At 62.5% G+C, this 55,180-nt stretch carries 55 protein-coding genes and 4 pseudogenes (1 of these 59 cut by a window edge); 18 read left to right on the forward strand and 41 right to left on the reverse strand.

The window, feature by feature from the left end:
- Positions 1-220: 220 nt before the first annotated feature.
- Positions 221-469, reverse strand: coding sequence for a YfhL family 4Fe-4S dicluster ferredoxin (locus LG30_RS0111935; RefSeq protein ID WP_033130936.1), 249 nt, complete (start codon positions 467-469; stop codon positions 221-223).
- A 1-nt stretch (position 470) separates the two neighbouring features.
- A complete protein-coding gene (gene trhP, locus LG30_RS0111940; protein WP_033130937.1) occupies positions 471-1,832 on the reverse strand; it encodes a prephenate-dependent tRNA uridine(34) hydroxylase TrhP in 1,362 nt (453 codons plus the stop codon).
- 455 nt (positions 1,833-2,287) lie between these two features.
- Here trhP and LG30_RS0111945 point away from each other — a divergent pair, with 455 nt between their 5' ends.
- Complete coding sequence (locus LG30_RS0111945) at positions 2,288-3,214, forward strand: L,D-transpeptidase family protein (RefSeq protein WP_033130938.1); 927 nt, start codon at positions 2,288-2,290, stop codon at positions 3,212-3,214.
- Between the two features lie 99 nt (positions 3,215-3,313).
- Here LG30_RS0111945 and LG30_RS0111950 read toward each other — a convergent pair whose 3' ends face one another.
- The 8 genes and pseudogenes from LG30_RS0111950 to fldB form a co-directional block, all read right to left on the reverse strand.
- The gene (locus LG30_RS0111950) at positions 3,314-3,688 is read right to left on the reverse strand and encodes a VOC family protein (protein WP_033130939.1); all 375 of its coding nucleotides are present in this window, start codon (positions 3,686-3,688) and stop codon (positions 3,314-3,316) included.
- Positions 3,689-3,913: 225 nt separating this feature from the next.
- Positions 3,914-5,254 carry a TldD/PmbA family protein gene (locus tag LG30_RS0111955; protein WP_033130940.1) on the reverse strand — a complete coding sequence of 447 codons (1,341 nt, stop codon included), beginning with the start codon at positions 5,252-5,254 and terminating at the stop codon, positions 3,914-3,916.
- Positions 5,254-5,334 (reverse strand): annotated as a pseudogene (locus LG30_RS22075) (TldD protein); the annotation flags it as partial. The gene LG30_RS0111955 and the pseudogene LG30_RS22075, both read right to left, overlap by 1 nt.
- 7 nt (positions 5,335-5,341) lie before the next feature.
- On the reverse strand, positions 5,342-5,455 hold the full coding sequence (locus LG30_RS22080) for a TldD protein (protein WP_152599241.1): 114 nt from the start codon (positions 5,453-5,455) through the stop codon (positions 5,342-5,344).
- The gene (locus LG30_RS0111960) at positions 5,455-6,855 is read right to left on the reverse strand and encodes a TldD/PmbA family protein (RefSeq protein WP_033130941.1); all 1,401 of its coding nucleotides are present in this window, start codon (positions 6,853-6,855) and stop codon (positions 5,455-5,457) included. The genes LG30_RS22080 and LG30_RS0111960 overlap by 1 nt, the downstream gene beginning before the upstream one ends.
- A 184-nt stretch (positions 6,856-7,039) precedes the next feature.
- A pseudogene (locus tag LG30_RS22745) lies at positions 7,040-7,132 on the reverse strand (flavodoxin FldB); the annotation flags it as partial.
- A gap of 9 nt (positions 7,133-7,141) precedes the next feature.
- A pseudogene (locus LG30_RS23010) lies at positions 7,142-7,234 on the reverse strand (flavodoxin FldB); the annotation flags it as partial.
- A 9-nt stretch (positions 7,235-7,243) separates the two neighbouring features.
- Positions 7,244-7,762, reverse strand: coding sequence for a flavodoxin FldB (gene fldB, locus LG30_RS0111965; protein ID WP_033130942.1), 519 nt, complete (start codon positions 7,760-7,762; stop codon positions 7,244-7,246).
- A gap of 234 nt (positions 7,763-7,996) precedes the next feature.
- On the opposite strand from fldB, the gene xerD reads away from it, so the two are divergent.
- Positions 7,997-8,908 (forward strand): site-specific tyrosine recombinase XerD, encoded by a 912-nt coding sequence (gene xerD / locus LG30_RS0111970; RefSeq protein WP_033130943.1) that lies wholly within the window; start codon positions 7,997-7,999, stop codon positions 8,906-8,908.
- Positions 8,909-9,011: 103 nt separating this feature from the next.
- Here the strand turns inward: xerD and mscL are convergent, their stop codons facing one another.
- A complete protein-coding gene (gene mscL, locus LG30_RS0111975; RefSeq protein WP_033131098.1) occupies positions 9,012-9,422 on the reverse strand; it encodes a large-conductance mechanosensitive channel protein MscL in 411 nt (136 codons plus the stop codon).
- Between the two features lie 260 nt (positions 9,423-9,682).
- Between mscL and LG30_RS0111980 the strand changes: the two genes are divergently transcribed.
- The 6 genes and pseudogenes from LG30_RS0111980 to nqrE all read left to right on the forward strand — a co-directional run bounded on the left by LG30_RS0111980 (position 9,683) and on the right by nqrE (position 15,369).
- Positions 9,683-10,399: a disulfide isomerase DsbC N-terminal domain-containing protein gene (locus tag LG30_RS0111980; RefSeq protein ID WP_033130944.1), complete on the forward strand. Its 717-nt coding sequence runs from the start codon at positions 9,683-9,685 to the stop codon at positions 10,397-10,399.
- Complete coding sequence (gene recJ, locus LG30_RS0111985) at positions 10,365-12,095, forward strand: single-stranded-DNA-specific exonuclease RecJ (RefSeq protein ID WP_033130945.1); 1,731 nt, start codon at positions 10,365-10,367, stop codon at positions 12,093-12,095. The genes LG30_RS0111980 and recJ overlap by 35 nt, the downstream gene beginning before the upstream one ends.
- A 157-nt stretch (positions 12,096-12,252) precedes the next feature.
- Positions 12,253-13,434, forward strand: a pseudogene (locus LG30_RS20980) (MerR family transcriptional regulator).
- 42 nt (positions 13,435-13,476) lie between these two features.
- Complete coding sequence (locus LG30_RS0111995) at positions 13,477-13,980, forward strand: GNAT family N-acetyltransferase (protein ID WP_033130946.1); 504 nt, start codon at positions 13,477-13,479, stop codon at positions 13,978-13,980.
- Positions 13,981-14,208: 228 nt separating this feature from the next.
- Entirely contained in the window at positions 14,209-14,598 is a 390-nt protein-coding gene (locus tag LG30_RS0112000) for a hypothetical protein (protein WP_033130947.1), read from the forward strand.
- A gap of 171 nt (positions 14,599-14,769) precedes the next feature.
- On the forward strand, positions 14,770-15,369 hold the full coding sequence (nqrE, locus tag LG30_RS0112005; protein WP_033130948.1) for an NADH:ubiquinone reductase (Na(+)-transporting) subunit E: 600 nt from the start codon (positions 14,770-14,772) through the stop codon (positions 15,367-15,369).
- A gap of 48 nt (positions 15,370-15,417) precedes the next feature.
- Here the strand turns inward: nqrE and LG30_RS0112010 are convergent, their stop codons facing one another.
- The 16 genes from LG30_RS0112010 to leuS form a co-directional block, all read right to left on the reverse strand.
- Positions 15,418-15,924, reverse strand: a complete 507-nt coding sequence (locus tag LG30_RS0112010) for a GNAT family N-acetyltransferase (protein WP_052101011.1) — start codon at positions 15,922-15,924, stop codon at positions 15,418-15,420.
- Between the two features lie 164 nt (positions 15,925-16,088).
- Complete coding sequence (lipA, locus tag LG30_RS0112015) at positions 16,089-17,054, reverse strand: lipoyl synthase (RefSeq protein WP_033130949.1); 966 nt, start codon at positions 17,052-17,054, stop codon at positions 16,089-16,091.
- Between the two features lie 85 nt (positions 17,055-17,139).
- On the reverse strand, positions 17,140-17,817 hold the full coding sequence (gene lipB / locus LG30_RS0112020) for a lipoyl(octanoyl) transferase LipB (RefSeq protein WP_033130950.1): 678 nt from the start codon (positions 17,815-17,817) through the stop codon (positions 17,140-17,142).
- An 85-nt stretch (positions 17,818-17,902) separates the two neighbouring features.
- Positions 17,903-18,166: a DUF493 family protein YbeD gene (gene ybeD / locus LG30_RS0112025; RefSeq protein WP_033130951.1), complete on the reverse strand. Its 264-nt coding sequence runs from the start codon at positions 18,164-18,166 to the stop codon at positions 17,903-17,905.
- A 270-nt stretch (positions 18,167-18,436) separates the two neighbouring features.
- On the reverse strand, positions 18,437-19,666 hold the full coding sequence (locus tag LG30_RS0112030) for a D-alanyl-D-alanine carboxypeptidase family protein (protein WP_033130952.1): 1,230 nt from the start codon (positions 19,664-19,666) through the stop codon (positions 18,437-18,439).
- 202 nt (positions 19,667-19,868) lie between these two features.
- Positions 19,869-20,813, reverse strand: a complete 945-nt coding sequence (locus LG30_RS0112035) for a septal ring lytic transglycosylase RlpA family protein (RefSeq protein WP_033130953.1) — start codon at positions 20,811-20,813, stop codon at positions 19,869-19,871.
- Complete coding sequence (mltB, locus tag LG30_RS0112040) at positions 20,755-21,765, reverse strand: lytic murein transglycosylase B (protein WP_052101014.1); 1,011 nt, start codon at positions 21,763-21,765, stop codon at positions 20,755-20,757. The genes LG30_RS0112035 and mltB overlap by 59 nt, the downstream gene beginning before the upstream one ends.
- Positions 21,765-22,868, reverse strand: a complete 1,104-nt coding sequence (rodA, locus tag LG30_RS0112045) for a rod shape-determining protein RodA (RefSeq protein ID WP_033130954.1) — start codon at positions 22,866-22,868, stop codon at positions 21,765-21,767. Before rodA ends, mltB begins: the two co-directional genes overlap by 1 nt.
- Positions 22,861-24,822, reverse strand: a complete 1,962-nt coding sequence (gene mrdA, locus LG30_RS0112050; protein ID WP_052101017.1) for a penicillin-binding protein 2 — start codon at positions 24,820-24,822, stop codon at positions 22,861-22,863. The genes rodA and mrdA overlap by 8 nt, the downstream gene beginning before the upstream one ends.
- A gap of 91 nt (positions 24,823-24,913) precedes the next feature.
- Positions 24,914-25,381, reverse strand: coding sequence for a 23S rRNA (pseudouridine(1915)-N(3))-methyltransferase RlmH (gene rlmH / locus LG30_RS0112055; RefSeq protein WP_033130955.1), 468 nt, complete (start codon positions 25,379-25,381; stop codon positions 24,914-24,916).
- A gap of 41 nt (positions 25,382-25,422) precedes the next feature.
- On the reverse strand, positions 25,423-25,761 hold the full coding sequence (gene rsfS / locus LG30_RS0112060; RefSeq protein ID WP_033130956.1) for a ribosome silencing factor: 339 nt from the start codon (positions 25,759-25,761) through the stop codon (positions 25,423-25,425).
- A gap of 186 nt (positions 25,762-25,947) precedes the next feature.
- A complete protein-coding gene (nadD, locus tag LG30_RS0112065; RefSeq protein WP_033130957.1) occupies positions 25,948-26,595 on the reverse strand; it encodes a nicotinate-nucleotide adenylyltransferase in 648 nt (215 codons plus the stop codon).
- 70 nt (positions 26,596-26,665) lie between these two features.
- Complete coding sequence (gene holA / locus LG30_RS0112070) at positions 26,666-27,700, reverse strand: DNA polymerase III subunit delta (RefSeq protein ID WP_033130958.1); 1,035 nt, start codon at positions 27,698-27,700, stop codon at positions 26,666-26,668.
- A 13-nt stretch (positions 27,701-27,713) separates the two neighbouring features.
- Positions 27,714-27,860, reverse strand: a complete 147-nt coding sequence (locus tag LG30_RS23015; protein ID WP_033130959.1) for a hypothetical protein — start codon at positions 27,858-27,860, stop codon at positions 27,714-27,716.
- Between the two features lie 13 nt (positions 27,861-27,873).
- Entirely contained in the window at positions 27,874-28,356 is a 483-nt protein-coding gene (locus tag LG30_RS0112080) for an LPS-assembly lipoprotein LptE (RefSeq protein WP_033130960.1), read from the reverse strand.
- A gap of 79 nt (positions 28,357-28,435) precedes the next feature.
- A complete protein-coding gene (leuS, locus tag LG30_RS0112085; RefSeq protein WP_033130961.1) occupies positions 28,436-31,015 on the reverse strand; it encodes a leucine--tRNA ligase in 2,580 nt (859 codons plus the stop codon).
- 145 nt (positions 31,016-31,160) lie between these two features.
- On the opposite strand from leuS, the gene LG30_RS0112090 reads away from it, so the two are divergent.
- Positions 31,161-31,643 carry a zinc ribbon-containing protein gene (locus LG30_RS0112090; protein WP_033130962.1) on the forward strand — a complete coding sequence of 161 codons (483 nt, stop codon included), beginning with the start codon at positions 31,161-31,163 and terminating at the stop codon, positions 31,641-31,643.
- An 82-nt stretch (positions 31,644-31,725) separates the two neighbouring features.
- On the opposite strand, the gene lnt is transcribed toward LG30_RS0112090, so the two are convergent.
- The 5 genes from lnt to miaB form a co-directional block, all read right to left on the reverse strand.
- Entirely contained in the window at positions 31,726-33,303 is a 1,578-nt protein-coding gene (gene lnt, locus LG30_RS0112095) for an apolipoprotein N-acyltransferase (RefSeq protein ID WP_052101019.1), read from the reverse strand.
- Positions 33,304-33,442: 139 nt separating this feature from the next.
- Positions 33,443-34,324, reverse strand: a complete 882-nt coding sequence (corC, locus tag LG30_RS0112100; RefSeq protein ID WP_033130964.1) for a CNNM family magnesium/cobalt transport protein CorC — start codon at positions 34,322-34,324, stop codon at positions 33,443-33,445.
- Positions 34,325-34,527: 203 nt separating this feature from the next.
- Positions 34,528-34,995, reverse strand: a complete 468-nt coding sequence (gene ybeY, locus LG30_RS0112105; protein ID WP_033130965.1) for an rRNA maturation RNase YbeY — start codon at positions 34,993-34,995, stop codon at positions 34,528-34,530.
- The gene (locus LG30_RS0112110) at positions 34,992-36,047 is read right to left on the reverse strand and encodes a PhoH family protein (RefSeq protein ID WP_033130966.1); all 1,056 of its coding nucleotides are present in this window, start codon (positions 36,045-36,047) and stop codon (positions 34,992-34,994) included. Before LG30_RS0112110 ends, ybeY begins: the two co-directional genes overlap by 4 nt.
- Before the next feature lie 55 nt (positions 36,048-36,102).
- Positions 36,103-37,536, reverse strand: coding sequence for a tRNA (N6-isopentenyl adenosine(37)-C2)-methylthiotransferase MiaB (gene miaB / locus LG30_RS0112115; RefSeq protein WP_033130967.1), 1,434 nt, complete (start codon positions 37,534-37,536; stop codon positions 36,103-36,105).
- A gap of 257 nt (positions 37,537-37,793) precedes the next feature.
- Here miaB and LG30_RS0112120 point away from each other — a divergent pair, with 257 nt between their 5' ends.
- From LG30_RS0112120 to LG30_RS0112130, 3 genes are all read left to right on the forward strand, one after another.
- On the forward strand, positions 37,794-38,957 hold the full coding sequence (locus LG30_RS0112120; protein WP_033130968.1) for an FAD-dependent monooxygenase: 1,164 nt from the start codon (positions 37,794-37,796) through the stop codon (positions 38,955-38,957).
- Between the two features lie 154 nt (positions 38,958-39,111).
- On the forward strand, positions 39,112-39,678 hold the full coding sequence (locus LG30_RS0112125) for a cysteine hydrolase family protein (protein WP_033130969.1): 567 nt from the start codon (positions 39,112-39,114) through the stop codon (positions 39,676-39,678).
- Between the two features lie 108 nt (positions 39,679-39,786).
- Positions 39,787-40,476: an excalibur calcium-binding domain-containing protein gene (locus LG30_RS0112130; RefSeq protein ID WP_033130970.1), complete on the forward strand. Its 690-nt coding sequence runs from the start codon at positions 39,787-39,789 to the stop codon at positions 40,474-40,476.
- A 95-nt stretch (positions 40,477-40,571) separates the two neighbouring features.
- Here the strand turns inward: LG30_RS0112130 and LG30_RS0112135 are convergent, their stop codons facing one another.
- Positions 40,572-41,483 carry a LysR family transcriptional regulator gene (locus LG30_RS0112135; RefSeq protein WP_033130971.1) on the reverse strand — a complete coding sequence of 304 codons (912 nt, stop codon included), beginning with the start codon at positions 41,481-41,483 and terminating at the stop codon, positions 40,572-40,574.
- A 115-nt stretch (positions 41,484-41,598) separates the two neighbouring features.
- Here LG30_RS0112135 and LG30_RS0112140 point away from each other — a divergent pair, with 115 nt between their 5' ends.
- Both LG30_RS0112140 and LG30_RS0112145 read left to right on the forward strand, forming a co-directional pair.
- Positions 41,599-41,844, forward strand: a complete 246-nt coding sequence (locus LG30_RS0112140; RefSeq protein WP_033130972.1) for a hypothetical protein — start codon at positions 41,599-41,601, stop codon at positions 41,842-41,844.
- Positions 41,841-42,503: an HAD-IA family hydrolase gene (locus tag LG30_RS0112145; protein ID WP_033130973.1), complete on the forward strand. Its 663-nt coding sequence runs from the start codon at positions 41,841-41,843 to the stop codon at positions 42,501-42,503. The genes LG30_RS0112140 and LG30_RS0112145 overlap by 4 nt, the downstream gene beginning before the upstream one ends.
- A 52-nt stretch (positions 42,504-42,555) precedes the next feature.
- Here the strand turns inward: LG30_RS0112145 and LG30_RS0112150 are convergent, their stop codons facing one another.
- Positions 42,556-43,158 (reverse strand): nitroreductase family protein, encoded by a 603-nt coding sequence (locus LG30_RS0112150; RefSeq protein ID WP_033130974.1) that lies wholly within the window; start codon positions 43,156-43,158, stop codon positions 42,556-42,558.
- A 291-nt stretch (positions 43,159-43,449) separates the two neighbouring features.
- On the opposite strand from LG30_RS0112150, the gene LG30_RS0112155 reads away from it, so the two are divergent.
- From LG30_RS0112155 to LG30_RS0112165, 3 genes are all read left to right on the forward strand, one after another.
- Entirely contained in the window at positions 43,450-44,994 is a 1,545-nt protein-coding gene (locus LG30_RS0112155) for a sensor domain-containing diguanylate cyclase (protein WP_033130975.1), read from the forward strand.
- Between the two features lie 249 nt (positions 44,995-45,243).
- Entirely contained in the window at positions 45,244-45,729 is a 486-nt protein-coding gene (locus LG30_RS0112160) for a YMGG-like glycine zipper-containing protein (protein ID WP_033130976.1), read from the forward strand.
- A 252-nt stretch (positions 45,730-45,981) separates the two neighbouring features.
- The gene (locus tag LG30_RS0112165) at positions 45,982-47,064 is read left to right on the forward strand and encodes a glycerophosphodiester phosphodiesterase (protein ID WP_033130977.1); all 1,083 of its coding nucleotides are present in this window, start codon (positions 45,982-45,984) and stop codon (positions 47,062-47,064) included.
- 176 nt (positions 47,065-47,240) lie between these two features.
- Here the strand turns inward: LG30_RS0112165 and LG30_RS0112170 are convergent, their stop codons facing one another.
- The 6 genes from LG30_RS0112170 to LG30_RS0112195 form a co-directional block, all read right to left on the reverse strand.
- On the reverse strand, positions 47,241-48,197 hold the full coding sequence (locus LG30_RS0112170) for a D-2-hydroxyacid dehydrogenase (protein ID WP_033130978.1): 957 nt from the start codon (positions 48,195-48,197) through the stop codon (positions 47,241-47,243).
- A gap of 118 nt (positions 48,198-48,315) precedes the next feature.
- Positions 48,316-49,068, reverse strand: a complete 753-nt coding sequence (locus tag LG30_RS0112175) for a DUF3530 family protein (protein WP_033130979.1) — start codon at positions 49,066-49,068, stop codon at positions 48,316-48,318.
- Positions 49,069-49,178: 110 nt separating this feature from the next.
- The gene (locus LG30_RS0112180) at positions 49,179-49,790 is read right to left on the reverse strand and encodes a DUF2238 domain-containing protein (RefSeq protein ID WP_033130980.1); all 612 of its coding nucleotides are present in this window, start codon (positions 49,788-49,790) and stop codon (positions 49,179-49,181) included.
- Positions 49,791-49,986: 196 nt separating this feature from the next.
- Positions 49,987-50,553, reverse strand: a complete 567-nt coding sequence (efp, locus tag LG30_RS0112185) for an elongation factor P (protein WP_011707002.1) — start codon at positions 50,551-50,553, stop codon at positions 49,987-49,989.
- Positions 50,554-50,596: 43 nt separating this feature from the next.
- Entirely contained in the window at positions 50,597-51,784 is a 1,188-nt protein-coding gene (earP, locus tag LG30_RS0112190; RefSeq protein ID WP_033130981.1) for an elongation factor P maturation arginine rhamnosyltransferase EarP, read from the reverse strand.
- A gap of 99 nt (positions 51,785-51,883) precedes the next feature.
- Positions 51,884-52,927, reverse strand: a complete 1,044-nt coding sequence (locus LG30_RS0112195) for a GMP reductase (RefSeq protein WP_033130982.1) — start codon at positions 52,925-52,927, stop codon at positions 51,884-51,886.
- Positions 52,928-53,332: 405 nt separating this feature from the next.
- Between LG30_RS0112195 and rloA3 the strand changes: the two genes are divergently transcribed.
- Positions 53,333-53,848, forward strand: a complete 516-nt coding sequence (rloA3, locus tag LG30_RS0112200; protein ID WP_374941507.1) for a retropepsin-like aspartic peptidase RloA3 — start codon at positions 53,333-53,335, stop codon at positions 53,846-53,848.
- Between the two features lie 71 nt (positions 53,849-53,919).
- On the opposite strand, the gene LG30_RS0112205 is transcribed toward rloA3, so the two are convergent.
- Positions 53,920-55,180 carry the 3' portion of an ATP-binding protein gene (locus LG30_RS0112205; protein ID WP_033130984.1) on the reverse strand. 200 nt of this gene lie beyond the right edge of the window, so 1,261 of the gene's 1,461 nt are visible here — the last part of the coding sequence; the start codon falls outside the window, past its right edge; it ends in the stop codon at positions 53,920-53,922.

Genomic DNA, 55,180 nt, shown 5'->3' on the forward strand with positions numbered 1-55,180 from the left:
CTCGCCTTTTTCAATCTGCTCGACCAGCGCCAGTTTAAAAGTCAGCGAGTAATCGCGCTGTGTCCGTTTCACACCTTGTCCCATCGGGGTCTCCATTTATTGAGGGGAAAGGTGTAAACCATATTCAGGACGGGACAGCGAAATAAAAAAAGCCGGGATCTCCCGGCTTTTTTTATTTCTTGAGGATGCTCTCTATGAGCATCCAACGCTTATCACGACGTTACTGCCGATGCATCAGCACAAACTTGTCCATCAGCTGCTCTTCGGTCTCCACGTGGGCGGGATCCCAGATGATGCAGTCGATGGGACAGACGCTGATGCAGGTCGGCTTCTCATAGTGACCGACGCATTCGGTGCAGCGATCCGGGTCTATCTCGTAGATCTTGGCCCCCAGGCTGATGGCCTGGTTCGGACACTCGGGATCGCACATGTCACAGTTGATGCATTTGCTGGTGATGAGCAGCGCCATCTCAGGCCGCCGAGTGCGGCTGACGGGTGTCCTGACGATCGCCGAGGTTGCGCAGCAGTATGCCGTAGTTGATGTCGATCTCTTTGGGGACCGGCACATAGACCACGTGACCGTTGCCCGGCGCGGTGTCGATAAGCTCCCCTTTGCGGTTCTGCATCTGCTCCAGGTTGAAGCTGACGTTGCCCTGGGGCGTCATCAGCTCCAGGCTGTTACCCACCAGGAACTTGTTCTTCACTTCCACTTCCACCATGTCGCCCTGACGGCCGGTGATCTCGCCGACGAACTGCTGGGTGTCGGAGACGGAGTAGCCGTAGTCGTAGTTCTGGTACTCGCTGTGGTTGTGGCGACGCAGGAAGCCCTCGGTGTAGCCGCGGTGAGCCAGGTTCTCGAGGGTGCCCATCAGGGTCGGATCGAACGGCCGGCCGGCGACCGCATCGTCGATGGCCTTGCGATAGACCTGGGCGGTGCGGGCGCAGTAGTAGAAGGACTTGGTACGGCCTTCGATCTTGAGGGAATGCACACCCATCTTGGTCAGACGCTCCACGTGCTCGACGGCGCGCAAGTCCTTGGAGTTCATGATGTAGGTGCCGTGCTCATCCTCGAACGCCGTCATGTACTCGCCGGGACGGTTGGACTCTTCCAGCAGCACCAGGGCATCGCTCGGTTTGCCGAGCCCCAGGGTGTTGTCCGGACGCACGGCAATCGGCTCCTGACGGTGGACTATCTGGCCCACGTCATCTTCCTTGCCCTCGTGCACCTTGTACTCCCAGCGGCAGGAGTTGGTGCAGGTGCCCTGGTTGGGGTCGCGCTTGTTGATGTAACCGGACAGCAGGCAGCGGCCGGAGTAGGCCATGCACAGGGCGCCGTGGACGAAGACTTCCAGCTCCATCTCCGGCACCTGCATGCGGATCTCCTCGATTTCGTCGAGGGAGAGCTCGCGGGACAGGATGGCGCGGGTCAGGCCCATCTGATGCCAGAACTTCACCGTGGCCCAGTTGACCGCGTTGGCCTGCACCGACAGGTGGATCGGCATGTCCGGGAAGGCTTCGCGCATCATCATGATGAGACCGGGGTCGGACATGATCAACGCGTCCGGCTTCATGTCCACCACGGGGCGCATGTCGCGGATGAAGGTCTTGAGCTTGGAGTTGTGGGGCTGGATGTTGGCCACCACGTAGAACTGCTTGCCTAGCGCGTGGGCTTCGTTGATGCCGAGCTGCAGGTTCTCGTGATCGAATTCGTTGTTGCGCACCCGCAGGCTGTAGCGCGGCTGGCCCGCATAGACGGCGTCGGCGCCATAGGCATAGGCGTAACGCATATTCTTGAGGGTCCCGGCAGGGGAGAGCAATTCTGGTCTGAACATGTTGGACTCTTTCTATCTGATTGCAAATCAGGACGACGCCACCTGATGGCGTCGTATTGGTTCATCTGTGATGCACGACGGTACTCGACGCACTGGCACCCGATGGGGTACACCCTGAGTATGAAATGGCTCGATACTCCTGATATACGGGGTGCGAGATTGTACTCGTCACTGGCCCATCATGCAATTTGAGCGGGTGACACAGGAGGTTCACGGTTGTTCATTTTACGCTCAGCTTGTCGATGCTAGGGTGTCGGGGCGCCGATGGAGGGAATTGTTGAGGGCAGAATGGATCTTTTCCGCTAAAAAGCCCCCTCTTCAAGTTGAAATTTTGTCCGACTCGGGAAAGAATGCGCGCTCGGTGATTGGTCCAGGGCGCGAGTGAATCGCAGCAGGACAAACCGGGAAAAAAACAGGTCTCAGGCCCACAGGAACAGGAACAATACAGGAACTTTATGAATCCCCTTCGCATTGCCGCTTCGGCCCTTTTTTGTACTCTGACTCTGGTCAGCCAGCAGGCTTCCGCCGTTGAATACGTGCTGCCCGCCGCCAACAGCCGCCTGATCGGCGAGAATCAGGAGTACGTGGTGCCTGCGGATAATCGTCCGCTGGAGCAGATCGCCTCCGACTTCCAACTGGGCCTGACCAACATCATGGAAGCGAACCCGGGCGTTGACCCCTATCTGCCGACCCCGGGCAGCAAGCTGGTCATCCCCCATCAGCTGATCCTGCCGAATGCGCCGCGCGAGGGGATCGTCATCAACGTGGCAGAGATGCGTCTGTACTACTACCCGAAAGGCCAGAACGTGGTGCAGGTGCTGCCCATCGGCATCGGCCAGCTGGGGGTCAACACCCCGGAAAACTGGATCACCAAGGTGGAGCGCAAGCGCGCCAACCCGACCTGGACCCCGACCGAGAACATCCGTCGCCGCTATGCCGCCCAGGGCAAGACCCTGCCTGCGGTCTGGCCGGCCGGCCCGGATAACCCCATGGGCCTGCATGCGCTCTACATCGGCAACCTCTACGCCATCCACGGTACCAACGCCACCTTCGGCATCGGTCTGCGGGTGAGCAGTGGCTGCGTGCGCCTGCGTGCCGACGACATCAAGTACCTGTTTGACAAGGTGCCGGTCGGTACCCGCGTCCAGTTCGTGAACCAGCCGGTCAAGTCCACCGTCGAGCCGGATGGCGGTCGCTACATGGAAGTTCATGAGCCGCTGTCGCGTACTGAGGCGGAGTTCAATTCCAGCGAATCCGTGCCCTTGCCCATGACCCCGGCCATCACCCGCTTCATCGCCCACATGGACAGCGATTCCAATGTGGTCAAGCAGGTGCTGGAGCAGCGTAACGGCTTGCCGACCCGTCTTAACCCGCAGGCCTGATGGCCGCTGACGAGACAATGAACAACGGCGACCTCAGGTCGCCGTTGTTGTTTCTGCCGTGGCCGAGCCTTGTCTGAGTGGTTGTCAGGGTGAATGCACTCAGACGGCGGGCGGGGCATAGAGGGCGAGACGGTTGCCCTCGGTGTCTTCGATGATGACCCGGGAGCCGTGGCCGCTGCCGATGCTGTGCAGGGGTTCGAGCACCCGTCCGCCGAGTTTGGGCACCATCTGCTCGGCCTCTCTCAGGCGATCATTCAAGGCAAGGTAGATGAGGGGGCCAGTGCCGCCCGGTTGGTGGTATTCGTCCATGGGGCCGAGGCAGGCCGCCGCGTTGTTGCCATCGTGGCGCAGCATGGCGAAGCGTATCTCCTCCTGTATTGGTGTGACCGGCACGTCGAGCAGGGCCGAATAGAAGGCCATGGCACGATCCAGATCCCGGGTCGGAATGTCGGCCCAGACCAGAGTGTTGTCCATCTTCGTATTCTCCAGACGTTCCCGGCCGATGCGGCCGGTGGCTCTTAGAGGGTAGGAGTGGCCGCAGGGGGGCGCCAGCAGTGAAAAAACGGCGCCTGATGGCACCGTTTTTGAGTGGGGAAGAGAAGTGGTTTCCGCTCTGTATACAGTCACTTGCCTGCGATGTTCAGGCCACCGAAGCGGCTCTGCGCCGACGCGTCGCGACCCTCCTCATCCTGGGCGTAGTCATTTGCCGGCGATGCTCAAACCACCGAAACGGATGAGGGGGGCATAGAAGCCCTTGCCATCGTCGTGGTGCAGTTGGTCGCCGACCGCTTCCAGCTCCCCCAGCAGGCGGTAGAAGTTGCCCGCCACCGTGATGCCGCGCACCGGTTGAACGCGCACGCCATCACGGCACAGGAAGCCGGATGCCCCGAACGAGAAGTCACCGCTCACCGCATCGGCGCCCGAGTGCAGACCATCGAGCTTGACCAGCTCCAGATACTCGCCGCTCTTGACCTCGGCTTCCGAGTGAGGGCCTGTGCCAAACACCAGGTGGCGGGCCGTCACATCCAGCGCGCCGCGGGCACTGCGGGCCGCCGAGCCATTGCTGGCGATGCCGAAGTGGTGGGCGGTGGCGCTGTTGTGCAGCAGGCTCTTCAGCTCCCCCTCGCCGATCAGCAGCAGATCCCGGGTGGGGGCGCCTTCACCGTCGAACCCCTTGATGTTCATGCCACCCGGCATATAGGTCCGGCTCTCCAGGCTGAGCCAGCGGGAGGCAACCTGCTGCCCCAGCTTGTCCCGCCAGGGGTTGATCCCCTGCTGGGCCCATTTGCCGGAGAGCGCCGCCTGGAAGCAGCCGAACAGGCTGGCCAGCGCGTTGGGGGTGAAGATCGCGCCGTAGCGACCACTTGGCACCGCCTCACCGGCCAGCAGGGCATGGGCCACTGCGTGGATCTGCGTGATGAGACTCTGGCTGTCCAGCTCGTCGAAGCGGCGGACATATTGTCCCTGGGAGTGCATGGACTGGCGGCCATCGCGGGAGATCAGGGCCGAGCTGTAGCAGCCGACGCTGAACTCCTGATGCTGGCAGAGGGTGCCCCGGCTGTTGGCGAGCCAGAGCCGGCTCTCTCCCTCGAAGAAGCTGTTGTAGGGGGCGCCGGTCACATCGGGCTGCGCCAGCATGTCCGCCTCGAGGCGCAGGGCGAGGGCGATCTTCTCCTCCACCGGGGTGCCGTCAGGCTGATTGATCTCGGCGCAGTCGGTGCTGATCTGGCTGTCCTCGACCCGAATGGCCTGATCCGCATCCAGCTTGGCGAAGCGGCTGGCGTCACAGGCATCCTGCAGCATGGCGGCCAGGGCCGCCTCGTCCAGCGACTCCGAGTAGGCGATGCCGACTCGGCCCTCCTTGATCAGGCGAATGCCGATCTGCTGGCTGCTGGTGACCTTGTATTCGGCGAGTTCGCCCTTGTCGGCCTTGAGGGAGAAGGCCTTGTCCCGATTGGCGATAAGATCCGCCTCGGCACCGAGATCGGCGACCTGGTTGAGCAGACGGCTCAGCAATGCATTCATATCGAGTTGGCTCATCAGGCATTCCCCCCCACGAGGATGTTGTCTACCTTGAGTGGCGGCTGGCCGACCGAGGCCGGGATGGAAACTGAGCCCGGCAGGTTGTCAATTATGCTCATCAGACGTTCCCCCCACGAGGATGTTGTCTACCTTGAGCGGCGGCTGGCCGACCGAGGCCGGGATGGAAACTGAGCCCGGCAGGTTGTCAATTATGCTCATCAGACGTTCCCCCCCACGAGGATGTTGTCTACCTTGAGCGGCGGCTGGCCGACCGAGGTGGGCACTGAGCCCGAGACAGAGCCGCACATGCCGGCGGCCAGCGCGAGATCGCGGCCCACCATGGAGATCTCCTTGAGCACCTGTGGTCCGGTGCCGATCAGGGTTGCCGATTTGAGCGGTTTGGTGATCTTGCCGCCCTCGATGAGGTAGGCCTCCTGCACGTTGAAGTTGAACTCGCCGGTACCCGGCTGCACCGAGCCGCCCCCCATCTTCCTGGCGTAGATGCCGTGCTCCACCGTGGCCAGCATCTCATCGAGCGAATGGTTGCCCGGCTCGATAAAGGTGTTGCGCATGCGCGAGGCGGGGGCGAAGCGATAGGATTCGCGCCGGCCCGAGCCGGTGCGGGCATGGCCGGTCTTCAGCGCTCCCATGCGGTCCACCAGGAAGCCGGTCAGCACCCCATCCTTGATGAGCTGGGTGTGCTGGGTCGCCATGCCTTCGTCGTCGACGTTGATAGAGCCCCAGGCGTTGGCCTGCAGGCCTTCGTCCACCGCGCTGACCGCCGGGTTGGCAATCAGCTCCCCCATCTTGTCGTGGAACACCGAGGCTTTCTTCGCCACCGAGGTGGTTTCCAGCAGATGGCCGCAGGCCTCGTGGAAGATGACGCCGCCAAAGCCACTCTCCATGATGACCGGCAAGTTGCCGCTCGGGCAGGGGGCCGCGCCGAGTTTCACCAGCGCCTGGCGGGTGGCGGTGAGGGCGAGCTCCCGGGGATCGATGAGGGCCGCATGCTCCCAGCCCATCAGGGCCCCGGGGGCCTCGTAGCCCATGCTCTGCTCGCTGCCGTTCTGGGCTATGGTCTGGGCCATGATGCGGTTGTAGTGGCGGCGGTCGCTGACCATGAGCCCTTCGCTGTTGAAGATCTCCACCTCCTGCTCCCAGCCCAGCGCATTGGCGGAGAACTGGCTCACCTTGGCGCTCTCGGTGCGGGCTGCGGTGTCCATGGCGTACAGGTAGGCAATCTTCTGCTCCAGCTGCTTGTCCGCCGATAACGGCAGCGCCACCGGGTTTTGGTCGGTGAAGCGGATGAAATCGAAGGCGGTGGCGGTCACCACGGGGTCACGCCTGTCCTTGGCCGCCAGCAGGCTGACGATGCGCAGCAGCTCGTCGCGATCCGCCAGATTGGTGTAGCCATACAGCACCTTGTGGCCGTAGCACAGCCGCACGCCTATGCCGAAATCGAGGCCGCCGCTGATATTTTCGATCTGGCTGGAGAGCAGGCTGAGCTGGCTGCGACGCTTGCGTTCCACGAACAGCTCGGCGAAGTCGGCGCCAAGCTGCAGCGCGTGATCGAGCACATCGCGGGCAATGGTGGGGGTCAGCAGGGAGAATGGGGTCATAGCATATCCTTTTCTGGTCTGAGCCTGTTCAGGGCCGCCCCCGGCGCCGAGGGGGACTGGGGACGGTTTCATTGTTACAGACCTGTGCAAAAAAGTCGTCATGGCATCATGCGATGATACCGATTGGGGCAATCGGCTCGAGATCTGCACCCGAGCTGCCGGCGCTGCTGGCCGTCAGCCAGGATCAGAGCAGTTCGTGGATCTCGCTCAGGATTTGGTCAACCCACTGCTCGATGCGGGGCTCGGTCTGGTCGGCACATTGGCTGGCATCGTCGAGCAGGCACGATCACAACAGTTCGTGGATCTCGCCGAGGATCTGGTCAACCCACTGCTCGATGCGGGGCTCGGTCTGGTCGGCACATTGGCTGGCATCGTCGAGCAGGCACGATCAGAGCAGCTCGTGGATCTCACCGAGGATTTGGTCAACCCACTGCTCGATGCGGGGCTCGGTCTGGTCGTACTGGTTGGCATCGTCGAGGGCCAGGCCGACGAAGTGACGGCCATCGTCGATCAGCGCCTTGGAGGCGTCGAACTCGTAGCCTTCGTTCGGCCAGTAGCCCACCAGCTTGACGCCTTTTGGCACCAGCTGATCGTGCAGCAGGCCGAGGGCGTCCTGATACCATTCGCCATAGCCCAGCTGATCACCCATGCCAAACAGGGCGATGATGCGTCCTTCCAGATGGAGATCGGCGATGTCCTCCCAGCGGGATTCCCAGTCTTCTTGCAGCTCGCCGAAGTCCCAGGTGGAGATGCCCAGGATCAGGATGTCGTACTCCTGCATGCGGACGAGGGGCACATCCTTGATGTTGTGGAGATCGACCAGCTCGGGGCCGATGAGGGCGCGGATCTTCTCGGCGGCCATCTCGGTGTAACAGGTGGTAGAGCCGTAAAACAAACCAATCTTCATCTCGCTGTCCTTACCGTAAAACAGAGCCATCTCGTGTCATCCCCTGTTTTTTGCGGCAAACAGGGCATACTGGCTTCTTAAGACACGCCGGGGTGAGCATGGCGGGCCAGGTGGAGGGGCGCCAGTCTAACAGATTGCGATTCGCCCTTCACCGGGCAAGGGGTCAGAGGCCATCACTTGCCGTGCCTCGGGACCACGCTACAATGGCGCACCCTTTGTCGAAGACTCAAGCCCATGACCAAGCCCGCTCCCGCCCAGCACAACCATCCCCTGATCGAGCCCTTCCTCGATGCACTCTGGCTGGAGCGTGGCCTGTCTGACAACACGGTCAGCTCCTATCGCACCGATCTGGAGAAGTTTGCGCTCTGGCTCGATGAGCAGGGCAGCTCCTTGCTGCTGGTGGGGATGGACGAGATCCAGCACTACCTCGCCTGGCGGGTGGACAAGCAGTTTGCCGCGAGCTCCACGGCCCGCTTCCTGTCGGCCCTGCGCCGCTTCTATCAATATCTGAATCGGGAAAAATTGCGCGGCGACGACCCGACAGTGTTGCTGGAGGGCCCCAAGCTGCCCAAGAAGTTGCCCGCCGACTTGAGCGAGGCCGAGGTGGAGGCGCTGCTGGGGGCACCGTTGGTGGACGATCCGCTGGAGCTGCGGGACAGGGCCATGCTGGAGCTGCTCTACGCCACCGGGTTGCGGGTCTCCGAGCTGGTGGGGCTCACCGCCGAGCACGTCAGCCTGCGCCAGGGGCTGGTGCGGGTGGTGGGCAAGGGCAACAAGGAGCGACTGGTGCCCATGGGGGAGGAGGCCGTCCATTGGCTGGAGCGCTACTACCGGGAGGGACGTACCCTGCTGCTCGGCGGCACCAGCTCGGACGTCGTCTTTCCCTCCAAGCAGGCCAGGATGATGACCCGCCAGACCTTCTGGCATCGGATCAAGCTCTATGCCATGCGCGCCGGGATCAGGGGGGAGCTCTCCCCCCACACCCTGCGCCACGCCTTTGCCACCCATCTGCTCAACCACGGCGCCGATCTGCGGGTGGTGCAGATGCTGCTGGGTCACGCGGATCTCTCCACCACCCAGATCTACACCCATGTGGCGAACGAGCGCCTCAAGACACTGCACGGCGAGCACCATCCGAGGGCCTGAATGCCTGCCCCTGACGAAAGCTGTCGTGCTTCGCCTGGAGCTTTCGCCCATAAAAAAACCGCCTGGTGGCGGTTTTTTTGCAAGTGCCGGGCAGGCCGCGAGCTTATTTGCCCTGCTGGGATTTCAGCAGATCGCGGATCTCGCTCAGCAGTTCCTGATCCTTGGTGGGACCGGCCGGGGCAGGGGCTTCCTCTTCCTGCTTCTTCTGCAGGGTGTTGACGGCCTTGAGCCCCATGAAGATGGCAAAGGCGATGATCAGGAAGTCGATGACGGTCTGGATGAATTTGCCGTAGGCGATGACCACGGCGGGCACCTCGCCTTCGGCGGCCTTCAGGGTCACGGCGAGATCGCTGAAGTCCACGCCGCCCAGGATGAGGCCGATGGGCGGCATGATGACGTCACCTACGAAGGAGGAGACTATCTTGCCGAAGGCGGCACCTATGATGATACCGACCGCCATGTCGATGACGTTGCCTCTGGCCGCAAAGGCCTTGAACTCTTTAATCAGACTCATGTTCCCCTCCAAAAATGGGTTCTGAGCGGCCGCTACCGCTCCTTTGATTTGAATAATAAAGCATCAGGAAAACAGAGGGATGCCCTTGCTGTTGCCTGTTGTCCTGATTAGCTTGCTGGGCCTCGGCCCAATTGGCAACCTGCTGGAATGGGAATTTTTTGCATTCGCCACTATTAATCAGTCTGTAATTTATGAGTTGGGCCACCAATGTCACTGGTTTACCGTATGAAACCTCTCGTTCATACCAAGTGAGTGAAATAGTGCACTATTTACTGCTGGGAATGATGCTGTTGTGCGCCTTTGCCGCCAACGCGGGGATGGATCCTCAACAATTGAAACAGACCATAGCCCAGCGTCTCGGCGTGCGGGTCTTCCTGATCGACGAGACCCCGGTGCCTGGCCTCTTCCTGCTGGGCACGTCTCAGGGGCTGATCTACAGCGATGCCAGGGGCGACTATGTGCTGCAGGGCTCCATGCTGGATCTGGGTCACGGCATGAAAAATCTCACCATGCTGGACCAGCAACGCCAGCGCCGGCTGGCCCTGGCCCAGATCGGCGAGCAGCGGATGCAGCTCAAGGCTCCGCACGAGCGTCATCATCTCACCCTGTTTACCGAACTGGGTTGCCGCAACTGCCGGGCCACGCTGGATGAGTTGCCCATGCTGCAGGCGAGGGGGGTCAGTGTGCAGTTACTGCCGGTGCTCGGCCGCTTCGCCGATCTGGCCGATGCGCAGGCGCTCTGGTGCGATCCTGCGCTTCTGGGTGAACTCAGTCTCAGTGATCGTTTGCCTGCGGCCGGATGTAATGAGATCCTTGCCCATCATATCGGCCTGAGCCAGTGGCTCGGGATCAAGGCGTCACCGAGCTGGGTCCTGCCAAACGGGGATCTGGTGCGCGGTTACCAGCGCCCTGAACAACTGCTCAAGCTACTGGATCATATCGATGCCCCTGCAAATCCGTCGTCGTCCGCGAGTTGATGATTCCCATCTGCCCGCCACCCTGCATCCCCTGCTTCGTCAAATCTTCGCCAGCCGCGGCGTGGAGGATCCCGCCCTGCTGGAGCGCAGCGCCAGCCAGCTGTTGCCGCCCCAGCGTCTGTTCGGCATGGAGCAGGCGGTGCCGCTGCTGGCCGCCGCCCTGAGCGCCCAGAAGCGCATCCTCATCGTCGGCGACTTCGACTGTGACGGCGCCACCAGCTCGGCCCTGTGCGTGCTGGCGCTGCGGGCCATGGGGGGGAAGAGCATCGACTTTCTGGTGCCGAACCGCTTCGAATTCGGCTACGGCCTCACCCCGGAGATCGTCGAGCTGGCGGTGGTCCGGGGCGCCGAGTTCCTGATCACCGTGGATAACGGCATCTCCAGCATCGCCGGGGTGGCCGCCGCCAAGGCGGCCGGCATGCAGGTGCTGGTCACCGATCATCACCTGCCGGGTCATGAACTGCCCGCTGCCGATGCGATAGTGAACCCTAACCAGCGTGGCTGCGACTTCCCCTCCAAGTCCCTGGCCGGGGTGGGGGTCGCCTTCTACCTGATGGCGGCGCTCAACACCCATCTGCGCCAGACCGGCTGGTATGAGCGTCAGGGCATTCGCGTCCCCAATGTGGCGGACTATCTCGATCTGGTGGCCCTCGGCACAGTCGCCGACGTGGTGGCGCTGGATGGCAACAACCGCATCCTGGTCCATCAGGGGCTGCAGCGGATCCGGGCCGGTCGCTGCCGCCCCGGCATCCAGGCGCTGGTGGATGTGTCGGGCCGCGACGGTCGCCGCCTGTGCGCCGCCGATCTCGGCTTCGCGCTGGGCCCCAGGCTCAATGCGGTCGGCCGTCTCGATGACATGTCCCTCGGGGTCGCCTGCCTGCTGTGCGATGACATCAATCTGGCGCGCCAGCTGGCGGCCGAGATGGACAGCCTCAATCAGGAGCGCAAGGAGATAGAGCAGGGGATGCAGCAGGAGGCCCTCGCCACCCTGGAGCAGATCCGTTTTCGCGATGGCGAGGTGCCGTCCGGCATAGTGCTGCACAGAGACGAGTGGCATCAGGGGGTGGTGGGCTTGGTGGCCTCCAAGATCAAGGAGAAGTACTACAGACCGGTGATCGCGTTTGCCGAGAGCAGCGACACCGAGCTCAAGGGCTCCGGTCGCTCCATCCCCGGCGTGCACCTGCGCGATGCGCTGGAGCTGCTCGATACCCGCCATCCCGGCCTGATGGGCAAGTTTGGTGGCCACGCCATGGCGGCGGGGCTGACCCTGCCCAAGGCAAACATAGAGGCGTTCGGCCGGGCATTTGAAGCCGTCATCGCCGAGCTGGTGACGCCGGAGCTGCTGACCGGGGTGCTGCTCACCGACGGCGAGCTGCTGCCGGACGAGCTCAGCCTGGAGCTGGCGGAGTTGATCCGTGCCTCCGGCCCCTGGGGCCAGGCCTTCCCCGAGCCGCTGTTCGACGGCGAGTTCGTGCTGGTGCAACAGCGGCTGGTGGGGGAGAAGCACCTCAAGCTGATGCTGACCACGGATTCCGGCCACGCGGTGGATGCCATCGCCTTCGGGGTCGATCTCAAGCGCTGGCCGGATGCCTCGGTGAAGCGGGTGCGGCTGGTCTATCGGCTCGATGTCAACGAGTGGCGCGGCAACCGCAGCGTCCAGCTGCTGGTAGAGCATCTGGAGGCCGCCGGTCTCTAATATCCGCACCTCTGTCTACGTCGCTCAAGCCAACGGCCACCCTCGGGTGGCCGTTTTGTTATGGGAAATGGGACGGGGGAGTTGACCCGTCTATGGCTTCACAGTTTAAGCTCTCTTTCATAGGGTCGACTGACGACCCGCACCAAGAGTGGTTGCCATGAAAATATCCGAACTGGCGCGCCGCTGCGGCCTCGCCCGCTCCACCCTGCTCTATTACGAGAAGCTGGGGGTGATCGAGGGTGTGCGGGCTGCCAACGGCTATCGCCACTACGACGAGGCCGATCTGCAGCGGTTGCAGATGGTGCAGGCGCTACAGGCCGGTGGCCTCAGCCTCAAGCAGTGTCTAGCCTGCCTGGCGGGGGAGATCGATCAGGCTGCACTGCGGGCAAGGGTTGAGGAACTCGACATTGAGCTGGCCCGCATGCAGCGGGCCCGGGATCTGCTGGCGGATCTGGCGGGCATGAGTGCTCACTCCGGCGAGGCGTTCAAGGCCTGGCAGCTGCAACTGCGGCGAGAGGCGCCCCAGGCCTATTTCGACTGGGTGATGAGGCAGGGATTCAGCGAGAAGGATCGCTATCAGCTGCAGTGGCTCAGCAAAGACATGAACGAACACCAGCGATACATTCGCGATTTCAAACTGCTGCTGGATGGCATGAGCCACTGGGGGCCGGGAGATCGCGCCTTTACCCAGCAGCAGTTCGAGGCCCTCGCCATGACCCCCAACCGCATCCTCGACATCGGTTGCGGGCGTGGCGCCGCCACCCTGGCGCTGGCTCAGGTGTGCGACGCCCCCATCCTGGCCATCGATCTCGATGAGACGGCCCTGGCCGCCCTCGATCGTTAGGCCAGGGCGGCGGGCTATGAGCAGGTGAGCACCCTGTGCGCCAATATGGCGGCCTTGCCCTTGGAACTGGCGCCCGCCGACCTCATCTGGGCCGAAGGTAGTGCCTACCTGATGGGCGTGGCCAATGCACTGAAAGCCTGGCGTCCGCTGCTGTCCGGCCCGGATGCCTGCATCGTGCTGAGCGAGCTGGTGTGGCTGACCGATACCCCGCCAATGGAGGCGCAGGCGTTCTGGCAACAGGCCTATCCTGCGATGCAGACGCTGACCGGTCTGCTCGAGACGGTGCAGGCGGCGGGCTATCGCTGCCTCTCCCACACCCTGTTGCCGACGGCGGCCTGGCACAACTATCTGGATCCTGTAGAGGCTAATCTGGCGCGCCATCGCGGCGAGCTGGGGGAGAGTGCAGCCTATCAGGATCTGAGCCGGGAACTGGCCATGCATCGCCAATATCTGGGCAGCTATGGCTATGTGATCTGCTGCCTGCAGGCCGTCTGAACATCTCATCGAATGAACAGAGAGCCAACAGAGAAAAACAACATGAATATTCTTATTCGCCCCGAAGTGGGTACTGACCATGACGCTATCGAGGCGGTGACCGTTGCCGCCTTCCTCGAGGCACCCCATACCGACCACAACGAGCAGCAGATCATCCGCGACTTGCGGGTGGCGGGGGCACTCAGCCTGTCGCTGGTTGCCGAACGGGAAGGCCAGGTGGTCGGTCACCTCTGCTTCTCGCCGGTGACCATCACCGATGGCAGTCAGGGCTGGTTTGGCCTTGGCCCCATCGCCGTCTCCCCTGCGTTGCACGGCAAGGGGGTGGGCTCGCGTCTGATGGCGGCAGGTTTGGCCGCCCTCGAGGCAAATGGGGCGGCAGGTTGCGTGGTGCTGGGGGATCCCGGTTTCTACGGCCGCTTCGGCTTCCTGGCCGATGAGCGGCTGGTGCTGCCCGGCATACCGCCTGAGTACTTTATGGCCCGGCGGTTTAGGGATGAGCAGGCCCGCGGCGAGGTGAGCTATCACGCCGCCTTCCATCAGGGGTGAGAAGCAGGAACAGGGGAGCCATGGCTCCCCTGTTTTTTTGGGGGAGAGATGGTGAATATTCATTGCCAGCCTACGGTATCAGGCAGCGGTTTCATCTCCTGAACCTGGATTTTGGCCCGGCTGAACATGGGTTGGCGACCCGTTTTGTGATATATTCGGCTCCTTCCCCTTGCGTCCCCGAAGGAGCCTGATCCCTTGCCAGGCCTTGGTCGTTTACAGACTGGGCTGATGTCTCTTTTCATCGCCTGCATCCTGTGGCTGGCGGCCCTCGCGGCGGCCGGGCTGGATGCATCCGTGCGCATCGCCCAAGCCGAGAGGCCGGTGGCGCAGCAGCTGTACGAGGCGTCGGACAGTCGACTGACCGAGGAGATCGGCCTGCCCCCCGGCGGCCAGTGGCGGCTCAGCTTCGAGCAGGGACGACGGTTGGAAGGGGTCGATCCCGAGCGCTATCGTATGCTGCTGGCCTGGTTCCAGCACGACATTCAGGGCTGGCTCTGGGGCCTGATGTTCTTTCTGCCCCTCATCTACCTCAGGCAAGTGCCTGTTCACTTCGGCTATCTCCATCGGCGCCTGCTGGGGTGCCGCCATCTCAGATTCAGGTTCTGCCACGGCGACTGACGGCCGGCTCGCCATCCCGCGCGTGCCCGACCCAGCGTCTTCCTCATTGCATTCGGCTCTCCGAGCCATGCTGATTGCCGCCTCTGCTCGTTGCCGCGCCTTGTGATCCCTGTCCCGCCAGCATGATTGCGGCCGGGACCAGACTGTCCGTGCAACCCGTGAGCCGACCCGATGGAATATTACCTAAACCTGTTCATTCACTCGATCTTTGTCGAAAACCTGGCCCTGGCCTTCTTCCTTGGCATGTGTACCTTCCTGGCCGTATCCAAGAACATCAACACCGCCTTTGGCCTCGGCATGACGGTGCTGGTGGTGATGGTGATCGCCATTCCCCTCAACAACCTGATCTACCGCCATATACTGCGCCCAGACAGCACCTTCCTCGGCGAGTTTGATCTCAGCTTCCTCGATTTCATCGTCTACATAGGGGTGCTGGCGGCGCTGGTGCAGGTGATGGAGATGGTGCTGGACAAGTATTTCCCTACCCTTTATCACGCCCTCGGCATCTATCTGCCGCTGCTGACGGTGCACTGCGCCATCTTCGGCGGCGTCATGTTCATGGCCCAGCGGGACTACGACTTCATCGAATCCGTGGTTTATGGGGCGGGGTCGGGGCTTGGCTGGCTGCTGGCCATCGTCGCCATCGCCGGCCTGCGCCAGAAGATGAAGTACTCGGACGTGCCAAAAGGGCTGCGAGGCATCGGCATCACCTTCATAGTGACGGGGCTGATGTCGCTCGGCTTTATGTCGTTTTCCGGCATCTCGCTCTGAGCGTCGGCTCGCCATGGCATGACGGAAGAGGGTTGATGACGGGGGCCATCAAGCCAGCGTCTTGGCCATGTTGTAGCCCGTGATGTGAAAGCCGATCTCTTCGTAGAGCGCCCTGGCCCTCGGATTGTCATAGGCGACTCTCAGCTTGATCTGGCTGACGCCAAGGCACTTCAAGTCGGCCTCCAGCACCGCCATGGCGGCCTTGCCATATCCCAGTCCGCGATGGGGCGGGAGTATGTAGAAGTCATAGATAAAGGTGGTGTGGGCGGCGCTGTCGAGGCTGTGCCAGAGATAGCCGGCAATGCCCGCCGTCGGTGCGACTGAGCTCCCGACATTGTCACTCACTGGGATGATGCAAAGCAGGCTCTGGCCCGGCGTGGCGGCTCCTTGGGGCAGGTGTTGCAGCAAGGAAGCCTCGGCTTGTTGGCGGGCATAGGCCAGGGTCAGCCCGTGATTGCTGGCAAGATCCTGGGCGTAGTCGTCGATGAAGTAGTCGCGATAGGCGGGGAAAGCCGCCTCATCCATGGGGATCAGACGAACGATAGGGGTTGGCATCGGAGCTTCACTCAAGGAAAGGGAGTCGCCACCTTAACCCCGGAATCGGGAATTAGCCAAGGGGTTGGCTGGGAGTGTCGAGTCCGACATGTTCAACAAGAAGAGCGCCCTTGGGCGCTCTTCTTTTAGCAGGAGAGGTTATCTGACCCCTCTTTCGGGCGAGGTTATTTGACCTCTTCGCCCTTGGCCTGCAGATCCGCATGGTAGGAGGAGCGCACGAAGGGGCCGCAGGCGGCGTGGGAGAAGCCCAGCCCCATGGCGACATCCTTGAGCTCGTCGAACTCTGCGGGCGGCACGTAGCGCTTCACCGGCAGGTGGTGGCGGCTCGGCTGCAGATACTGGCCCAGGGTCAGCATGTTAACGCCGTGCTCGCGCAGATCGGTGAGCACCTGCACGATTTCCTCGTTGGTCTCGCCGAGGCCCATCATGACGCCGGACTTGGTCGGCACATGGGGGTGCATCTCCTTGATGCGGCGCAGCAGCTCCAGGGACCACTTGTAGTCGGCGCCGGGGCGGGCGACACGATACATGCGCGGTGCGGTTTCCAGGTTGTGGTTGAACACGTCCGGCGGGGTCTCGCGGAACACCTCCAGCGCCTGCTCCATCCGGCCACGGAAGTCCGGGGTCAGGATCTCGATGCGGGTCTGGGGGCTGTGCTCGCGGATCTGCTTGATGCAGTCGGCGAAGTGCTGGGCACCGCCGTCACGCAAGTCATCGCGGTCCACCGAGGTGATCACCACGTATTTGAGCCCCATCTCCTTGATGGTCAGCGCCAGCTTCTTCGGCTCGTCGGGATCCAGCGCCAGCGGGCGGCCGTGGGCCACGTCGCAGAAGGGGCAGCGACGAGTACAGATGGCGCCCATGATCATGAAGGTGGCCGTCCCATGGTTGAAGCACTCCGCCAGGTTGGGGCAGGAGGCTTCTTCACAGACCGAGTGCAGCTTGTTCTTGCGCAGGGTGCTCTTGATGTGCTCGATCTTCTGGCTCGACGGCGGCAGCTTGATCCGCATCCAGTCCGGCTTGCGTAGCACTTCCTCGTTGGGATCCGGCATGAATTTCACCGGGATCAGGGCCATCTTGTCGCCATCGCGCAGCTTGACGCCCGGCTCCATACGAACGGGTTTGCTCATGATTCACTCTCGGTGTTTGTTATTGTCTGATTGATAGCCACCAGGGTCATCGCTGTGCCCTCATGGCCGCGCGGCATGGACGTGCTCATGCCGCCTCTTCGGTATTGGTGATCGTTTGATAGCCGATCAGGCTGGCCAGCTCCATCACCAGGATGGATTGCGCCTCGGCCACGCTCTGCGGGCCGCCCAGGGCGCTGGTCTGGGTCATGGCCATGCCCGCATAGCCGCACGGATTGATGCGCAGGAAGGGGGTCATGTCCATGTTGATATTCAATGCCAGGCCGTGGAAGGAGCAGCCCTTGCGGATGCGCAGGCCCAGCGAGGCCAGCTTGGCCTCCATACCGAGCGCGTTCTTCACGTAGACGCCGGGGGCATCGGCCTTGGCATAAGCCTCAATACCGCTCTTTGCCAGGGTGTTGATGATGGCGGTCTCGAGGCAGGTCACCAGCTCGCGCACCGTCAGCTTGCTGCGGCGCACATCCACCAGCACGTAGAGCACCAGCTGGCCGGGACCGTGATAGGTCACCTGGCCGCCGCGATCGCTCTGCACCACGGGGATGTCGCCGGGGGCGAGCAGGTGTTCGGCCTTGCCCGCCTGCCCCTGGGTGTAGACGGGATCGTGCTCCACCACCCAGAACTCATCGGGGGTGTCGGCGCAGCGCGTGTCGGTGAAGGCCTTCATGGCATCCCATACCGGTTGGTAGGGGCGGCGGCCCAACTGTCGGACGAGCAGCTGTGGCTGGGCAGGCGTTTGGAGTGACATCTTTCCTCACTGACGGGCGCTTGAGCCGGCAAAAAACGGGATGGCAAATAATCGCTCGCCCCTGGGGCGGGGCGAGAGAGGTGACTTACAGGACGTAGCGAACCAGCTCGATCTTGCCAAGTGCGGTGTACATGGCTTCGATGTGTTCCTTGCTCTGGGCGTTGACCGTCACCCGCACCGAGTGATAGTTGCCCTTACTGCTGGGCTGAACGGTCGGGCTGTAGGTACCGGGGGCGTGCTGCTGCAATACTTCGACCACCCTGTCCGGCAGGGCCGGGTCGGCCACGCCGAGCACCTTGAACGGGAACTTGCAGGGAAACTCCAGCAGTTCATCAAACTTGGTATTCATTTACTCACCTTTTGGCGTCGTCATGAGACGACTTCATCTGTGATCTTGTATGGCCGATGAGGCATCAGGCCGCCAGTACCTGTCAATATGGGCATGACCCACGCCAGGATCAAGGTCCTGGCCGGTCGACAAGACGTGGAAGTGCTGCTTTTTACCACAAATAGACCCTCGGCGGAACCTGCAGTTTGCAGGGTTATTCGCTCGCAATGGCCTTAACTGGAGAGCGGCGCCCATTGGCGCCGCTCCTTTATCACTATTTTATGCTGTGGCTTACTTGAACCAGCTGGAGACCAGCAGCACCAGGTAATCCCACAGGCGGCTCACCAGCCCGCCTTCCTGTACCTCTTCGAGGGCGACCAGCGGAACCTGCTTGATCTCCTTGTCACCCTGTTTCAGGAATACGGTACCGACCCGTTGGCCCTTGGCCAGCGGTGCCTTCAGCTCGCTTTCGAGCTGGAAGTCGGCCTTGAGGTTGTTGCCCTGACCGCGGGTGACCAGCACGGAGACGCCTTGATCCACACCCAGCTTCACCTCGGACTTGTCACCCATCCAGATCTTCTGGGTGACCAGCACGGTGCCGGCCTTGTAGGGGGTCAGGCTCTGGAAGAAACGGAAACCGTAGGTGAGCAGCTTCTTGCTCTCGGCGGCGCGGGAACCTTCGCTGCTGGCGCCCAGCACCACGGCGATCAGGCGCATGCCCTCGTTGTTGGTGGCGGAGGAGACCAGGTTGTAGCCGACCTGGCTGACATGGCCGGTCTTGATGCCATCCACCTGCAGGGATTGATCCCACAGCAGGCGGTTACGGTTGTGCTGGGTGATGCCGTTGAACACGAAGGACTTCTGGGAGTAAACCTTGTACTCCTCCGGCAGATCGCGGATGAGCGCCTGACCCAGGCGAGCCATGTCGTGAGCGGTACTGTAGTGGCCCTCCGCATCCAGACCGTGCGGGTTCATGAAGTGGCTGTCGTTCATGCCGAGCTTGGCGGCCCAGCTGTTCATCAGGCTGGCGAAGGAGTCGGTGCTGCCCGCCAGGTGTTCGGCCATGGCGACACAGGCGTCGTTGCCGGACTGAATGATGATGCCCTTGTTCAGATCATCGACCGAGACCTGTTTGCCCACCTCGATGAACATCTTGGAGGAGTCGGAGTAGTTCTTGGACCAGGCGTTCTGGCTGATGGTCACCATGTCGGTGCGCTTGATGTTCCCCTTGGCCAGCTCCTGGCCGATGATGTAGGAGGTCATCATCTTGGTCAGACTGGCGGGCGGCAGACGCTCTTCGGCGTTCTGCTCGGCCAATACCTGACCCGAGTAGTAATCGATCAGAATGTGGGCCTTGGCGGAGATCTCCGGCGCGGCGGGCACGACCATGGGCGCGGCGTTCAGGGTCGGCACCGGCTGGGCGGTCGGCAGGGCTGAATCCGGCGTCGGCACTGGCTGATTGGCCTGGGCGGTGGCGCTTAACAGGGAGGCCAGAATAACGGAGCGGGCAAATTTGGACATCTTGAAATTCCTGGTGCCTGGATGGGGAGTACCCAAGTTAAAACAAGTTAAAAAAAGCGGGCTTCACTATACCAGATGTGCTCGTCGGTCATAGTCCGACATGCGATCTGGACGGGTTTTTATGGCTTTCGGCTCGGCGTCACGCCGGGATACGACGTGACGCCTGGACGACTGGGTGGCCCAGGCGAGTGGGCCGCCCCTATCAAGGAACGATAAAGGCCTGCTCCAGTCCACCCTGACGGATCTGCTCCAGCAGGGGGGCTTGCTGATCCGCCGCGACCGGCCCCAGCAGGACCCGGAAGATGGCGTCATGGGCCACCACCTGGTAGGGCACGCCATAGCGCTGGGTCATCACCTTGCCCATGGCCTCGGCCCTGGGTTGGGAGCCGCTCGCCAGCACCTGGATCATCTTGCCCTGGCCGGTCTGGGCCGCAGAGAGGGTGGAGGTCGCGGTGGCGGCGGCCTTGGACGGGGTGGCTGGCGCCGGCTTGGGAGCCGGTGCTGGGGTAGGGGCCGCAGGCTTGGGCTCACCCAGGAAGGCGCCCTCCTCGGCCGGGGCGGCCGGCTGCATGGGTTGCATAGGTGTCATGGGCACCATCTCGACCATCTGATCCGGGGTGTCGTTGATGAGCTCCAGCCGTACTCGCGCCTCGCCGTTCTCCACCATCTCCAGCTGCTTGGCGGCCGCATGGGAGAGATCGATCAGCCGATCGCTACCGAAGGGGCCGCGATCATTGACTCGCACTATGGTCTCCAGCCCGTTGTCCAGGTTGGTGACTCTCACATAGCTTGGCAGCGGCAGGTTGCGGTGGGCTGCGCTGAACTGGGTGCTGTCCAGCACGTCGCCATTGGCGGTCTTCTGGCCGTCCAGCTCCTGGGCAAGCCAGCTGGCGGTGCCCTCCTCGCTGTAGTGCTTGATGTCGCGCCACACCTCGTATTTCTGCTTGCCAATCCAGTAGTCCCGGTTACCGCTCGCGCTCAGGGGTTCGGGGCGCGGGATGGCGCCGGTGGCCTGGGGGATCTCGATCACCTGAGGTTTTTCTTGCGGGGCGGGTTCCTCGGGCAGGGGGAGCTGCTCCGGTTGGCTGCTACAGGCGGCCAGCAACAAGGCCAGGCTGAGGGGGAGAAGTTTGTGGCTGTAATGCATAAGCGTCCTGGATGGCTTGACTGAGTTGATGCACCGCCATCGCATAGAGAGGGCTGCGGTTATAGCGGGTGATCACATAAAAATTGTGGCGCGCGACCCAGTATTCGGGCCCGTCTGCCTGCTCCAATGCCAGCAGTTTTACCGGCGTGTCCGGTGCCAGCGGGGTGGTTATCTCTACCCCAGCAGCGGCCAGTTCGGCCCATTGCTGCTTGAGGTCCGGACTGGGCGCCAGCAGGGTATCCACTGGTACCAATCCAATCAAGGCGGGTTCGACTACCGCCTCTCCCCACCGCCAGCGATGCTCGGCGAAGTAGTTCGCCACGCTGCCGATGGCATCGACCGGATTGGCGAACAGATCCCGTCGGCCATCCCCGTCAAAATCGACCGCGTAGTGGCGGTAGCTGGAGGGCATGAATTGCCCCATACCCATGGCGCCCGCATAGGAGCCCTTGAGATGGGTGAGCGACCACTTCTCCTCCCTGGCAAGCAGCACCAGCTGGGCGAACTCCTTGGCGAAGAACTCTGCCCGCGCCGGGTAGTGGAAACCCAGGGTGTAGAGGCTGTCGAGCACGGAATGGCGGCCCATCTGGCGGCCATAGAAGGTCTCGATGCCGATGATGGCGACGATGAGGGAGGCGGGCACCCGGTAGTGCTGCTCGGCCCGCGCCAGTGTCTCGGCGTGGCGTTGCCAGAAGCCGACCCCGTCCCGGATCCGCTCGGGGGTGACGAACAACGGCCGGTAGCGATGCCAGGGTTTGGCCTCCCAGGGGCGGGCTATGGTGTCGAGGATCTCCTGGCGCAGTCGAGCCTGAGCCGTCGCCGCTTGCAGCTCGGCAAGGGGCACGGCTTGCTGCTCTGCGAGCCGGCCGAGTTGCGGCGGCTCGGGGGCGGCGCTGGCTGGCAAGGAGCCGAGCGCCAGCGCACAAAGAGTGAGCCACCGCAACCGACGCATCAGGCGAGCAATCTTCTGTGGGTCTGGATGGACATCAAGATGCCGAAGCCCGCCATCAGGGTCACCATGGAGGTGCCGCCATAGCTCACCAGGGGCAGGGGCACCCCGACCACAGGCAGTATGCCGCTCACCATGCCCATGTTGACGAACACATAGACGAAGAAGGTGAGGGTCAGGGCACCGCCGAGCAGGCGCTCGAAGCTGTTCTGGGCCTGCATGGAGATAAACAGGCAGCGGCTGATGATGTAGAGGTAGATCACCAGCAGCAGGGCCACGCCCACCAGACCGAACTCCTCGCTGAACACCGCGAAGATGAAGTCGGTGTGCCGCTCCGGCAGGAACTCCAGCTGGGACTGGGTGCCCTGCAGCCAGCCCTTGCCGAACACGCCGCCGGAGCCGATCGCTATCTTGGACTGGATGATGTGGTAGCCGCGGCCGAGGGGGTCTTTCTCGGGGTCGAGCAGCATCAGCACCCGCTGGCGCTGATAGTCGTGCATCAGGAAGAACCAGAGCACCGGCATAAAGGCGCAGATCAGTAACACTGCGAGCCCGATCAGCCACCAGCTGATCCCCGCCAGGAAGATGACGAAGAAGCCGGAGGCGGCCACCAGGATGGAGGTACCGAGATCGGGCTGGGCCGCGATCAGCAGGGTCGGCAGCAGCACCATTACCAGGGCGATCAGCACGTGGCTGAACTTGGGCGGCAGGGAGTGACGGCTGAGCCAGGCAGCCACCATGATGGGCATGGAGAGCTTCATCACCTCTGAGGGCTGGAACTTCATGAAGCCGAGATCCAGCCAGCGCTGTGCCCCCTTGCCGATGTGACCGAACACATCCACCGCGATGAGCAGCAGCACCACCACGGTGAAGGTCGGTACCGACCAGCGCGCATAGAGAGAGGGTGGCAACTGGGCCAGGCCGATCATCAGGCCGAAGGCCAGACCACCACGCACCAGCTGGCGCACGATGGAGTCGAAATCCTGCCCAGAGGCGGAATAGAGCACCACCATGGAGAGGGTCATCAGGGCCAGCAGACCGAGCAGCAGCGGCAAGTCGATGTGCAGGCGATACCAGATGCTCTGCTGGCGAGCGGAATTACTCATTGGAGACGGCCTCGCTTGGTTTCTGACCCTGGCCCGGAGTCGGGCTCAGATCTGGCGTAGGGCTCGGGGTGGATGGTTTGGGGGCCGGCGGCAGCTGCGGCTCGGGCGGCAACAGATAGGCATCCAGCATCTGGCGTGCCACGGGGGCTGCGTTCTTACTGCCCCCCCCTGCGTTTTCCAGCACCAGGGCGACCACGGCCTTGGGAGCCTCGAAGGGAGCGAATGCAACGAACAGGGCGTTGTCACGGTGCTCTACTTTGATCGCATTGGCGTTGTAGACCTGGTTCTCCTTCAGGCCGACGACCTGAGCCGTGCCCGATTTCCCCCCGGAGGTGTAGGGCGTATTGGCAAAGGCGTGGCGGCCACTGCCTTCACGTCCTTGGTTGACTCGCCACATTCCCTCTTTGGCTACCTGCCAATAGCTGTCACTCTTGGTCTTGAGTGCGATGTTGGGGTTGATAGGAGCGTTGACTACGCCATCTTGGGAAGCCGTGCTCTTGAGCAGGTGTGGCGTCACGTCGTGGCCGTTCTGGGTCAGGATGCTGATCGCCTTGGCCAGCTGGATCGGGGTGGCGCTCCAGTAACCCTGGCCGATACCGATGGAGATGGTGTCACCCTGGTACCAGGGTTGACGCCAGCGGGCCATCTTCCAGTCGCGGGACGGCATGACCCCGCGGGTTTCTTCATACAGATCCACTCCGCTGTACTGGCCGAAACCGAACTTGGTCATATAGGCGTGGATCTTGTCGATGCCGACCCGGTAGGCGAGATCGTAGAAGTAGGTATCCGCCGACACCTCGATGGCGCGATAGACATCGAGCCAGCCGTGGCCCCAACGGCGCCAGTCACGAAACTTCTTGGTGGTGCCCGGGATCGAGAAGCTGGGGCCGCCAAAATAACGGTAGTTGGGGGTGATGGCCCCTTCGTTGAGCCCCATCACCGACATCATGGGCTTGACGGTGGAGGCGGGGGCATAGATGCCCTGGGTGGTGCGGTTCACCAGCGGGCGCGCCGGATCGTTGAGCAACGCCGAATAGTTGGTGTTGGAGATGCCGGTCACGAACAGGTTGGGGTCGTAGCTTGGGCTCGACTCCATGGCCAGGATGGCACCTGTGTTGGGATCCATCATCACGATGGCGCCTCGCTGGCCGGCCAGCAGCTCCTGCGCCTTCAGCTGCATCCTGATGTCGATGTTGAGGTAGATGTCCTTGCCGGGCTCAGGCGGCTGGAACTTGAGGGTACGCACCACCCGGCCGCGGTTGTTGACCTCGACCTCCTGGTAACCCGCCACGCCGTGCAGCTGATCCTCGTAGAACTTCTCCACCCCCTGCTTGCCGATATCCTTGGTGGCGGCATAGTTGGCGAGCTTCTCTTCCTTGTCGAGGCGCTCCACGTCGCGGGTGTTGATCTTGGCCACATAGCCGATGGCATGAGTGAGGGTATTGCCAAACGGATAGTAACGCTTGAGGTAGGCCTCAATGCTGGCGCCCGGGTAGTTGTGCTGGTTGACCGAGAAGAGCGCGACCTGATACTCGGTCAGCTTCTCGAACAGGGGGACTGGCTTGAAGCGGCGTTGGCGCTTGACCTCGGCCAGGAACTTCTCCTTGGTGCCTTCCGGCAGCGCCAGCAGGGTGATCAGCTCGTCGGCGGTCTGCTCCAGATCGCCGGTCTCTTCCGGCACTATTTCCAGGCTGTAGACGGGGCGGTTCTCGGCCAGCAGCACGCCGTTGGCGTCATAGATGAGGCCCCGCGGCGGCGCCACCGGCACGACCCGGATGCGGTTGTCGTTGGAGCGGGTCTGGTAGGTATCATAAGACTCTACCTGCAGGTAGTAGAGGTTGCCCAGCAGCACCAGCATGAGTACCACCATGCCGATGTAGGCCACCAGGGTGCGCCGAAAGAACAGACGTCCCTCGGCACTGTGATCGCGCATCTCGATGCGATTCTTCAGCATGCCGCTACCTTATGGCCGACGAGGGGAAAGAGATCAACCACATGGGGCCACGCCCTGTGATCTGGCTGGGGATGTTCCAGATATTCATGGCTCATTCCCTGTGATACGGGTGATTGGTGGTGATGCTCCAGGCGCGATAGAGGCTCTCTGCTACCAGCACCCGCACCAGCGGATGGGGCAGGGTCAGCGGCGACAGGGACCAGCTCTGCTCGGCGGCGGCTTTGCACTCGGGCGACAGGCCTTCTGGCCCACCGACCAGCAGTGCGACGTCGCGGCCATCCAGCTTCCAGGCTTCCAGCTGGGTGGCGAGCTGCTCCGTGGTCCAGGGCTTGCCCGGAATATCCAGGGTGACGAGGCGGGAGCGGCCGGCGGCGGCCAGCATGGCTTCCCCTTCCTTCTGCAGGATGCGGGGAATGTCGGCATTCTTGCCCCTTTTGCCGGCACCTATCTCGACGAGCTCGAACGGCATGTCTTTTGGGAAACGGCGACGGTACTCTTCGAAGCCATGCTCTACCCAGGCAGGCATCTTGGTGCCCACTGCAATCAACTGGATCTTCATCTTTCTTTACACTTGCACCCTTGTATTACGCTTGCGCACTCTTATTGCGTTGGCACTTGGGCGCCGCCCCAGAGCTTTTCCAGTTGGTAGAAGTCGCGGTATTCATCCTGCATCACGTGGACTATGACAGATCCCATGTCCACCAGCACCCATTCACCGCTGAGCTGGCCTTCCACACTGAGCAGACTGAGCCCGGCGTGGCGTGCCTCGCTGGCCAGATTGTGGGCGATGGCACTGACATGGCGACTGGAGTTGCCGGAGCAGACGATCATGGTGTCCGTGATGGTGGATTTGCCGCGCACATCCAGAGTGATGATATCGCGGCCTTTCATGTCATCGATCTTGTCGACGATAAAGGCGAGTAATTCGTGGCCTTGCAATGTCTTCTCCTACTCTGTCCGGCGCGCTGCATAGCATCAGGGCGGCGGATTATATCATGGTCATTCCCGTTTCCCAGTCCGGCAAAGGGGAACGCATCCGGGGCTGCCTCATGGGAGGGCTAGCCCTTATTGATCACTATAGTGCGCAACCGGACCGGACAATAGTCGCCTCGTCTCCGCTGCGCCTCAGGGTGTCGGCTGGTAGAGCCTGTGCTGCGCAATGTAGCCGGCCACCGAGGCCGGCAACAGATACCTGGGATCCTGTCCCGCCGCCAGCAGGGCTCTGAGCCGGGTGGCCGACAGCTCGATGGGCAGGTTGTCGCTAAGCCAGATGTACCCCTGACGATGGCGGTGCAGATCCTGAGGATATTGCGTCTGATGGCGGGCTAGCAGCTCGGCCACCTCGGTTGGGTAATCCGGTTGCCAGCCCGGGCGCAGGCTCACCACCAGATGGGCATAGTCGAGCAGTTCCCGCCAGCGATGCCAGCTCGGCAATGAGAGCAGCGAGTCCATCCCCATCAGGAAGCAGAGCGGGGTGTCCGGCAGCGCTTGCCTCAATTCGATGAGGGTATCGATGGTATAGGAGGGCGTATCTCGCCTTATCTCCCGCTCATCCACCCGAAACCCCGGGTTCTCCGCAGCCGCCAGCCTGACCATGGCCAGGCGTTGCTCGCTCGAGCAGAACGGGCTGGCTCTATGGGGGGGGATATGATTCGGGATGAGGCGGACTTCGGCCAGTCCCAGCGCGGCCCGGGCCTCGATGGCGGGACGCAGGTGGCCGATGTGGATGGGGTCGAAGGTGCCACCCAGGATCCCGATGGGGGCCTTCAACATGCGCTTGCCCCTGTTGGCTTGGGGAGGACTCTGGGGGGGAAACTGCCCTCCTGGGTATCGATGGGGGCCTTCAGCATGATGCAGGCTCCAGCAGGGGGAGTGGGGTGGCATCGCGAAAACCCAGGGCGATAGTCTGCAACATCAGCCAGGCCTGCTCGGTGTCGAAGCGGCGCTGGGCGTCGTCGAGCCGGGCCATCAGCTGCCATAGCTGCTGTAGCTTGCCAAACGGCAGCCGGGTCAGGGCCTGTTGAATGAGCTGCTGGCGGCTCTGCCAGATGCGCAGGCGGGAGAAATGCTCCACCAGCGGTTGGCCTGCCCGGGCGGCCAGGGCCAGCTCGGTGAGCTGCTCCAGCTCGCGGCACAGGGCCCAGGCCAGCATGCCGGGCTCGGTGCCCTCGGCCCGCAGCGCCAGCAGGATGCGCTGGGCCCGGTTCACCTTGCCCTCCAGCAGGCAATCGATGAGCTGGAACGGCGTGAAGTGGGCGTGGCGAATGATGGTCTCTTGCAGATAGGCGACGCTGATGGGCTGGGGCGGCGCCAGCAGGGTCAGTTTCTCTATCTCCTGGCTCGCGGCCAGCAGGTTGCCCTCATAGGCATGACACATGAAGTTGATGGCATCCGGCATCGCCTTGAGGCCGAAGCGCTGGAAACGGGCCCCCATCCAGCGCGGAAAGAAACGGGGCTCGGGGTGATTGACCGGCACATAGGTGCCAATCTGCCCGAGCTTGTCGAACCAGGCCGCCTTCATCTGGGTTTGATTGAGGCGCGTACCCGAGAGCACCAGCAGCAGGTCGGGATGCAGCTGTTTGCCGATTTCCGTGATGCGGGTGGCGAGATCCTTGTCGACCTTGGCGGGCAGTTCCAGCTCGATGATCTGGCGGGCCGAGAACAGGCTCATGGCCTGGCAGGCATCGTAGACCTGGTTCCAGTCCAGCCCGGCGTCGACCACGAAGCTGTGGCGCTCATCGAAGCCTTGTTTGCTGGCCAGCTGACGAATGGCGTCGATGGCCTCCAGTTTGAGCAGCGGCTCGTCACCGAAGATCAGATAGCAGGGCTTGAGCCCTGCCTTGAGATGGTCCGCAAACTGCTCGGGATAGACTCTCATCGAGATACTCGCATCAGAACTTGACCTGGCTGGGTTGATGGATTGCAAGGCCGCTGGCCAGCCCTGGCATCTTGAGCAGCGGCTCGTCACCGAAGATCAGATAGCAGGGCTTGAGCCCTGCCTTGAGATGGTCCGCAAACTGCTCGGGATGGACTCTCATCAAGATACTCGCATCAGAACTTGACCTGGCTGAGCTGACGGATCACCAGGCTCGCGGCCTGTTCCTGCATCTCCTTGCCGAGCTGCTCCTGCTCGCGGGAGGAGGCGAGGGCCGCATCCGGCTTGTTCAGGAAGCTACGGTTGAAGGTGATGGGGAAGACCTGAGTCGGCTTGCCCGGCATGCTGATGCTGAACTGGGTGCTGTAGCCCAGCAGGTACTCACGTTCCTGGCCGATGGCGTCGACGGAGGCAACCTGACTGCTGCTGCTGATGCCCGCCAGGGTCATCACCGGAATGCCCTCCTTGTCGGCCAGGCTCACCCCGGCAGCCTTGAGACGAGTGGTCACCATGCGATAGAAATCGCTCTTGTTGTCACCGACCACCTTCATGGTCATCAGCTCGGGGGGGATGGCGGTTCCCCGCATCTGAAAACCGCAGGCCTGCAGCAGCAGGCCCGTCAGCATGATGGCAATCCAGCGAGTAAGGGGCATGCCCATGTGAATTCCTCTTTGAATGATTTAAAAGACGGCGGGCCAGGCCCGCCGTCGTCATCGTTGGCGAGTGTCCGTTGCGGGATCAGTTTGCAACGATGTTGAGCAATTTGCCCGGCACGTAGACCACCTTGCGCACTGTCAGGCCGTCGGTGAACTTCTGCACCGAGGCATCGTTCATGGCCAGCTTCTCGACCTCGGCCTGGCTTATTTCGGCCGGCACTGTCAGCTTGCCGCGCATCTTGCCGTTGATCTGTACCACCACCAGCTTTTCGGTCTCGACCATGGCGCTCTCGTCGGCCACCGGCCAGCCGGCCACGTCGATGTCCCCTTCCTTGCCCAGCATCTTCCACAGCTCGAAGCCGATGTGCGGGGTGATGGGGTAGAGCATGACCAGCACGGCTTCCAGCGCTTCCTGCATCAGGGCGCGGTCCTGCTCGCCGGTATCCAGCTTGGAGAGATTGTTCATCAGCTCCATGATGGCGGCGATGGCGGTGTTGAAGGTCTGGCGACGACCCACGTCATCGCTCACCTTGGCGATGGTCTTGTGCAGCTCGCGGCGAACGGCCTTCTGCTCGTTGCTGAGGGCGGCCAGGTTCAGTGCGGGGGCGGCACCTGCACTGACGTGCTCGAAGGTCAGACGCCACAGGCGACGCAGGAAGCGCTGGGCCCCCTCGACGCCGGAATCGGACCACTCCAGGGTCATGTCGGCCGGGGAGGCGAACATCATGAACAGACGCACGGTATCGGCGCCGTAACGCTCCACCATCAGCTGGGGATCGATGCCGTTGTTCTTGGACTTGGACATCTTGGTCATGCCGGAGTGGATCACCTCGCGGCCTTCATTATCCACCGCCTTGGTGATGCGACCCTTGTCGTCCCGCTCCACCTTGACCTCGGTCGGGCTGACCCAGACGTTGCCGCCCTTCTCGTCCTTGTAGTAGAAGGCGTCGGCCAGCACCATGCCCTGGCAGAGCAGGCGCTTGAACGGCTCGTCGCTGTTGACCAGGCCGGCGTCACGCAGCAGCTTGTGGAAGAAGCGGGCGTACAGCAGGTGCATACAGGCGTGCTCGATGCCGCCGATGTACTGATCCACCGGCAGCCAGTGGTTGGCGGCCGCGGGATCCAGCATGCCCTTGTCGTAGTCCGGGGAGCAGTAGCGGGCGTAGTACCAGGAGGACTCCATAAAGGTGTCGAAGGTATCGGTCTCGCGGAAGGCTTCCTGGCCGTTATAGGTGGTCTTGGCCCAGGCGGCATCGGCCTTGATCGGGCTCTGGATGCCGTCCATCACCACGTCTTCCGGCAGCAGCACCGGCAGTTGCTCTTCTGGGGTCGGTACCACTGTGCCGTCGGCCAGGGTCAACATCGGGATGGGGGCGCCCCAGTAGCGCTGACGGGAGACACCCCAGTCACGCAGGCGGAAGTTGACGGTGCGCTTGCCCTTGCCCTCGGCCTCCAGCTTGGCGGCGATGGCATCGAAGGCGGCCTGGAACTCGAGGCCGTCGAACTCGCCGGAGTTGAACAGCACACCCTTGTCGGTGTAGGCGGCGGCAACAACGTCCGGTACCTCACCCTCGGCGGGCTTGATGACGGCCTTGATCTCGAGGCCGTACTTGGTGGCGAACTCGTGATCGCGCAGGTCGTGGCCGGGCACCGCCATCACGGCGCCGGTGCCGTAGTTCATCAGCACGAAGTTGGCGACCCAGACCGGCACCTTGCGGCCATCCAGCGGGTGAATGGCATAGAGGCCGGTGGCCATGCCCTTCTTCTCCATGGTGGCGAGCTCGGCTTCGGCGACCTTGGTGTTCTTGCACTCTTCGATAAAGGCGGCAAGCGCCGGATTGTTTTCGGCGGCTTGCTGGGCCAAGGGGTGACCGGCGGCGATGCCCACATAGGTCACGCCCATGAAGGTGTCCGGACGGGTGGTGTAGACCTCCAGATGCTCGTCCTGGCCCTCGACCCGGAAGCTGATGTTGACCCCTTCGGAGCGGCCGATCCAGTTGCGCTGCATGGTCTTGACCATGTCCGGCCAACCGTCCAGGTTGTCGATATCGTTCAACAACTCCTCGGCATAGTCGGTGATCTTGATAAACCACTGAGGGATCTCTTTTTGCTCCACCGGGGTGTCACAGCGCCAGCAGCAGTTGTCGATCACCTGCTCGTTGGCCAGCACCGTCATGTCATTCGGGCACCAGTTGACGGAGGAGGTCTTCTTGTAAACCAGACCCTTCTCATACAGCTTGGTGAAGAACCACTGCTCCCAGCGGTAGTAGTCAGGCTTGCAGGTGGCCAGCTCCCGGTCCCAGTCATAGCCAAGCCCCAGCATCTTGAGCTGGTTCTTCATGTATTCGATGTTTTCGTAGGTCCAGGGGGCCGGCGCAGTGGCGTTCTTGATGGCGGCATTTTCTGCCGGCAGACCGAACGCATCCCAGCCGATGGGTTGCAGCACATTCTTGCCATTGAGCCGTTGATAACGGGAGATCACATCACCTATGGTGTAGTTACGCACGTGCCCCATGTGTAGACGACCAGACGGATAAGGGAACATGGACAGGCAGTAGAACTTCTCCTTGTCTACTTTCTCCACGGCCTTGAAGGTTTTCTTGGCATCCCAGTGCTGTTGCACTGCTGGTTCTATGGATTGGGGAACGTATTGCTCTTGCATTGGTGACATCCGGATCTGTGAAATGAATAGATAAATCAGCTGGGAAATCCCGATAGAATACCCATATCCTGCGGCGGCAACAACCGCCAGCATCCGCCGGGTCTCGGGCCGGCCATGATCAGCGAGTAGCAGAGGAGTAACGGCCATGGACAAACGTCGACAAGGGTATGAAGCCTTCATCGCCCAGCTCAAGAAGCACTGGGAGGAGACGGAAGAGTTTCAGGGAGAGCGTCTCAACCGCATGATCGCCAAGGTGCAGGCGTACCTTGAAGCGGCCGGTGACCTGACCCAGGACGAACTGGCACTGATCGCCGAATACGTGAAACGGGATCTCGGCAACTATGACGAGGGACGGGCCGAGGCGCCGGAATCGGCCTTTATGCTGGCATTGAAAGATACAGTGTGGTCCTGGCTGGCGGACGTAACCGACCGCGCCCAGGTGGAGTGGAGCGAGCTGGCGGACGAGCTGGAGCACAAGGGCGTTTACCGGGCTGGCGACTGGGTCGGGCTCGGGGTGCTGGTGTGCGACCACTGCGAATGGCGCCATACAGTACTGCACCCGGAACAGCTCGGCACCTGCCCCGAGTGTGGTGCCAACGAGTATCACCGCGAGCCGCTCTCTCCTTGAGCCGCTGGCCACGACAGCACATGAAAGAGGCGCCCATGGGCGCCTCTTTTTATCGGGTTGGGTAGCCGGTCTATGACCCCGATCAGAGGGTACGAGCCCAGGGATGGGCACGGGGGCGCAGGGCTAGCCCCAGTCCCAGCAGCAGGACGGCGATGCCATACATGGGCCAGCTGCCAAAGCGCAGGTAAGGAGTCGAGCCGTGAGCGGGGCGCACCTCGGCTCGCAGCACCCCAGCCTCGAACTGCGGAAGCTGGGCTATGATGCTGCCGTCAATCTCGGTGACGATGGTGATGCCGGTGTTGGTGTCGCGCAGCAGCGGGCGAGCCAGTTCGAGGGCGCGCATGCGGGCGATCTCCATGTGCTGCCAGGGGCCAATGCTGGTGCCAAACCAGGCGTCGTTGGAGACGGTCAGCAGGAAGTCGGTATCCGGCTGCACGTTGCGGCGTACCTCGTCCGGGAAGATGATCTCGTAGCAGATGGCGGCGGCGAACTTGAGCCCCTTGGCGAGCAGGTTCGGTTGCACCTCGTCACCCCGGCTGAAGGAGGACATGGGCAGGTTGAAGAAGGGCGCTATGGGGCGCAACAGATCTTCGAAGGGCACGAACTCGCCGATGGGCAGCAGGTGGTACTTGTAGTAGCGGTTCTTGTGCTCGTAGTGGTAGGACTCCTTGCCGTCCAGATCCTGCACCCCCATGCCGAGCACTGTGTTGAAGAAGCGCTGCTGCTGGAGATCGTAGTGAATGATGCCCGCCAGCAGGCCGGTGTCGTTCACCTTCATCGCCTTGTCCAGGCTCTCCAGATAGGTGCCCATCTCCTTCTCGATGGCCGGGATGGCGGATTCAGGCCAGACGATGATGTCGGCATCCTGATTCTCGCGACTCAAGTCCTGATAGGTTCGTACCGTGGGGATCAGCGCCTCCGGATCCCACTTGAGGGACTGGGCGATGTTGCCCTGCACCAGCGCTACTTTTACCGGCTCGCCCCGGGTCACCCAGTTCAGTTGCATCAGCCCCTGGGCGGTGCCCACCAGGGCAACGGGGACCAGCAGCCAGGCCGGCTTGCGGCTCTGCCAGGTCAGCCAGAGCGCGGAGGTACACAGCAGCAGCGCCAGTGTGATGCCCTGCACCCCGAGGATGGGGGCGAAGCCCTTGAGGGGGCCGTCGATCTGGGTGTAGCCGAACCAGAGCCAGGGGTAGCCGGTCATCACCCAGCCCCGCAGCCAGTCGGCCCCGAGCCAGAGCGCCGGGAAGGCGAGCAGCCAGCGACTCCAGTGACGACCGCTGAAGAAGCGGGCGAACAGCCAGCAGGCCAGGGTCGGGTAGAGTGCGAGGTAGGCGCAGAGCCCGGCCAGCAGCACGAAGGCGACCGGCAACGGTATGCCACCGAACTCCGTCATGCTGACATGGATCCACCACTGTCCCGGCAGGAACAGCCCCATGGCGTAACCAAAACCACGCCAGGCGGCTTGCTTGGGGTTGGCCTTGTCCAGCAGGGCGTAGAGGCCGAGCAGAGACGGGATCACCAGAGGCCAATAGCCGAAGGGGGAGAAGGCAAGTACGGCGATGGCGCCAGAGGCCAGGGCAAACAGGCTGATCAGGGGTTTCGATTTCACTGGGGCTAGGGGCTCGATTGGACTGAATGAAAGTTGAATGGCCGACATCTTAACCGCAAACCGCGCCAACGGCGAGCCTCCCGATTTGGCACTGAATCCTGAGGGAATATGGAGGGGATGGTCTGGGTCAGAATGACAAACGCCCCTCAAGAGGGGCGTTGATAGACAGGACAAAAGCGGGGCGGGATCAGGACTCCGGCTGGGCTGCCGCGTGATTCTCCGGGATCTTCACCTGCAGCTGTTGCAGGCGGCGTCTGTCTGCGTGCATCACCTTGAACAGGTAGCCGTCGAGCTCGATCTCCTCGCCCTTCTTCGGCAGGTGGCTGAAGGCGTGCATCACCAGGCCGCCGACGGTGTCCACCTCTTCATCGCTGAACTGGGTGCCGAAGAAGTCGTTGAAATCCTCGATCTCGGTGAGGGCGCTGACCGAGAAGACCCGCTTGCTGATGCGGCGGATCTCTTCCGGCTCGTCCTCGATGTCGTCGAACTCGTCATCGATCTCGCCGACGATGAGCTCCAGTATGTCCTCGATGGTCACCAGACCGGAGACGCCGCCGAACTCGTCCACCACGATGGCCATGTGGTAGCGCTCCTCGCGGAACTCCTTGAGCAGACGATCGACCCGCTTGCTTTCCGGCACTATCACGGTCGGGCGCAGGATCTGCTCGAGCTGCAGCGGCTCGCTGGCGTGGTGGCCACCGAAGCCGAATGGCAGCAGATCCTTGGCGAGCAGAATGCCTTCCACGTGATCCTTGTCTTCGTTGATCACCGGGAAGCGGGAGTGGCCGGATTCGATGATGACCGGCAGGAACTCGTCCACCGGTTGGGACTTCTCGATGGTTACCATCTGGGAGCGGGGGATCATGATGTCGCGCACACGCAGCTCGGCAATTTCGAGCACGCCCTCGATCATGTCCTTGGTGTCCTGATCGATGAGGTCTCGCTCCTCGGCGTCGGCTATCACTTCCACCAAATCGTTGCGGTCTTTTGGCTCGCCCTGGAAGAGTTGGCTGAGTTTGTTTAGCCAGGTTTTCTTCGGCGAGCCGGTACTAGGGTGATCGTCGGTCATTTTCTCTCTTGGTTACTCGTTTGAACACATAGGGATTCTGGTCTGGCTATATAAGGATGATCGCAGTCTGTTTCAGTCAGGTGACCATCCCGGGTGCCTTTATGCTTCGACTTCGTCGTCGAGATAGGGATCTGCAAAGCCTAGCTCCTGCATGATGTCGCGTTCTGGAACTGCACCATCTCATCGGCTTCGATTCGCCTTTATTATTCGACTTCATCGTCCTGATAGGGGTCAGGGAAGCCGAGCTCCTGCATGATGTCGCGTTCCAGCTGCTCCATCTCCTCGGCTTCCTCGTCCTCGATATGGTCATAACCTAGCAGATGCAGACTGCCGTGCACAACCATGTGAGCCCAGTGGGCCGCCAGCGGTTTGCTCTGCTCGAGGGCCTCGGCCTCGACCACCTGGCGACAGATCACCAGATCCCCGAGCAGGGGCAGTTCCATGCCGGGAGGTGCCTCGAACGGGAAGGATAGCACGTTGGTGGGCTTGTCCTTGCCGCGATAGGTGAGGTTGATCTTGCGGCTCTCTGCCTCGTCCACCAGCCGTACCGTCACCTCGGCCTCCTCCTGGAAGCCCAGAATGGTGCCGTCGAGCCAGCCTTGCAGTTGGGCTTCCGTCGGCAGTCCTTCTGCTTGGGCGCAGGCCAGTTGCAGATCCAGGGTCACGCTCATTGGGCACTCTCTTCTCTTGAATTGGCTTTATTGGATTTGTTCGAGAGGGACTCGGCCTGGGCGGCGTCGAACGCCTCGTAGGCTTGCACTATGCGGGCCACCACAGGGTGGCGCACCACGTCTTTGGATTCGAAGAAGTTGAACGACAGGCCATCGACTCCTTGCAACACCTCCAGGGCGTGGCGCAGGCCGGATTTGGTGCTGCGGGGCAAGTCCACCTGGGTGATGTCGCCGGTCACCACCGCCTTGGAGTTGAAGCCGATGCGGGTCAGGAACATCTTCATCTGCTCCGTGGTGGTGTTCTGGGCCTCGTCGAGGATGATAAAGGCGTCATTGAGGGTGCGGCCGCGCATATAGGCGAGCGGTGCCACCTCGATGATGTTGCGCTCCATCAGCTTCTCGACGCGCTCGAAGCCCAGCATCTCGAACAGGGCGTCGTAGAGCGGGCGCAGGTAGGGGTCCACCTTCTGGGAGAGATCCCCGGGCAGGAAGCCGAGCTTCTCCCCCGCTTCCACCGCCGGACGGGTCAGCAGGATGCGGCGGATTTCCTGGCGCTCCAGGGCGTCCACCGCGGCGGCCACCGCCAGATAGGTCTTGCCGGTACCGGCCGGGCCTATGCCGAAGCTGATGTCGTGGCGCACTATGTTGGCGATGTACTGCGCCTGATTCGGGCTGCGGGGCTTGATGAGGCCGCGCTTGGTCTTGACCGTCACCTCCTTGCCATAGGGCAGGGATGAGGCCTCTTCATCATCTTGCTCCAGCACCCGGGATTCTTGCACCGACAGGTGCACCATCTCCGGGGTGATGTCGGTCACCTTGCCGCCCTTGAGGGGCAGGGTTTCCACATAGAGGTGCTTGAGGATGACGGCGGCGGCATCCACCTGCGCCTGCTTGCCGAGCACTTGAAAATGGTTGTCACGGTAGCTGATCTCGACGCCGAGGCGGCGCTCCAGCTGCTTGAGATTGTCGTCGAAGGGGCCGCACAGGCTGGCGAGGCGCTGGTTGTCGGCGGGCTCCAGGTGCAGATTCAGGGTCGAGATGTGTCGGCTCAAGGTGTCCTCGTCTCAGCTGTTCCGCCATCCGGCCGTGCCGGATGGCGATGGTTGTTCAATGGGGCCTGAAGGCGGCAACGCCCAATTCATCCGGTACGTTGTCCGGGCGGCGAGCCAGGATCTCCTGGGGCGCCGTGGCGATGCGCAGATTCATTTCGTCCTCGCCGCGGATGAAGCGGCCACGCAGGGAGTAGGGGCGCACGTCGGTGATCTCCACGTCGGCGAAGCCACCAATCAGGCGGTGCGGGCCTTCGAAGTTGACCACCCGGTTGTTCTCGGTGCGGCCACTGAGCTGCATGGGATCCATCTTGGAGGGCCCCTCCACCAGGATGCGCTGCACCGAGCCCAGCATGGCACGGCCGATGAGCATCGACTGGTGATTGATCTGGTTCTGCAGCCGGGTGAGGCGGGCCTTCTTCACCTCCATGTCGACATCGTCCGGCAGATCCGCGGCCGGGGTGCCGGGGCGCGGGCTGTAGATGAAGCTGAAGCTCATGTCGAAGTTGATCTCCTCGATGAGCTTCATGGTGGCCTCGAAGTCCTCGTCCGTCTCGTTCGGGAAGCCGACGATGAAGTCCGAGCTCATGGTGATGTCGGGCCGCACGCTGCGCAGGCGGCGGATCTTGGACTTGTACTCCAGCACTGTGTGCGGGCGCTTCATCATGGTCAGGATGCGATCCGAGCCGCTTTGCACCGGCAGGTGCAGGAAGCTGACCACCTCTGGGGTGTCCCGATAGACCTCGATGATGTCATCGGTGAACTCGATGGGGTGGCTGGTGGTGTAGCGAATGCGGTCGATGCCGTCGATGGCGGCCACCAGCCTGAGCAGCTCCGCGAAGGTACAGTGATTGTCATCGAAGGTGGGGCCGCGATAGGCGTTGACGTTCTGGCCGAGCAGATTCACTTCGCGCACCCCCTGCTGGGCGAGCTGGGCGATTTCGTAGAGCACGTCGTCGAGCGGTCGGCTCACCTCCTCGCCGCGGGTGTAGGGCACCACGCAGAAGGAGCAGTATTTGGAGCAGCCTTCCATGATGGAGACGAAGGCGGTGACCCCCTCGGCACGGGGCTCCGGCAGGTTGTCGAACTTCTCGATCTCGGGGAAGGCGATGTCCACCTGGGCACCTCGCCCCTCCTGGACCTGCTTGATCATGGCGGGCAGACGATGGAGGGTTTGCGGGCCGAAGACGATGTCCACATAGGGGGCGCGCTGGCGCAAGTTTTCTCCCTCCTGAGAGGCGACGCAGCCGCCCACGCCGATCACCAGGCCTGGCTTTTTCAACTTGAGCTTCTTCCAGCGACCGAGCTGGTGGAACACCTTCTCCTGGGCCTTCTCGCGGATGGAGCAGGTGTTGAGCAGCAAGACGTCGGCCTCTGCGGGCTCCTCGGTCAGGGTGTAGCCGTTGCTGGCATCCAACAGATCCGCCATCTTTGACGAGTCGTACTCGTTCATCTGGCAGCCCCAGGTCTTGATATGAAGTTTCTTGCTCATCGCTACTCTTGACTATTTTTGCTATCGACAGGGTCAAAGGACCGGCCATTTTACTCCTCAATCCCGGTGCTGACCAGTCTGGGGCCATCGGGCCCGCCACGGGACCGGTTGCCCCGCCAGTCGCGGCCTTGCCGCTGATCCGGCAAGGCAATTCGCCGCCTCTCTCCTGATTATCCCGCGCCCTTGCGCTATCATGCCTCCATTCGATTTAGCCTCTGGCTCCTCGCCTTGGGCGATCCTCTTTCAGGAAGCACGCTATGGAACACTGTGATATCGCCATCGTCGGCGCCGGTATGGTGGGGGCCGCCACCGCCTGCCTGCTGGCGGCGCAAGGCCTCTCCATCCGGGTCATCGAGACCCAGCTGCCCGCGCCCTATGCCCCCGAGCAGCCGCTGGATCTGCGGGTCTCCGCCATCAGCCAGGCCTCGGTGGCCCTGCTGACCCAGGCCGGTGCCTGGCAAGGGCTGCAACAGATGCGGCTGTGCCCCTATCGCCGGCTGGAGACTTGGGAGCTGGACGGCTTCGCCACCCGCTTCGATGCCGCCGACCTCGGCCTGCCCCAGCTCGGCTACATCATCGAGAACCGGCTGGTGCAGCTCGCCCTGCTGAAGCGAATGGAAGATTTCCCCAACATCCAGACCCATACCCCAGCGGCGGTGACGCGGCTGCAGCAGAGCGCCGACCACGCCACCCTGCTGCTCGACGATGGTACCGAGCTGCAGGCGCGCTGGGTGCTGGCCTGCGACGGCGCCGAGTCGCTCACCCGCCGCCTCGCCGGGATCGGGGTGTCGCGCTTCGAGTATCGCCAGCACTGCATGCTGATCAACATAGATACCGACTTCGAGCAGGAAGACATCACCTGGCAGCAGTTCACCCCGAGTGGCCCGCGCGCCTTCCTGCCGCTGCCGGGCCGGCACGGCTCCCTGGTGTGGTACGACAGCCCGGCCCGCATCCGGGCCCTGTCCGCCATGAGCAATGAGGCCCTGACCGCCGAGGTGCGCCGCCACTTCCCGGCCCGGCTCGGCGGTTTCCAAGTGACCGGCAAGGGCAGCTTCCCGCTGGTGCGCCGCCATGCCAACGACTATCACGCCGGGCGGGTGCTGCTGCTCGGCGACGCCGCCCACACCATCAACCCGCTGGCGGGGCAGGGGGTCAACCTCGGCTTCAAGGATGTGGCCTGCTGGGTCGAGTTATTGCACAAGGCCGGCGGCGACTGGCACCAGCTCGCCCTGGCCGGGCGCTACGAGCGCCGGCGCCGTCCGGACAACCTGCTGATGCAGTCGGGGATGGATCTCTTCTACGGGGTGTTCAGCAACGAGATAGGGCCGCTGCGGCTGGCCCGCAATCTGGCGCTCAATCTGGCGGACAAGGCGGGCCCGCTCAAGGAGATGGCGCTACGCTACGCACTGGGATTGGTGTGAGAGGTAGCATTTTACACTGCTAGTTAATTAAGTGGTGGAGTATCAATCCACCAGTCTGATGTATCTAGTGTTTTATATTGCCCAAGGGCAGCACCTTTGGTGATGTCGGCGGGCGCAAGGGTTGAACAGAGACGGACAATCGGGGAGCAAAGGGATGAACAAGGCACTGCTGGTGATCGACTTTATCAACGATCTGGCCCACCCGGACGGGCGCATCGCCGCCTCGGCGGCCCATGTGGTGGAGCAGGATGCCATCACCCACGCGAATCAGGCGCTGGCTCATGCCCGCGCCCAGGGTTGGCTGGTGGTGCTGTTCAAGGTCGGCTTCGACGCGGGTTACAAGTTGCAGCCCAAGGGCTCCCCCATGTTTGGTCGTGCCCAGCAGTTCGGCGCCCTGTCGCTGGCCGACAGCGGCACCGACTTTCATCCCGCGCTGGACGTGCAAGCGGGCGATCTGGTGCTGACCAAGCCCAGAGTCAGCCCCTTCTATGGCACCGCGCTGGAGCCGGCGCTGCGGGCCAACCAGATCGATCACCTCTACCTGTGCGGGATCAGCACCAGCTGGGCCATTCAGGCCGCCACCCGGGATGGGCACGACAGGGATTACCGCATCACCATCCTCGAGGATGCCTGCGCCGCGGCCGATGCCATGGATCATCACGGCTCGCTGCGCATGCTCGGCCGCATCGCCGAGATCATCAAGGTGGCCCAGCTGAGCTGAAACCCTCGCTCTTATCGAGTCGCTCACATTTTGCTCATGGGCCGCTGTTGAAACCGCGTGGTTTTGGGGCAAGATGGCAGAAACAGAGCTGGCCACAAGGATGAGGGCATGCGTTATCAAGGAAACATTGCGAGCTGGAACCGGGAGCGCGGCTTTGGCTTTATCAGGCCGCAGTCGCAGCCACAGTCATATTCACAACAAGAGCAGAGAGACGCGGATCTGTTCGTGCACGTCTCTTCCCTGACCTTCGACGGCACACCGCCGGAGGCGGGGGAGCGGGTCTCCTATCAGCTGGGCACCGGCAAGGATGGCAAGCCCTGCGCCCTGCAGGTGTTCTTCCCCGACCGGCCCCTGTCGCTGGCGGATGGATTCAGCCCAGCGCTGGAGCGGCCCTCCCCCACGCGCAATGAATCCAGCCGCTTGCCACCCTCCGCCCCCTCCATGGCGCAGAGCGCGACGCCTCGGCCCCGCAGACAACCCACCTACAGGCGCAAGAGCAACTGGCGCGGCAAGCTTATTCCCTTGCTGGTGCTGGCGGGCCTGTTCTCCATTTATTCCCGTTTCTCGGCCGAGTCGGTCTCGCCGCCGCCAGCTTCCTCTTTCAGTCAGGGAGAGAGCAGCGCCTCATATAGCACATCGCAGGCCCCGGTCTTCGCCCGTCAGTGCGACGGCCGGCAGTATTGCTCCCAGATGACGTCTTGTGAGGAGGCGACCTGGTTTTTGCAAAACTGCCCAAACATGAAGATGGACGGAGAGGGGGATGGTATCCCCTGTGAAGATCAGTGGTGCGGCCACTGAGTTGCCAAGGCCATCAGGCGAAGAGGCCAGCCCGTCCGGGTTGACCTCTTCTTGCCCTGCGCCGTCGGCAGGGAATGCCCATCAATCACCCTGCATCAAGAGGAGAGGCTGGGCCTGGCCTCCACCTCTGGATGTTCCGCCCTGACCAGTGCCAGGAAGCGATCGCGAATGGGATCGGCGAAGGTCGGATTCCACACCAGGCTGATCTCCCACTCCGAGTAGGGTCCCGAGAGGGGGTAGAGGGTCACGTCCGGACCGGCGATAAAGCTGACGCTGCGGGGCAGTATGGCGTTGCCGATCCCGGCGGCGACCAGGGCCACCAGGGTCTGGATGTCTTCCGCCTCCTGGATCATGCCGGTCAGCCGGTTGGCGCCGAGGAAGTTGGCGATCTGCTGGGTGAGGCCGGGACAGCGATGGCCCACCATCTGCAACAGGGGCTGCCGGGTCAGCGCCCGCTCCACGTCGAAGGCGGCGGGGTCGGGCCCTATCAGCTGGGTCGGCACCGCCAGCACCAGCCGATCGGTCAGCAGTCGGTGCTCTTGCAGTTGCGGTGCCTGTGGCCGGCGCATAAAGCCGATTTGCAACTGCCCCGATAGCAACAGCTCGTGCTGGATGGCGGAGGGCATGTCCTGCAGGTGCACCAGCACCTCGGGCACCTGCCGTTTGAAACGGGCGACCAGGGAGGGGGCCAGCACGAAACTCGACAGTCCGAAGCCCATCTTGAGCCGCCCGGCCGCGCCGCTTGCCAGCGCCAGGGCATGGTGCTCGAAGCCCTTGCCGTGCTCGACCAGGGCGCTGGCCTGGGTGAGCAGTTGGGCGCCGATGGCGGTCAGCTCGGCGCCGTGGCGACCCCGATTGAACAGGGTGGTGCCGAGGCTCAGCTCCAGCCCCTGGATCTGCTTGGTGAGCGCCGGCTGGGTGATGAACAGCCGGTTGGCGGCCTCCCGGTAGTTGGCGGTCTCCGCCAGCGTCACGAAAGCCTGCAGCTGTCTCAGGTCGAATTTCATTCCGTTTGGTTATCCAATGTGGCGATTTAGTGATTATAAATTATCTATCTACCTTGTTCTAATGAGGTTGTCACGGACCGACAGCCGGTCTGAACTGGGAACGAGGGATCACATCATGCATACCGAACGCTATCTGTTTTTGATCAAGGGAAGCCTCATCATGGCTCAGCCGCTGGCCGCAACCGAGACGGGGGAACTGCTGACCAGCCTGTTGTCACAGGGATTCGTGGTCGCCCCCTTGCTGGTGTGGGCGAGCGACACCGAACAGGCGATGGCCTGCTATGAGGGCAGGGCTCAGCGTCAGGCACTCTCCAGCTCGCTCTCCGGGGTCGAACCCGGGTTGGCGGGAGCGGCGACATGAGTGCCATCGTCTTGCGGGCCAGGGCCCTGTTGCTGGACATGGATGGCACCCTGGTCAAGTCGACTGCGGGCGTGGAAACCGTGTGGCGAATCTGGTGCTGTCACCATGGGCTGGCGCCTGAGCCCGTGCTGGCCATGTGTCACGGGGTGCGGGCCAAGGAGGTGATCGAGGCACTGGCGCCCCAGCTGGACATAGCGCAGGAGATGGTCCGGCTGGACGAGCTGGAACTTGCGCACGCGGGAGTAGCCGAGCCCATTGAGGGGGCTAGTACCCTGCTCCATGACTTGCCTGCCGATCGCTGGGCACTGGTCACCTCCGCCAGCCAGCGAGTGGCACGGGGTCGGCTTGCCGACGCCGGGTTGCCGCAGCCGAGGCTGATGATTGGCGGAGATGACGTGGTGCGGGGCAAGCCGGATCCCGAGCCCTACCTGTTGGCGGCGAGCCGGCTCGGCCTGGACCCCGCCGACTGTCTGGTGTTTGAGGATGCACAGGCCGGCATCGCGAGCGCCCTGCAGGCCGGTTGTCAGGTGGTGCAGATTGGGGGTGAGCGTTTGCTCGATGCCGGGGTGAGCGGGTGGCTGAATGACTGGCGGCCGATGAGGGTGACCGAGGAGGAGGCGGGGCTCTTGCTCAGTCTGCCGAATCGCCTGCCTGGCTGAATTCGGGGGAAAGGGGCAGAAAAAGGCCCCCTCGGTGAGGGGGCGGGAGCGGTTAGCCGAAGACCCGGAAGCGAACCTCGTCGTCGATGAAGGTCTTGTCACCGGCCGGTTGCTTGATGCTGCCAAAGGGCATCTGGGCGCGCAGCAGCCAGCTGGCGGGCAGATCCCACTCCTTGCGAACCGCCTCGTCGATCAGCGGATTGTAGTGCTGCAGGGAGGCACCAATCCCCTCTTGGGCCAGGGCGGTCCAGACCGCGAACTGGGCGATCCCGGTGGCATGTTCGGACCAGATGGGGAAGTTGTCGGCATAGAGCGCAAATTTCTGCTGCAGATCCTGGATCACGGCCCTGTCTTCGAAGTACAGCACTGTGCCCGCACCCGCACGGAAGCTGCCATCCACCTTGGCCTCACTCTGGGGATAGGCCTCTGGCGGGACTATCTTCTTGAGCTCCGCCTTGACGATGTCCCACAGCTTGTGGTGCTCGGCCCCAAACAGGATGACGGCGCGCGAACTCTGGGAGTTGAACGATGAGGGGCTGTGCTTGATGGCATCCTTGATGAGGGCGCTCAGCTGTGCCGGTGACTGGGACACCTGGTCACCCAGGGCATAGATGGTACGACGTACTTTGATCTGTTCGATAAACGGACTGCTCATAACATCTCCTTGGTTTACTGAATCATCGTCGCCAGTCATGGGCCATGAAGGTCATCTGGCTCCGATCTTTCGAGTCATCGACTATAACACCCTCTGCACGATAAACCGTCAACACAGGGTGATGAGTGTTTCTACTTTTTATGGATATTCACATGAAGAAATCCGCAATAGCTCATCGGAGCTGATAATTCATCATTTGTCAGTAAAATGGATGTTAATGATTCCAATCAATATTTTTTCGGCGCATCCCACCATAGAATCAATCTGGCAGGATATTTTATAGAGGGTGCTATGGCAGGCGAGATAATCAAACGGCGCTACTACGTGCTGACCCCGCTCTCCTTCCTGCTCGGCGCCCTGGTATTGATCGCCACCCTGCTGCTGGCCCTGTCCAGCTACCTGCGCAGCGTAGACAAGACGATTGCCGGCTATCAGCACATGCTCGGCTCCATCGAAGCCACCCTGATCCACGAGATGGTGCTGGCCAACCAGAGGCAGCTCGCGGTGCTGGAGGCTTCCCTGGACAAGACCGCCATCGCCAGGGGGGAGTCGGCCATCAATCCCATCTGGGCCATCGCTCACCAGTTCAAGCACGACGCTCACTACCTCTATTTCTACAATGCCCGTATCAACCGGGTCGACAGCTACCCCGCCAGATCTGCGCCGCCGAGCTACCAGCCGAAGACGCGCCCCTGGTACCAGGCACTGGCCACCGACAGCGACAAGCTGATCTGGTTCGGTCCCTACCAGGACTACGACTCGACCAACCAGGCCCTGACCCTGATCAAGCGGGTCGAAGACGGCGAGGGGCTGCTGCTGGGCCTGCTGATGGTCGACATGTCGTTCGGCTCCCTGCAGGCAGCGCTGCGCAGGGCGCTTGGGGATGAGCAGGCCGCCATCCATATCACCGAGCGTCACTCCGGCCAGCTGGTGGTGGGGCACAATCAGCAATTGTTGCCGGCTGCCGGGCCTGAGGCCGGATACGGGACGAGCGGGCTGGACGTGATCCGGCATGGCAGTCACCTCAGGCTGGCGCTGGCCGACATCGACTGGGATCTCAACCTCTATCTGCCGCCGTCCCGATTTCATGACAGCCTGCGGGAGACCCTGCTGATGGTGATGCTGCCCGCGTTGGCCCTGCTCGGCATCTGGCTATGCAGCCTCATTTTCCTGGTGCGGATCTTTCGCCAGGAGCAGGCGTTGATCCAGGGCTCCCTCAACGACATCCGGCAGAGCACGGATCCGATGGCCATCCCGCACAGGCAGCACACCTGGTTCGTGCACGGCAGCCTCGGCGAGATAGACCAGGTCAGGACCCATCTGCTGCAGGGGCAGGATGCGCTGTTGCAGGATCCCCTCACCGGCATCATGAACAGGCGCGCCTTCGATCAGGACCGCATCAGGTTGGAGCAGGAACAGATCCCCCACTGGCTGGTGCTGCTGGATCTGGATTGCTTCAAGCGGATCAACGACAGCTGGGGCCATGGGGTGGGGGATGCGGTGCTGCGCCGGGTGGCGACCATACTGGCGCGATCCTTTGGCAGCACCCAGGTCTATCGCATCGGTGGCGATGAGTTCGCCGCCCTGCTGCCCTGGAATAGCCTCGATATAGGCCCCAGTCTGGATCACCTCCTCACCCGGGTGCGAGAGCTGAAATGGCGGGAATTCAAGGAGCCCATCACCCTGAGTGCGGGTGGGGCCCGTTATCCGGATGCCGCGGATACTCTGTTCGAGCAAGCGGACACCTGCCTGTACCAGAGCAAGCGACGGGGACGGGACTGTTGGCATCTGTGGTCGGAAAGAGAGGAGGCTGGCACCCTGGCTGCTCTGTCGTGACAGTATCTGTCTGAGCGCCGTGAGAGAAAATGGGGCTGCGACAAATGAGACATGGGTCACAGGGGGGATGATTTCCCCTGTGACCTTTTTTTTTAGTTTTTTTTCAGATGGTTATCTTATTTTAACGATAGCTGTCGCGAAGGAGAGACAGTTTATCTGCCGGTTGAGATCCCGTTGCCCGGGTAGCGGAGTTTTTGGCGCTTTGTATAGTGCAGGAAAATAATCAATCAGGTTTGACAGGAGTACCCCATGGAGATGAAGCAATACGGTATGAGCGCAATGGCGCTGTTGGGCGCGCTGCTGTTGGGCAGTGGCCCGGTACTGGCCTCGGAGGATCTTAACACCGTACTGGGTGGCGGCCTCGGTGGGGTGGCGGGCACCATGATCGGCAAACAGCTGGGCGGGGATACCGGCGCCCTGGTGGGCGCCGCCGTCGGTGGTGCGGCCGGTGGCGCCGCGACGGCGAACAAGGGTAACAAGAACGAAGCCGCCATTGGTGGCGCGGTCGGCGCCCTCGGCGGTGCCGCCATCGGCAAGAGCGTGGGGGGCGACACCGGTCGCTTGATCGGGGCTGGTGTGGGTGGTGCCGGTGGCGCCGCCATAGGGGCGAGAACCGGCGATGGCCACGAGTCCCGTGACAACTACAAAGGCGGCCGCCGTTACTATGATGACAACGGTTATCACCGTGGTCATCACAAGAAGCACAAGAAGCACAGATGGCACGATGACGACTGATGTCATCCTGCCCATGACAGAGGGACCTGCGGGTCGCCGATGCCGGTCAGCCAAGGCTGACCGGCATTTTTTATGAGGTTTTCGTTGCATGACGTCTGCGGTATTCGGGTCAAGGGGGGTCGGTGCTTTGCCCCGCCGCCCTCGGTGGAAAACAGAGGAAGAAAATAACAATCAAAACATCAATAAGATTAATATTTTAGAAATACAAAGGAGTTAGGTTAGCTGAACCTCTTACTCAATAAGGTTATTGTCATGCCTATTCCCACACCTCGCCTCCTGAGCGTGGTGCTCTTTGCCCCCCTGTTGCTCTCGGCCTGCAATGAGAATGAGTCGACATCCCCGCCTGACTCTACATCGCATCTGTTCCACGAGCCCAGAGCCTTCGATCTCGAGGCGCATCGTGGCGGCCTCGGTCTCGTCTCGGAGAGTACCCTGGCGACCTTTGCCAATGCCCTTGAGATGGGGGTCACCACCCTGGAGATGGATACCCAGATCACCCGGGATGGCATCGCGGTCGTGACCCATGATCGCAAGATCTCGGACAAGAAGTGCCTGGATACCGAGCCCGTTAGCCCGGGCGATCCCCAGTACCCCTACGTGGGGAAATATATCAAGGACCTGACTCTGGCTCAGGTGAAGACCCTGGATTGCGGCTCCCTGCCACTGGCCGATTTTCCGGAACAGGTGCTGGTCCCCGGCGCCACCATGCCGACCCTGCAAGAGGTGTTCGCCCTGGTGAAGTCCTATCGGGCCGATCAGGTGCTGCTCAATATCGAGACCAAGGTCGAGGCCGCCGCGCCGGAGGAGACGGCCCCCCGGGAACTCTTCGTCAAGACGGTGCTCAAGGACATCCGTGACGCGGGCCTGATGCGACAGGCGACCATACAGAGCTTCGACTGGGGTGCGCTCATGCTGGTACGGGAGCTCGAACCCAGCCTGCCCATCATCGCCCTGACCAATGGCCAGCCGTTCCTGCAGGTTGGCATGCCGGGGGCCTCTCCCTGGCTGGGCGGTATCGACATCGATGACTTCAATGGGGATCTGGTGCAGGCCGTGGTCTCCTTCGGTGCCAATGCCATCTCCCCGGTGCACGGGGATCCTCAGGGGGGTCGTTACGGGGATCCTGGCTATGTGGAGTACACCACGCCGGATCTGGTCGATGCGGCTCACGCCGAGGGCATCAAGGTGATCCCCTGGACGGTCGACGATGAGGGCACCATGAACCGTATGCTGGAGAACGGGGTCGACGGCATGATCACAGACTACCCGGATCGGCTGCGGGTGGTGATGGAGGCGCGGGGCATCCCGCTGCCACCCCCCGTCGCCCTGCGTTGAGGCGCAGAGCGGGAGACCGAGAACGATGCCAGTGAGGCACGCCAGTCAGCGACGCAGTATTCGTCGACTGGCGAAATACCAGAGGGGAGGCACTGTGCCTCCCCTTATTTTTCGCGTTCATCCGGTCATGATGCTCGGCCGGCATCACCTGCGGGCTCCTCTTCCATGGCCAGGCGTCAGACCAGCCGATGCTGGCGTCGGCCGACGGCGAAGGCGTTGATATTGTCGATCAGCTGATCGGCGAGGCGCTGCATCGACTCCGCGCTGGCCCAGGCCACGTGCGGGGTCAGGATGAAGTTGGGGTATTGCAGCGCTCGCATCAGCGGGTGGTCGGGGGGCGGTGGCTCCTGGCTTGCCACGTCGAAACCGGCACCGCCGAGCCGGCCGTTGGCCAGCGCCTCGAGCAGGGCCTGCTCGTCCACCAGGCCGCCCCGGCCCACGTTGATGAGCAGGGCGCCCGGCTTCATCATGGCCAGCTCCCGCTCCCCGATGAGGTGGCGGGTGTAGGGGGTCAGCGGGCAGTGCAGGCTGATCACATCCGCGCTCTGCAGCAGGGCGTCCAGCGGCAGCCTGTCCTCATCACCCACGGCGCCGACCTGGCTCTGGGCATAATAGACCTCCATGCCGATGGCGCTGGCGCGTTGACCCAGGGCCTGGCCCAGGGTGCCCTTGCCGATGATGCCGAGGCGCTTGCCGTGCAGATCCGAGATGGGGTGATCGAAGAAGCAGAACTGGCCGCTCTGCTGCCAACGCCCCTCCAGCAGGGACTGACGCCAGGCGAACAGGTTGCGCGACAGGGCCAGCATCAGCGCCATGGCATGCTCGGGGACCGAGGGGCCCGAGTAGTTGCGGATGTTGCACACCGCGACATTGGCGGCGCGGCAGGCTTCCAGATCCAGGTTGTCGCTGCCGGTGGCGGCCAGGGCGATCAGGCGAAGCTCGGGTAGCTGGGCCAGCTCGGCGGCGCCGATACGGATCTTGTTGATGATGGCGATGCTGGCACATCTGAGCCGCTCTACCACCTGCTCCTGCACCGTATTGGGGTAGCTCTGCCAGTGATGGGGAAAATCGGGGCGACCCAGCTTGATGCCGGCGTCCAGGGTGTCGCTGTCGAGAAACACGATTTGCTGCATGAAGCCTCCTGCCATTGATGAGGCCATCATGCCAAAGATGGGGGCGGGCTGACCAGCCCTGCGGCCTGCTCGCGACCGTCACAACCTGGCCCGAATATGCCTATACCCCGTGACTGGGTCAGATCCAGCCGAGGTGGGTCAGCCAGCCCTGGATGCGGGCGGGTGTCTCGTCCAGTTCCATCAGGGCGTAGGGGCGGTAGTTGAGTTTGTGGCTGCGGCGGCTCTCGCTCTTGCGCGCCTCGGCCGCCAGCAAAGGCCAGCGCCCCCCTTCCTCCTGATAGAGATCAAGGGTCGGAATGCTGGCCTGAGCCACCTGTTTTGCCAGGGTCTGGTTGCTCAGCTGATTGGGGAAGAAACCGTCGAGCAGCACCAGGGCATCGGGGGCGGGGAGTTGTTCGCTGGCGATGAGGTTGGCGGCCCAGGCCGCGCTGGTGCCCTGTGCCAGCAGCAGCTTGAAGCCGCCCTCCTGCAGCTTGGCATCGCTGAGTTTGACGATGCGCTCGGCAAATTGCTGGCGAAAGGCGTCCATGGTCTTCTGTTTCTTCTCTGCGGCCGGATCCAGCTCGGTCTGCTGAGGGGAGGGCAGCAGCAACAGGATATCGAAGCCGAGTCGGCCGAGATCCCGGGTCAGCTGCCACAACTGGCCGCTGCGCTGCCAGTCCGGCAGCAGGATGGCGAGCCCCAGGTAGTTATCGCTGCTGTGCCTGGCGAACAACACCGTCTGCTTGTCGACCTGGATGCTGGCTGGCAGACCTTTCCAGTCGGCCTCCTGCCAGTGGTCGAGCGGTGCGGGAGGCGCCTGCTCGCTGGCCGACAAGCAGTGGCTTGCCAGCAGGCTCAACAACAGCAGTGGTAAGGATAATCTGGCCATATGCGCTCCCCGGTTACTCGGGTTAACGGCGGCAGATCCTTTTTCTGAAGGGCGGCGATCGTTTTGCAGTGCCTGGTAGGGGGAAGGAGCAGACCCCTTCCCCCTGAGCCTTAACGTTGTTCCAGTCTGGCCAGCTGCCGATCGTGCAGGGGAGTGAACAGCAGCAGGGCGCTGATGGCTCCGATCAGGGCGCAGAACATGTCGGACTGGGTATCCCAGGGATCCCCCTGGGTGCCGAGGAACTCATCCGCCCCCTGACCCAGCGCCACCGCGGCGCCCCATTCGATCAGCTCATAGGTGGCGCTGATGGCCAGCACCACGCAGACCACCAGAAACGCCAGCATGCGTTTGCCCTGCACATGGTGGCCGCGCAGCAGTATCTCCCGGCAGGCCAGGGCGGGCACCAAGCCCTGGAAGAAGTGGCCAATCTTGTCATAGGGGTTGCGGCTGAGCTCGAACCACTGCTGCAGGTCGAAGCCGAGCGGCACCCGGGCATAGGTGTAGGCGCCCCCCAGGATCAGCACCAGGGCGTGCAGGAAGATGCCGAGATAGAGCAAGCTGGTGAGCGGGAAGCGCTCGTGGCTCAGGATCAGCAGCGGCATGACGATGAGCACGGGGATGACTTCCAGCAGCCAGGTCACGCGGTCATAGGGTTGCCAACCAGAGACTGTCAGTGCCAGCAAGGTGAGCAACAGCAGCAGGATTTTTTGATGAGATGTCATAGGGAGCCCGTGATGAAGGAGAAGTCTGACTTCATGGTGTAGCCCCGATTGACGCGAGATGGAAGGGGGCGAGCGAATTCTCCCCCAACCTGCGGCTCACTGTCACTGACCCGGGCTGAACAGCACTGGCGCTATTGCGCGCAAAGAAAAAGCGAGCCTGGGCTCGCTTTTTCTACACTGGCATGAAGCCGTCGGATCAGTTGACGCGACGCTTGAACTCGCCGGTGCGGGTATCGATCTCGATCTTGTCGCCGATCTCTACGAAGGCGGCCACGGCCAGCTCGTAGGTGGTGCCCTTCAGACGGGCAGGCTTGGTCACTTTACCGGAGGTGTCGCCACGGGCGGCCGGCTCGGTGTACTCAACTTCGCGGACGATGGTGGTCGGCAGCTCGACGGAGATGGCTTTCTCGTTGTAGAAAGTCACTTCGCAGATGTCTTCCATGCCGTCAACCATGTAGTTCAGCGCGTCACCCAGGTTGTCTTTCTCGACGTCGTACTGGTTGTACTCGGTGTCCATGAAGACATACAGGGGGTCGGAGAAGTAAGAGTAGGTGCACTCTTTACGCTCCAGTTGAACGACTTCCAGCTTGTCGTCAGCCTTGAATACGGTCTCGGTGGCGCTGCCGTTCAGCAGGCCTTTCAGCTTCATCTTGACCACGGCGGAGTTACGGCCGGATTTGTTGAATTCGGCTTTCTGGACCACCATCGGCTCGGTACCGATCATGACGACGTTACCAGCGCGGATTTCCTGTGCGGTTTTCATGTAAAAATTCCTGTTCGTATACGGGCAGATAAAAACTGCCAGATTATATACGGCTTTCTAAAAATTTCACCAGCCGAGTGACGAGATCCCCATCGGCAAGCAACTTCTGTGACCAGCTTCGCGCATGTTGTTGCCAAATAGTGCCGAATTGTGGCCATTGGGCCCAGAGTTCGCGCACATCTTGCCCATGATTGAGGGCCTGGTTGAAGGCGCGCAGCCACTGGCCTGCTTGGGGCGGCAAGTCGGCCAGATAGTGGTCGAGAAAGTCATCCAGCTTGGCGATGTGGGCCAGATCGTCCTGGGGGTAGATGTGCCACAGGAAAGGGCGGGCCGCCCACTGGGCTCGCACGAAGGAGTCTTCGCCCCGCACCAGGTTGAGATCGCAGCTCCACAGCAGCCGATCGTAGCCGGCCTGATCCGTCATCGGCAGCAGCTTGATGGTGAGATGGCCCGAATGCAGCAGATCCCCGGCCTGGGCGGTGGGGGTGGCGTTTGCCAGTCCGGCACCGGTCAACACATCGCGGAGCGAACGGCCCAGCGGCAGCAGCAGGGTGATCGGGGTGGCGCCCTGGCACCAGCTCGCGACCAGGCTTTTCAGCGCCGGGCTCTCGTAGGTGAAGAGGCTGATCCTCAGCTCATCCTTCCCCTTGGGTGCCAATCCCAGGCCGGCCCAGTAGGCGGCAAGCCCCGCCTCGTCTTGTTGCCACTGCTCCCGCGCCGCGATCAGCCCCTGTTCGCACAGCAAGCCACCGGTTCTGGGGGTGAAGCCCGGGAAGAAGAAGTATTTATTGAGGCTCAGCTTGCCCACCCGCTGGGGGGAGGCGAGGCCGTGGCAATCCTCGACCCAGGCTTCGGCACTGAGGTATTCCAGATTGATCCAGCAGGGGGGCGGGCTCTGCTCGGCCATGGCCTGCACGAAAGGGGCGGGCAGTTCGCAGGCGAAGGCTTCGATGACGACCCTGGCCGGCACGATGTTGGGCGGCACTGTGTCATGCCAGCGCTGAACATAGATGCCCTCTATCCATTGACCATCCAGTGCAGGATCCAGCCCTGGGCAGATGCGGGCGAAGCTCACCAGATCGTCCACCCAGAGCCGGACCTGACCGTGGCCCTCCCGCTGCAACTGGCTGGCGAGTCGCCAGGTGACGCCGATGTCGCCGAAGTTGTCCACGACGCAGCAGAAGATATCCCAGTCAAACGGGGGCAGAGAAAGAGGCGCAGGGGTTGCCATGGGTGGGCACCTATATAAAAAAGAGACAAAAAAACCGGTGGGCAGGGTAGCACACCGGCTGACAGGCTTCTAACGGTCGGCATTGGGCCGAAGAGGAACTTACTCCTTGCCGTAGACGTTGTTTTCCTGCTCGCGCACCCGGATAAAGGTGGTGCGCTTGGTCAGTTCCTTGAGCTGGCTAGCGCCTACATAAGTGCAGGTTGAGCGCACGCCGCCGAGGATGTCGCGCACTGTATTTTCCACCGGGCCGCGATAGGGCAGCAGCACGGTTTTTCCCTCGGAGGCGCGGTAATCTGCGACGCCGCCGGCGTGTTTGTCCATGGCGCTGGACGAGCTCATGCCATAGAACTTCATGAAGGGGGTGCCATCCACATCCACCACTTCACCGCCGCACTCCTCGTGGGCCGCCAGCATGCCCCCCAGCATCACGAAGTCGGCGCCGCCGCCAAACGCCTTGGCCACGTCACCCGGGCAGGTGCAGCCGCCGTCACCGACGATCTGGCCACCGAGGCCGTGGGCCGCATCGGCGCACTCAATGATGGCGGAGAGCTGGGGATAGCCGACCCCGGTCTTGACCCGGGTAGTGCAGACAGAGCCCGGGCCTATGCCGACCTTGACGATGTCGGCGCCGGAGAGGATCAGCTCCTCCACCATCTCGCCGGTGACCACGTTGCCCGCCAGGATGACGTGGTGCGGGCAGGCCTCGCGGATCCTGCGCAGGAATTCGACAAAGTGCTGGGAGTAGCCGTTGGCCACGTCCACGCAGATGAAGCGCAGGGCGCCTGACATGGCGAGGATCTGGCGAGTCTTGGTGAAGTCCTCTTCGGAAGTGCCGGTAGAGACCATCACATGGCCGAGCAGGGCCGGATCGGTCTCATTGACGAAGGTTTGCCACTGCGCGAGGCTGTAGTGCTTGTGTACCGCCGTCATCATCTCGAAGCCGGCCAGGGTTCTGGCCATGGCGAAGCTGCCGACCGTGTCCATGTTGGCGGCGATGACGGGCACCCCCTGCCACTGGGTTTGGGTGTGCTTGAAGGTGAACTGACGGGTCAGGCTGACTTGGGAACGGCTCTTGAGAGTAGAGCGCTTGGGGCGGAACAGGACATCCTTGAAACCGAGCTTCAAGTCTTCTTCGATACGCATTGCGAATTCCTTATTGAGCCTTGTGTGATACGTCACTTTTGCAGTGGGCAAATTGTCGGCAGGCACAAAAAAACCGCAGGTTTTCAAGGCCTCCGGTTTACAACAGTCTAGGGAAAAATCCCGTCAGAACAAGACTGATAATTCACGAAGCCTTGTGTTAGCCTTTGGCGTCACAACCTGAGCGCGGCAGTGGGGGTCATCCAGCACCTTTTCGATGCCGACCGCTCCTCGCCTTATTCCCACCTCAACGCCTTCCTGGCCAGATGCTGTCGCGCCACTGGCCCGCGCCGCAGCCGGGTTCCCGGCTTTATCCGCTACGCGAGTTTTGCCAGTTGACAGTCGCCATGGCGCTGCCCACTCTGGCAGGGCGGGCCATTGCCGGTCCGCCCCGATGAGGAAGACAACGTGTCCGGATCACATAAATTTCGCTGGTTGCTGTTGGCCAGCCTCTGCTTGTCACCCGGCATTTGGGCCGCCCCGACCGTCTATGGCTGGATCGAGAAGGGATTGATCATGCCGGATGCGACGTCGGCGAAGCGGGTGGCGGTGAAGATGAAGCTCGATACCGGCGCCCTCACGTCGTCCCTGGATGCGCGCGCCTTGCAGCACTTTAAGCGCGATGGCAAGCCCTGGGTGCGCTTCACCCTGGTGCTGACCGATGCCAACACCGACAAGGAGGTGATGCAGACCCTAGAGCGCCCGGTGGAGCGCAGCGTGACGGTGCGCGGTGCCGGTGGCATGGAGGAGAGACCCACGGTGACCATGTCCATCTGCCTCGGTGACAAGGTTTATCAGGAGTGGTTCACCCTGCGGGATCGCAGCGACATGAACTATCCGGTGCTATTGGGGCGCCGCTTGCTGGCCGAGCTGGGGCCAGTGGACTCCAGTCGTACCTTTACCGTGCAACCCAGCTGCGATTAGCGGCCAACTTGCTGGCGTTGAGTCGCTATCTTGTCGATGTAAAAACGGCCCATGATGGGCCGTTTTTACATTCAGGAATGGGCAGAGGGCGCATCGATGTGGTGGGGAATGGGCAGCCAGATGCTGACCTCCAACCCGCCGTGGGGTCGGTTGTGCACGTCGAGATCCGCGCCATGCAACTCGGCGATACGCCGGACGATGGCCATGCCGAGCCCCACCCCATCCCCCTGCTGGGGATTGACCCGATAGAAGCGCTCACACAGGCGTGACAGCGCCGCGGTGGGAATGCCGGGGCCGCTGTCCCTGATATCCACCCTGATCCTGTTCCCCTCTGCGGCGATCATCACCGCAATTTCGCCCCCTGCCGGGGTGTAGCGCAGGGCGTTGTCGATGAGATTGCCAAACATCAGGTCCATCAGCACGGCTTGCCCCATCACCTGCAGATGCTCTTCCCCCTCCAGCGAGAGCTGTTGCTCCTTCTTGAGGGCGAGCGGCGCCAGGGTGGCGAGTGTTCCTTGCAGCAACTGGCTCAAGTCCAGCCGGTTCAGGGCCGGTGTCTGCTGGTTGTCGATGCGGGCCTGGGTCAGCAGCTGGCGGATCAGCCGATCGCTGCGATCGAGGGCCAGCAGCATCTTGCGCAGTGCCTGCTCCCGAGTGGCATCGTCCTCGGCCGCCATCAGGTTCTCGCTGTGAATGCGTAGCACCGCCAGCGGGGTGCGCAGCTCGTGGGCCGCCTCGTTGGTAAATTGCTTCTCCCGCTCTATGGTGTCGGCCAGGGTGTGCATCAGTCGGTTGATCTCGTTGACGATGGGCGTCAGCTCCTCGGCCTTGAGGCTCAGGGTGAGCGGGCTCAGGTTGGCGGGATGGCGTTCACTGATGGCCTGGGCGACCTGGCGCAACGGGGACAGGCCGGCCGAGACCAGCCACCACAGCAGGCCGAGCAGGAAGGGCAGGGTGATGAACAGCGGTAGCATGGTCAGGGTGGCCATGCTGCTGGCCAGCTCGCCGCGCTCATCGTCCCGCTCCGCGACGATGAGCCAGGTGCGCTGATCCTCGTTGTAGAGGGTGAAGGTGCGCCACTCGTGGTGATCCTTGGTCTCACTGTTGAAGCCGCGCTCCAGAGTAGTCAGTGGCTGGGCTGGCGCGCTCGGAGAGCGCAGCAGGATGGCACCCCGCTCGTCGAGCAGCTGGAAGTAGAGATTGCGTTCGAACTCATGACCGTAGGGGGTGAATTCGTTGTCCCGCCCCAGCTGGCTGAAGCTGCGCTTCTCCTGATGGGGGTCATCGGGCACGGCCTGCTCCCACTCCTGGTAGACGGCCCCGTTGCTGGGC

The organism is Aeromonas aquatica (assembly GCF_000764655.1).
Taxonomy (GTDB): Bacteria; Pseudomonadota; Gammaproteobacteria; order Enterobacterales; family Aeromonadaceae; genus Aeromonas; species Aeromonas aquatica.

Excerpts from the sequence above, each read along its gene's own strand:
- holA (WP_033130958.1), bottom strand. The coding sequence starts at position 27,700 with ATGAGAGTCTATCCCGAGCAGTTTGCGGACCATCTCAAGGCAGGGCTC.
- mrdA (WP_052101017.1), bottom strand. The coding sequence starts at position 24,822 with ATGCTGAAGAATCGCATCGAGATGCGCGATCACAGTGCCGAGGGACGT.
- LG30_RS0112000 (WP_033130947.1), top strand. The coding sequence starts at position 14,209 with ATGTCTCTTTTCATCGCCTGCATCCTGTGGCTGGCGGCCCTCGCGGCG.
- LG30_RS0112140 (WP_033130972.1), top strand. The coding sequence starts at position 41,599 with ATGCATACCGAACGCTATCTGTTTTTGATCAAGGGAAGCCTCATCATG.
- LG30_RS0112150 (WP_033130974.1), bottom strand. The coding sequence starts at position 43,158 with ATGAGCAGTCCGTTTATCGAACAGATCAAAGTACGTCGTACCATCTAT.
- LG30_RS0112130 (WP_033130970.1), top strand. The coding sequence starts at position 39,787 with ATGCGTTATCAAGGAAACATTGCGAGCTGGAACCGGGAGCGCGGCTTT.
- corC (WP_033130964.1), bottom strand. The coding sequence starts at position 34,324 with ATGACCGACGATCACCCTAGTACCGGCTCGCCGAAGAAAACCTGGCTA.
- LG30_RS0112010 (WP_052101011.1), bottom strand. The coding sequence starts at position 15,924 with ATGCCAACCCCTATCGTTCGTCTGATCCCCATGGATGAGGCGGCTTTC.
- LG30_RS0112170 (WP_033130978.1), bottom strand. The coding sequence starts at position 48,197 with ATGCAGCAAATCGTGTTTCTCGACAGCGACACCCTGGACGCCGGCATC.
- LG30_RS23015 (WP_033130959.1), bottom strand. The coding sequence starts at position 27,860 with ATGAGAGTCCATCCCGAGCAGTTTGCGGACCATCTCAAGGCAGGGCTC.
- nqrE (WP_033130948.1), top strand. The coding sequence starts at position 14,770 with ATGGAATATTACCTAAACCTGTTCATTCACTCGATCTTTGTCGAAAAC.
- miaB (WP_033130967.1), bottom strand. The coding sequence starts at position 37,536 with ATGAGCAAGAAACTTCATATCAAGACCTGGGGCTGCCAGATGAACGAG.
- LG30_RS0112080 (WP_033130960.1), bottom strand. The coding sequence starts at position 28,356 with ATGGGCATGCCCCTTACTCGCTGGATTGCCATCATGCTGACGGGCCTG.
- LG30_RS0112035 (WP_033130953.1), bottom strand. The coding sequence starts at position 20,813 with ATGCATTACAGCCACAAACTTCTCCCCCTCAGCCTGGCCTTGTTGCTG.
- lipA (WP_033130949.1), bottom strand. The coding sequence starts at position 17,054 with ATGAGCAAACCCGTTCGTATGGAGCCGGGCGTCAAGCTGCGCGATGGC.
- lipB (WP_033130950.1), bottom strand. The coding sequence starts at position 17,817 with ATGTCACTCCAAACGCCTGCCCAGCCACAGCTGCTCGTCCGACAGTTG.
- trhP (WP_033130937.1), bottom strand. The coding sequence starts at position 1,832 with ATGTTCAGACCAGAATTGCTCTCCCCTGCCGGGACCCTCAAGAATATG.
- LG30_RS0112155 (WP_033130975.1), top strand. The coding sequence starts at position 43,450 with ATGGCAGGCGAGATAATCAAACGGCGCTACTACGTGCTGACCCCGCTC.
- LG30_RS0112165 (WP_033130977.1), top strand. The coding sequence starts at position 45,982 with ATGCCTATTCCCACACCTCGCCTCCTGAGCGTGGTGCTCTTTGCCCCC.
- LG30_RS0111960 (WP_033130941.1), bottom strand. The coding sequence starts at position 6,855 with ATGACCCCATTCTCCCTGCTGACCCCCACCATTGCCCGCGATGTGCTC.
- recJ (WP_033130945.1), top strand. The coding sequence starts at position 10,365 with ATGCCCCTGCAAATCCGTCGTCGTCCGCGAGTTGATGATTCCCATCTG.
- LG30_RS0112145 (WP_033130973.1), top strand. The coding sequence starts at position 41,841 with ATGAGTGCCATCGTCTTGCGGGCCAGGGCCCTGTTGCTGGACATGGAT.
- LG30_RS0112160 (WP_033130976.1), top strand. The coding sequence starts at position 45,244 with ATGGAGATGAAGCAATACGGTATGAGCGCAATGGCGCTGTTGGGCGCG.
- mltB (WP_052101014.1), bottom strand. The coding sequence starts at position 21,765 with ATGCGTCGGTTGCGGTGGCTCACTCTTTGTGCGCTGGCGCTCGGCTCC.
- LG30_RS0112090 (WP_033130962.1), top strand. The coding sequence starts at position 31,161 with ATGGACAAACGTCGACAAGGGTATGAAGCCTTCATCGCCCAGCTCAAG.
- LG30_RS0112125 (WP_033130969.1), top strand. The coding sequence starts at position 39,112 with ATGAACAAGGCACTGCTGGTGATCGACTTTATCAACGATCTGGCCCAC.
- LG30_RS0112030 (WP_033130952.1), bottom strand. The coding sequence starts at position 19,666 with ATGTCCAAATTTGCCCGCTCCGTTATTCTGGCCTCCCTGTTAAGCGCC.
- LG30_RS0112195 (WP_033130982.1), bottom strand. The coding sequence starts at position 52,927 with ATGCGTATCGAAGAAGACTTGAAGCTCGGTTTCAAGGATGTCCTGTTC.
- LG30_RS22080 (WP_152599241.1), bottom strand. The coding sequence starts at position 5,455 with ATGAGCATAATTGACAACCTGCCGGGCTCAGTTTCCATCCCGGCCTCG.
- ybeD (WP_033130951.1), bottom strand. The coding sequence starts at position 18,166 with ATGAATACCAAGTTTGATGAACTGCTGGAGTTTCCCTGCAAGTTCCCG.
- earP (WP_033130981.1), bottom strand. The coding sequence starts at position 51,784 with ATGGCAACCCCTGCGCCTCTTTCTCTGCCCCCGTTTGACTGGGATATC.
- LG30_RS0111995 (WP_033130946.1), top strand. The coding sequence starts at position 13,477 with ATGAATATTCTTATTCGCCCCGAAGTGGGTACTGACCATGACGCTATC.
- rlmH (WP_033130955.1), bottom strand. The coding sequence starts at position 25,381 with ATGAAGATCCAGTTGATTGCAGTGGGCACCAAGATGCCTGCCTGGGTA.
- leuS (WP_033130961.1), bottom strand. The coding sequence starts at position 31,015 with ATGCAAGAGCAATACGTTCCCCAATCCATAGAACCAGCAGTGCAACAG.
- LG30_RS0111950 (WP_033130939.1), bottom strand. The coding sequence starts at position 3,688 with ATGGACAACACTCTGGTCTGGGCCGACATTCCGACCCGGGATCTGGAT.
- LG30_RS0112135 (WP_033130971.1), bottom strand. The coding sequence starts at position 41,483 with ATGAAATTCGACCTGAGACAGCTGCAGGCTTTCGTGACGCTGGCGGAG.
- LG30_RS0111935 (WP_033130936.1), bottom strand. The coding sequence starts at position 469 with ATGGCGCTGCTCATCACCAGCAAATGCATCAACTGTGACATGTGCGAT.
- LG30_RS0112120 (WP_033130968.1), top strand. The coding sequence starts at position 37,794 with ATGGAACACTGTGATATCGCCATCGTCGGCGCCGGTATGGTGGGGGCC.
- LG30_RS0111955 (WP_033130940.1), bottom strand. The coding sequence starts at position 5,254 with ATGAGCCAACTCGATATGAATGCATTGCTGAGCCGTCTGCTCAACCAG.
- LG30_RS0112180 (WP_033130980.1), bottom strand. The coding sequence starts at position 49,790 with ATGACATCTCATCAAAAAATCCTGCTGCTGTTGCTCACCTTGCTGGCA.
- lnt (WP_052101019.1), bottom strand. The coding sequence starts at position 33,303 with ATGTCGGCCATTCAACTTTCATTCAGTCCAATCGAGCCCCTAGCCCCA.
- rodA (WP_033130954.1), bottom strand. The coding sequence starts at position 22,868 with ATGAGTAATTCCGCTCGCCAGCAGAGCATCTGGTATCGCCTGCACATC.
- nadD (WP_033130957.1), bottom strand. The coding sequence starts at position 26,595 with ATGTTGAAGGCCCCCATCGGGATCCTGGGTGGCACCTTCGACCCCATC.
- ybeY (WP_033130965.1), bottom strand. The coding sequence starts at position 34,995 with ATGAGCGTGACCCTGGATCTGCAACTGGCCTGCGCCCAAGCAGAAGGA.
- efp (WP_011707002.1), bottom strand. The coding sequence starts at position 50,553 with ATGAAAACCGCACAGGAAATCCGCGCTGGTAACGTCGTCATGATCGGT.
- mscL (WP_033131098.1), bottom strand. The coding sequence starts at position 9,422 with ATGAGTCTGATTAAAGAGTTCAAGGCCTTTGCGGCCAGAGGCAACGTC.
- fldB (WP_033130942.1), bottom strand. The coding sequence starts at position 7,762 with ATGAAGATTGGTTTGTTTTACGGCTCTACCACCTGTTACACCGAGATG.
- xerD (WP_033130943.1), top strand. The coding sequence starts at position 7,997 with ATGACCAAGCCCGCTCCCGCCCAGCACAACCATCCCCTGATCGAGCCC.
- LG30_RS0112175 (WP_033130979.1), bottom strand. The coding sequence starts at position 49,068 with ATGGCCAGATTATCCTTACCACTGCTGTTGTTGAGCCTGCTGGCAAGC.
- LG30_RS0111945 (WP_033130938.1), top strand. The coding sequence starts at position 2,288 with ATGAATCCCCTTCGCATTGCCGCTTCGGCCCTTTTTTGTACTCTGACT.